General features: G+C 59.6%; 56 protein-coding genes (2 of these 56 cut by a window edge). 33 read left to right on the forward strand and 23 right to left on the reverse strand.

Annotation, left to right across the window (positions count from 1 at the left end; all coding sequences use genetic code 11):
- The 4 genes from BK670_RS17815 to BK670_RS17830 form a co-directional block, all read right to left on the reverse strand.
- Nucleotides 1–358: the 5' end (the start) of an OprD family porin gene (locus BK670_RS17815; RefSeq protein ID WP_123451626.1), read on the reverse strand. The gene continues 1,019 nt to the left of window position 1, outside the view; the window shows 358 of its 1,377 coding nt (coding positions 1–358); its start codon is at nt 356–358; its stop codon lies off the left edge, out of view.
- A gap of 175 nt (nt 359–533) precedes the next feature.
- Nucleotides 534–2,132, reverse strand: coding sequence for an ABC transporter substrate-binding protein (locus tag BK670_RS17820; RefSeq protein ID WP_123451628.1), 1,599 nt, complete (start codon nt 2,130–2,132; stop codon nt 534–536).
- Nucleotides 2,133–2,432: 300 nt separating this feature from the next.
- Nucleotides 2,433–4,058 (reverse strand): ABC transporter substrate-binding protein, encoded by a 1,626-nt coding sequence (locus BK670_RS17825; protein WP_123451630.1) that lies wholly within the window; start codon nt 4,056–4,058, stop codon nt 2,433–2,435.
- A gap of 260 nt (nt 4,059–4,318) precedes the next feature.
- The gene (locus BK670_RS17830; protein WP_123451633.1) at nt 4,319–5,920 is read right to left on the reverse strand and encodes an ABC transporter substrate-binding protein; all 1,602 of its coding nucleotides are present in this window, start codon (nt 5,918–5,920) and stop codon (nt 4,319–4,321) included.
- A 902-nt stretch (nt 5,921–6,822) separates the two neighbouring features.
- Between BK670_RS17830 and BK670_RS17835 the strand changes: the two genes are divergently transcribed.
- Complete coding sequence (locus BK670_RS17835) at nt 6,823–7,185, forward strand: DUF6124 family protein (protein ID WP_123451635.1); 363 nt, start codon at nt 6,823–6,825, stop codon at nt 7,183–7,185.
- Between the two features lie 170 nt (nt 7,186–7,355).
- Here the strand turns inward: BK670_RS17835 and BK670_RS17840 are convergent, their stop codons facing one another.
- A complete protein-coding gene (locus BK670_RS17840) occupies nt 7,356–8,072 on the reverse strand; it encodes an SIMPL domain-containing protein (RefSeq protein ID WP_123451637.1) in 717 nt (238 codons plus the stop codon).
- 313 nt (nt 8,073–8,385) lie between these two features.
- Between BK670_RS17840 and BK670_RS17845 the strand changes: the two genes are divergently transcribed.
- From BK670_RS17845 to BK670_RS17860, 4 genes are all read left to right on the forward strand, one after another.
- The gene (locus BK670_RS17845; RefSeq protein WP_123451639.1) at nt 8,386–9,648 is read left to right on the forward strand and encodes an ATP-binding protein; all 1,263 of its coding nucleotides are present in this window, start codon (nt 8,386–8,388) and stop codon (nt 9,646–9,648) included.
- Complete coding sequence (locus tag BK670_RS17850; protein WP_003221630.1) at nt 9,641–10,201, forward strand: response regulator transcription factor; 561 nt, start codon at nt 9,641–9,643, stop codon at nt 10,199–10,201. Before BK670_RS17845 ends, BK670_RS17850 begins: the two co-directional genes overlap by 8 nt.
- A 96-nt stretch (nt 10,202–10,297) precedes the next feature.
- Nucleotides 10,298–12,025: an ABC transporter ATP-binding protein/permease gene (locus tag BK670_RS17855; RefSeq protein WP_123451641.1), complete on the forward strand. Its 1,728-nt coding sequence runs from the start codon at nt 10,298–10,300 to the stop codon at nt 12,023–12,025.
- 186 nt (nt 12,026–12,211) lie between these two features.
- Nucleotides 12,212–12,961 carry a FadR/GntR family transcriptional regulator gene (locus BK670_RS17860; protein ID WP_123451643.1) on the forward strand — a complete coding sequence of 250 codons (750 nt, stop codon included), beginning with the start codon at nt 12,212–12,214 and terminating at the stop codon, nt 12,959–12,961.
- A 4-nt stretch (nt 12,962–12,965) separates the two neighbouring features.
- On the opposite strand, the gene BK670_RS17865 is transcribed toward BK670_RS17860, so the two are convergent.
- The gene (locus BK670_RS17865) at nt 12,966–13,346 is read right to left on the reverse strand and encodes a hypothetical protein (RefSeq protein WP_123451645.1); all 381 of its coding nucleotides are present in this window, start codon (nt 13,344–13,346) and stop codon (nt 12,966–12,968) included.
- A 296-nt stretch (nt 13,347–13,642) separates the two neighbouring features.
- Between BK670_RS17865 and kdgD the strand changes: the two genes are divergently transcribed.
- The 5 genes from kdgD to BK670_RS17895 all read left to right on the forward strand — a co-directional run bounded on the left by kdgD (nt 13,643) and on the right by BK670_RS17895 (nt 20,320).
- The gene (gene kdgD / locus BK670_RS17870; RefSeq protein ID WP_007915340.1) at nt 13,643–14,554 is read left to right on the forward strand and encodes a 5-dehydro-4-deoxyglucarate dehydratase; all 912 of its coding nucleotides are present in this window, start codon (nt 13,643–13,645) and stop codon (nt 14,552–14,554) included.
- 76 nt (nt 14,555–14,630) lie between these two features.
- Nucleotides 14,631–16,076 carry an aldehyde dehydrogenase family protein gene (locus BK670_RS17875; RefSeq protein WP_123451647.1) on the forward strand — a complete coding sequence of 482 codons (1,446 nt, stop codon included), beginning with the start codon at nt 14,631–14,633 and terminating at the stop codon, nt 16,074–16,076.
- A 185-nt stretch (nt 16,077–16,261) separates the two neighbouring features.
- Complete coding sequence (locus BK670_RS17880; RefSeq protein WP_123451649.1) at nt 16,262–17,623, forward strand: MFS transporter; 1,362 nt, start codon at nt 16,262–16,264, stop codon at nt 17,621–17,623.
- Nucleotides 17,624–17,634: 11 nt separating this feature from the next.
- Nucleotides 17,635–19,188 carry a galactarate dehydratase gene (gene garD / locus BK670_RS17885; protein WP_123451651.1) on the forward strand — a complete coding sequence of 518 codons (1,554 nt, stop codon included), beginning with the start codon at nt 17,635–17,637 and terminating at the stop codon, nt 19,186–19,188.
- A 190-nt stretch (nt 19,189–19,378) separates the two neighbouring features.
- Nucleotides 19,379–20,320 (forward strand): AEC family transporter, encoded by a 942-nt coding sequence (locus tag BK670_RS17895; RefSeq protein ID WP_123451655.1) that lies wholly within the window; start codon nt 19,379–19,381, stop codon nt 20,318–20,320.
- Between the two features lie 84 nt (nt 20,321–20,404).
- Here BK670_RS17895 and BK670_RS17900 read toward each other — a convergent pair whose 3' ends face one another.
- The 6 genes from BK670_RS17900 to gatC all read right to left on the reverse strand — a co-directional run bounded on the left by BK670_RS17900 (nt 20,405) and on the right by gatC (nt 25,663).
- Nucleotides 20,405–20,782, reverse strand: a complete 378-nt coding sequence (locus BK670_RS17900) for a carboxymuconolactone decarboxylase family protein (protein WP_123451658.1) — start codon at nt 20,780–20,782, stop codon at nt 20,405–20,407.
- A complete protein-coding gene (locus BK670_RS17905; RefSeq protein WP_123452828.1) occupies nt 20,779–21,840 on the reverse strand; it encodes a calcium/sodium antiporter in 1,062 nt (353 codons plus the stop codon). Before BK670_RS17905 ends, BK670_RS17900 begins: the two co-directional genes overlap by 4 nt.
- A 46-nt stretch (nt 21,841–21,886) precedes the next feature.
- Nucleotides 21,887–22,258, reverse strand: coding sequence for a septal ring lytic transglycosylase RlpA family protein (locus tag BK670_RS17910; RefSeq protein WP_123451660.1), 372 nt, complete (start codon nt 22,256–22,258; stop codon nt 21,887–21,889).
- A 193-nt stretch (nt 22,259–22,451) separates the two neighbouring features.
- Nucleotides 22,452–23,897 (reverse strand): Asp-tRNA(Asn)/Glu-tRNA(Gln) amidotransferase subunit GatB, encoded by a 1,446-nt coding sequence (gene gatB / locus BK670_RS17920; RefSeq protein ID WP_123451664.1) that lies wholly within the window; start codon nt 23,895–23,897, stop codon nt 22,452–22,454.
- Nucleotides 23,898–23,907: 10 nt separating this feature from the next.
- Complete coding sequence (gene gatA / locus BK670_RS17925; protein WP_064585968.1) at nt 23,908–25,359, reverse strand: Asp-tRNA(Asn)/Glu-tRNA(Gln) amidotransferase subunit GatA; 1,452 nt, start codon at nt 25,357–25,359, stop codon at nt 23,908–23,910.
- A 16-nt stretch (nt 25,360–25,375) separates the two neighbouring features.
- The gene (gatC, locus tag BK670_RS17930) at nt 25,376–25,663 is read right to left on the reverse strand and encodes an Asp-tRNA(Asn)/Glu-tRNA(Gln) amidotransferase subunit GatC (protein ID WP_007901429.1); all 288 of its coding nucleotides are present in this window, start codon (nt 25,661–25,663) and stop codon (nt 25,376–25,378) included.
- Between the two features lie 211 nt (nt 25,664–25,874).
- Here gatC and mreB point away from each other — a divergent pair, with 211 nt between their 5' ends.
- The 8 genes from mreB to tldD all read left to right on the forward strand — a co-directional run bounded on the left by mreB (nt 25,875) and on the right by tldD (nt 37,162).
- Entirely contained in the window at nt 25,875–26,912 is a 1,038-nt protein-coding gene (gene mreB, locus BK670_RS17935; protein ID WP_002555108.1) for a rod shape-determining protein MreB, read from the forward strand.
- 141 nt (nt 26,913–27,053) lie between these two features.
- The gene (gene mreC, locus BK670_RS17940) at nt 27,054–28,196 is read left to right on the forward strand and encodes a rod shape-determining protein MreC (protein WP_123451666.1); all 1,143 of its coding nucleotides are present in this window, start codon (nt 27,054–27,056) and stop codon (nt 28,194–28,196) included.
- The gene (gene mreD / locus BK670_RS17945) at nt 28,196–28,687 is read left to right on the forward strand and encodes a rod shape-determining protein MreD (RefSeq protein WP_034154468.1); all 492 of its coding nucleotides are present in this window, start codon (nt 28,196–28,198) and stop codon (nt 28,685–28,687) included. The genes mreC and mreD overlap by 1 nt, the downstream gene beginning before the upstream one ends.
- 37 nt (nt 28,688–28,724) lie before the next feature.
- The gene (locus BK670_RS17950; RefSeq protein ID WP_123451668.1) at nt 28,725–29,321 is read left to right on the forward strand and encodes a Maf family protein; all 597 of its coding nucleotides are present in this window, start codon (nt 28,725–28,727) and stop codon (nt 29,319–29,321) included.
- 58 nt (nt 29,322–29,379) lie between these two features.
- On the forward strand, nt 29,380–30,837 hold the full coding sequence (rng, locus tag BK670_RS17955) for a ribonuclease G (protein WP_007915369.1): 1,458 nt from the start codon (nt 29,380–29,382) through the stop codon (nt 30,835–30,837).
- A gap of 75 nt (nt 30,838–30,912) precedes the next feature.
- On the forward strand, nt 30,913–34,719 hold the full coding sequence (locus tag BK670_RS17960; protein ID WP_123451670.1) for a YhdP family protein: 3,807 nt from the start codon (nt 30,913–30,915) through the stop codon (nt 34,717–34,719).
- Between the two features lie 135 nt (nt 34,720–34,854).
- On the forward strand, nt 34,855–35,715 hold the full coding sequence (locus BK670_RS17970) for a carbon-nitrogen hydrolase family protein (RefSeq protein ID WP_123451672.1): 861 nt from the start codon (nt 34,855–34,857) through the stop codon (nt 35,713–35,715).
- A gap of 4 nt (nt 35,716–35,719) precedes the next feature.
- The gene (tldD, locus tag BK670_RS17975) at nt 35,720–37,162 is read left to right on the forward strand and encodes a metalloprotease TldD (RefSeq protein WP_034154473.1); all 1,443 of its coding nucleotides are present in this window, start codon (nt 35,720–35,722) and stop codon (nt 37,160–37,162) included.
- A gap of 107 nt (nt 37,163–37,269) precedes the next feature.
- Here tldD and yjgA read toward each other — a convergent pair whose 3' ends face one another.
- Nucleotides 37,270–37,794, reverse strand: a complete 525-nt coding sequence (gene yjgA / locus BK670_RS17980; RefSeq protein ID WP_007915377.1) for a ribosome biogenesis factor YjgA — start codon at nt 37,792–37,794, stop codon at nt 37,270–37,272.
- Nucleotides 37,795–37,902: 108 nt separating this feature from the next.
- Between yjgA and pmbA the strand changes: the two genes are divergently transcribed.
- From pmbA to BK670_RS18010, 6 genes are all read left to right on the forward strand, one after another.
- Entirely contained in the window at nt 37,903–39,249 is a 1,347-nt protein-coding gene (pmbA, locus tag BK670_RS17985; protein WP_123451674.1) for a metalloprotease PmbA, read from the forward strand.
- A gap of 249 nt (nt 39,250–39,498) precedes the next feature.
- Nucleotides 39,499–39,906 (forward strand): FagA protein, encoded by a 408-nt coding sequence (locus BK670_RS17990; RefSeq protein WP_095049750.1) that lies wholly within the window; start codon nt 39,499–39,501, stop codon nt 39,904–39,906.
- Entirely contained in the window at nt 39,887–41,263 is a 1,377-nt protein-coding gene (locus tag BK670_RS17995; protein WP_123451676.1) for a class II fumarate hydratase, read from the forward strand. Before BK670_RS17990 ends, BK670_RS17995 begins: the two co-directional genes overlap by 20 nt.
- 27 nt (nt 41,264–41,290) lie before the next feature.
- A complete protein-coding gene (locus BK670_RS18000) occupies nt 41,291–41,731 on the forward strand; it encodes a hypothetical protein (RefSeq protein WP_123451678.1) in 441 nt (146 codons plus the stop codon).
- A gap of 1 nt (nt 41,732) precedes the next feature.
- Complete coding sequence (locus tag BK670_RS18005; protein WP_123451680.1) at nt 41,733–42,344, forward strand: superoxide dismutase; 612 nt, start codon at nt 41,733–41,735, stop codon at nt 42,342–42,344.
- 30 nt (nt 42,345–42,374) lie between these two features.
- Nucleotides 42,375–43,268: a ZIP family metal transporter gene (locus tag BK670_RS18010; protein ID WP_123451683.1), complete on the forward strand. Its 894-nt coding sequence runs from the start codon at nt 42,375–42,377 to the stop codon at nt 43,266–43,268.
- Between the two features lie 73 nt (nt 43,269–43,341).
- On the opposite strand, the gene BK670_RS18015 is transcribed toward BK670_RS18010, so the two are convergent.
- The 10 genes from BK670_RS18015 to BK670_RS18060 form a co-directional block, all read right to left on the reverse strand.
- Nucleotides 43,342–43,617: an HPr family phosphocarrier protein gene (locus tag BK670_RS18015; RefSeq protein ID WP_008085079.1), complete on the reverse strand. Its 276-nt coding sequence runs from the start codon at nt 43,615–43,617 to the stop codon at nt 43,342–43,344.
- A gap of 15 nt (nt 43,618–43,632) precedes the next feature.
- Nucleotides 43,633–44,490, reverse strand: a complete 858-nt coding sequence (gene rapZ, locus BK670_RS18020; RefSeq protein WP_123451685.1) for an RNase adapter RapZ — start codon at nt 44,488–44,490, stop codon at nt 43,633–43,635.
- Nucleotides 44,491–44,492: 2 nt separating this feature from the next.
- The gene (ptsN, locus tag BK670_RS18025) at nt 44,493–44,957 is read right to left on the reverse strand and encodes a PTS IIA-like nitrogen regulatory protein PtsN (RefSeq protein ID WP_123451686.1); all 465 of its coding nucleotides are present in this window, start codon (nt 44,955–44,957) and stop codon (nt 44,493–44,495) included.
- 12 nt (nt 44,958–44,969) lie between these two features.
- Entirely contained in the window at nt 44,970–45,278 is a 309-nt protein-coding gene (gene hpf / locus BK670_RS18030) for a ribosome hibernation-promoting factor, HPF/YfiA family (RefSeq protein ID WP_123451688.1), read from the reverse strand.
- Between the two features lie 73 nt (nt 45,279–45,351).
- Nucleotides 45,352–46,845 carry an RNA polymerase factor sigma-54 gene (locus BK670_RS18035; protein ID WP_123451690.1) on the reverse strand — a complete coding sequence of 498 codons (1,494 nt, stop codon included), beginning with the start codon at nt 46,843–46,845 and terminating at the stop codon, nt 45,352–45,354.
- Between the two features lie 187 nt (nt 46,846–47,032).
- Nucleotides 47,033–47,758 carry an LPS export ABC transporter ATP-binding protein gene (lptB, locus tag BK670_RS18040; RefSeq protein WP_008085069.1) on the reverse strand — a complete coding sequence of 242 codons (726 nt, stop codon included), beginning with the start codon at nt 47,756–47,758 and terminating at the stop codon, nt 47,033–47,035.
- Nucleotides 47,758–48,303 carry a lipopolysaccharide transport periplasmic protein LptA gene (lptA, locus tag BK670_RS18045; RefSeq protein ID WP_095139496.1) on the reverse strand — a complete coding sequence of 182 codons (546 nt, stop codon included), beginning with the start codon at nt 48,301–48,303 and terminating at the stop codon, nt 47,758–47,760. Before lptA ends, lptB begins: the two co-directional genes overlap by 1 nt.
- Nucleotides 48,290–48,862, reverse strand: a complete 573-nt coding sequence (lptC, locus tag BK670_RS18050; protein WP_123451692.1) for an LPS export ABC transporter periplasmic protein LptC — start codon at nt 48,860–48,862, stop codon at nt 48,290–48,292. Before lptC ends, lptA begins: the two co-directional genes overlap by 14 nt.
- An 8-nt stretch (nt 48,863–48,870) precedes the next feature.
- Nucleotides 48,871–49,395 (reverse strand): KdsC family phosphatase, encoded by a 525-nt coding sequence (locus tag BK670_RS18055; RefSeq protein ID WP_007912407.1) that lies wholly within the window; start codon nt 49,393–49,395, stop codon nt 48,871–48,873.
- Complete coding sequence (locus BK670_RS18060) at nt 49,395–50,369, reverse strand: KpsF/GutQ family sugar-phosphate isomerase (RefSeq protein WP_007912405.1); 975 nt, start codon at nt 50,367–50,369, stop codon at nt 49,395–49,397. The genes BK670_RS18055 and BK670_RS18060 overlap by 1 nt, the downstream gene beginning before the upstream one ends.
- 274 nt (nt 50,370–50,643) lie before the next feature.
- Between BK670_RS18060 and BK670_RS18065 the strand changes: the two genes are divergently transcribed.
- The 9 genes from BK670_RS18065 to hisD all read left to right on the forward strand — a co-directional run.
- Nucleotides 50,644–51,453 carry an ATP-binding cassette domain-containing protein gene (locus tag BK670_RS18065; protein WP_123451694.1) on the forward strand — a complete coding sequence of 270 codons (810 nt, stop codon included), beginning with the start codon at nt 50,644–50,646 and terminating at the stop codon, nt 51,451–51,453.
- The gene (gene mlaE / locus BK670_RS18070; protein WP_003221704.1) at nt 51,453–52,250 is read left to right on the forward strand and encodes a lipid asymmetry maintenance ABC transporter permease subunit MlaE; all 798 of its coding nucleotides are present in this window, start codon (nt 51,453–51,455) and stop codon (nt 52,248–52,250) included. The genes BK670_RS18065 and mlaE overlap by 1 nt, the downstream gene beginning before the upstream one ends.
- Entirely contained in the window at nt 52,250–52,717 is a 468-nt protein-coding gene (gene mlaD / locus BK670_RS18075; RefSeq protein ID WP_123451696.1) for an outer membrane lipid asymmetry maintenance protein MlaD, read from the forward strand. The genes mlaE and mlaD overlap by 1 nt, the downstream gene beginning before the upstream one ends.
- An 11-nt stretch (nt 52,718–52,728) precedes the next feature.
- Complete coding sequence (locus tag BK670_RS18080) at nt 52,729–53,382, forward strand: MlaC/ttg2D family ABC transporter substrate-binding protein (RefSeq protein ID WP_123451698.1); 654 nt, start codon at nt 52,729–52,731, stop codon at nt 53,380–53,382.
- On the forward strand, nt 53,379–53,684 hold the full coding sequence (locus BK670_RS18085) for an STAS domain-containing protein (RefSeq protein WP_123451700.1): 306 nt from the start codon (nt 53,379–53,381) through the stop codon (nt 53,682–53,684). The genes BK670_RS18080 and BK670_RS18085 overlap by 4 nt, the downstream gene beginning before the upstream one ends.
- Before the next feature lie 115 nt (nt 53,685–53,799).
- A complete protein-coding gene (locus tag BK670_RS18090; protein WP_008070578.1) occupies nt 53,800–54,039 on the forward strand; it encodes a BolA family protein in 240 nt (79 codons plus the stop codon).
- A 22-nt stretch (nt 54,040–54,061) separates the two neighbouring features.
- Entirely contained in the window at nt 54,062–55,327 is a 1,266-nt protein-coding gene (murA, locus tag BK670_RS18095) for a UDP-N-acetylglucosamine 1-carboxyvinyltransferase (RefSeq protein WP_007912385.1), read from the forward strand.
- A gap of 127 nt (nt 55,328–55,454) precedes the next feature.
- A complete protein-coding gene (hisG, locus tag BK670_RS18100; protein WP_123451702.1) occupies nt 55,455–56,090 on the forward strand; it encodes an ATP phosphoribosyltransferase in 636 nt (211 codons plus the stop codon).
- A 125-nt stretch (nt 56,091–56,215) separates the two neighbouring features.
- Nucleotides 56,216–56,236, forward strand: partial view of a histidinol dehydrogenase gene (gene hisD / locus BK670_RS18105; protein WP_123451704.1) — the beginning only. 1,317 nt of this gene lie beyond the right edge of the window; the window shows 21 of its 1,338 coding nt (coding positions 1–21); it begins with the start codon at nt 56,216–56,218; its stop codon lies off the right edge, out of view.

Consider the following 56,236-nt stretch of genomic DNA (forward strand, 5'->3'; position numbering starts at 1 on the left):
CCAGTGCAATGGCGTTGTACGCCGCGACTTCAGTGCTGATCCCCACGGTGCCTTGGGTGAAGCCCGAGGTGTAGTTGAGGATGGTGCCCTGAACCCAGTTGATCCGGCGCGAGCCGGTCAGGGTTTCGCCGTGGCGTTCATAGCTGAAAGTGCCGCCGCGCTTTTTTTCTTCGTTGGCGTACCAGTTACGGGTCGAACCCGACAGGCTCTGGCCATCGATAAAACCTTTGGCTTCGGACTGGGCGCTGGTGCTGGCCAGTTGCGTCGGCATGAAGTCCTGGCTGACGCTTTCAGCATGGGCTCCGGCGGTGATGCTGCTGATGGCCAGGGCCAGTATCGCGGTGTTGCTCAGTTTCATGGGTGAAGCTCCTTTACTTTCTTTTTATGCCGGCTTTTTTGGGTTGGCCGGTTATTGGTTTAGAACCTATTCACACATCGCAAACGTTTGCAAAAAGCCGGATTGGCGAATTTCGGCAAAGCGCTTGCGTGAGGGGCTAGACAGCGCCCCCCAGCGTTGCGGCTAATCGGCTGGTTTAATCGATACCCACACCCGAGAACACGTTGCGACCGAACGGGCTGACTTTGAAGCCCTCGATCCTGGCGCTTAACGGTTGGTTGACCGTCGAGTGGGCGACAGGCGTGATCGGCACTTGCTGTTTAAGCAATTGCTGAGCCTGTTTGTAGAGCACGGTGCGCTGCTCGCGGTCAGTGACGACCTTGGCCTCTTTGATCAGCTTGTCGTAAGCCGGATCGCACCACATGGAGTAGTTGTTGCCACCAATAGCGTCGCAGCTGTACAGCGTGCCGAGCCAGTTGTCCGGATCCCCGTTGTCACCGGTCCAGCCGATCAGGCTGATGTCGTGCTCGCCATTTTTGGTGCGTTTGATGTACTCGCCCCATTCGTAGCTGACGATCTTCACTTTCAGACCGATCCTGGCCCAGTCGGCCTGGAGCATTTCGGCCATCAGCTTGGCGTTCGGGTTATACGGACGTTGTACCGGCATCGCCCACAGGGTGATCTCGGTGCCTTCTTTGACGCCGGCAGCCTTGAGCAGCTCTTTGGCTTTTTCCGGGTTGTAGGCAGCGTCCTTGATAGTGTCGTCGTAGGACCATTGCGTCGGTGGCATGGCGTTGACGGCCAGTTGGCCGGCGCCTTGATAGACAGCGTTGAGAATCCCTTGTTTATTCACCGCCATGTCCAGCGCCTGGCGCACTTCAAGCTGGTCGAACGGCTTGTGCCGCACGTTGTAGGCGATGTAACCGAGGTTGAAACCCGGTTTGGAGATCAATTGCAGTTTCGGGTCCGCCTTCAGCGCTTCAACATCGGCAGGGCGCGGGTGCAGGGTGATCTGGCATTCGCCAGCCTTGAGCTTCTGCACGCGCACCGAGGCGTCGGTGTTGATCGCGAAGATCAGGTTGTCGAGTTTGACCCGGCTCGGGTCCCAGTAATGTTTATTACCGGTGTAACGGATGTTCGAGTCTTTCTGATAACTCTTGAACACGAACGGCCCGGTGCCGATCGGCTTCTGGTTGATGTCGCTCGGCTTGCCTTCGGCCAGCAACTTGTCGGCGTATTCGGCGGACAGGATGGCGGCAAAGCTCATGGCTATGTTCTGGATGAACGCGGCGTCGACGCTGTTGAGGGTGAACACCACGGTCAGCGGCCCGGTCTTCTCGACCTTGGCGATGTTCTTGTTCAGGCTCATCCCGTTGAAATACGGGAATTCTGTGGGATAAGCCTTACGGAAAGGTTGCTGGGCATCCAGCATGCGATTAAAGGTGAACAGCACGTCATCGGCGTTCATGTCGCGGGTCGGTTTGAAGTACGGCGTTGTATGAAACTTCACCCCTTCGCGTAGGTGAAAGGTGTACTTGAGACCATCCTCGGAAATATCCCACGTGGTTGCCAGGCCCGGGACGACGTTGGTCGCGCCTTTTTCGAACTCAACCAGACGGTTGTAGATCGGTTCGGCGGCGTCGTTATCGGTCGCTGTCGTGTACTGCGCGGTATCAAAACCTGCCGGGCTGCCTTCAGAGCAGAACACCAGACTTTTGCTGGCGGCGAAACTGACGGACGATGCGGCCAACAGGCCGGCACCCAGCAATGCGGAATAAATCAAGGTATGGCGCATGACGCTCCCTCTTTTTTAGTGTTGTTCAATGTGCCGTCGTCTCATCCGGAGACGTTTTGGCAGCATTGAGCTCAATCCAGTGCGTACGGCAAACCGGTAGCCCACGCAGACACTGGTCAGTACCCGACGGTAGGGGCCGCGGTTCTGGCAGTAAATGCGTAAATGCCTTAAAGCTCGTAGGAAAAGGCGACGCGTCCTATACCGCTGCGGTAATCCACTGCGGAATTGGCTGTAGGCAATTTCCTAACTTCCCGGCAGGTAAAACAACGGCGACGTTAAAAACGTCGCCGTTGCAATGCCTTATTTGCTGACGCTGACGCCGTAGAAGGAGTTCAAGCCGAATGGGCTGATCTTGAAGTCCTGCACGTTGGCGCGCATGGGTTGGTACACCGTCGAGTGAGCGATAGGTGTCATAGGGACTGCATCTTTGAGAACGTGTTGCGCCTGTTTGTACAGTTCGGTGCGCTTGGCCTGGTCGGTCGTGCGTTTGGCTTCTTTGACGAGGCCGTCGAACTTCTTGTCGCACCACTTGGAGAAGTTGTTGCCGCTGAGCGAGTCGCAACCGAACAGCACGTTCAGCCAGTTGTCCGGATCACCATTGTCACCGCTCCAGCCAATGATCATGGCCTGGTTCTCGCCACCTTTGGAGCGCTTGATGTACTCGCCCCATTCGTAGCTGGTGATCTTCACTTTCAAGCCGATCTTGGCCCAGTCGGACTGGAGCATTTCAGCCATCAGTTTGGCGTTCGGGTTGTACGGACGCTGCACCGGCATCGCCCACAGAACGATTTCGGTCCCTTCCTTGACGCCGGCTTCCTTGAGCAGCTGTTTGGCTTTCTCAGGATCGTACTTGGCGTCCTTGATGGTGGTGTCGTAAGACCATTGGGTCGGCGGCATGGCGTTGACGGCCAGTTGGCCCGCGCCCTGGTAAACCGAGTCGATGATCTGCGGCTTGTTCACGGCCATGTCCAGCGCCTGACGTACGCGCAGGTCAGCCAGCGGGTTTTTCTCGTCGCTGCCTTTGACCTTGTCCATCACGTTGTAAGCGATGTAGCCCAGGTTGAAACCGGCCTGGTCAGGCATCTTCAGCGACTTGTCTTCTTTCAGCGCTTTCAGGTCGGCTGGACGTGGGAACAGGGTGACCTGGCACTCGTTCTTTTTCAGCTTCTGAATACGTACCGACGGGTCGGTGGTGATAGCGAAGATCAGGTTGTCGATCTTCACATCCTCAGGCTTCCAGTAATCCTTGTTGCCGGTGTAACGGATGTTGGAGTCTTTCTGGTAGCTCTTGAACACGAACGGACCAGTGCCGATCGGCTTCTGGTTGATGTCGGCAGGCTTGCCTTCTTTCAGCAGCTGCGCTGCGTATTCGGCGGACTGTACCGAGGCGAAGCTCATGGCCATGTTCTGGATGAACGCGGCATCTACTTCTTTCAGAGTGAACTTGACGGTGTGATCGTCGACTTTATCGATCTTGGTGATGTTGGTGTCCATCCCCATATCGGTGAAGTACGGGAATTCGGTCGGGTACGCCTTACGGAACGGGTCATCCTTGTTAATCATGCGATTGAAGGTGAACAGCACGTCGTCGGCGTTGAACTCACGAGTCGGCTTGAAATACGGAGTGGTGTGGAACTTGACGCCTTCACGCAGGTGGAAGGTGTACGTCAGGCCGTCATCGGAAATGTCCCACTTGGTCGCCAGACCAGGAATCACGGCGGTGCCGCCGCGCTCGAACTGGGTCAGGCGGTTGAACATGGTTTCGGCTGAGGCGTCGAAGTCGGTTCCGGTGGTGTACTGGCCTGGGTCGAAACCGGCCGGGCTGCCTTCGGAGCAGAACACCAGGTTAGTCGCAGCGGATGCGAAAGGTGCGGAGGCTAACAAGCCTGCGCCGACTAAAAACGGAATGACCGCGTGTTTAAGCATGTTGGCCTCATGATTTGTTGTCATTTTTTAGTTGTGAGGTACGACCTCGTGAGTCGTGCCTGCGGATACTTATGCAGGGGCCATACCCATTGCAAGATCCAGAACGACTGCCGGCCTCAAAGCGTGGCACGAACGTACCTTAATGTCGCATCTGTATAACTTCTGACGCATTTGACCGTTTGCGGGTGGTTTTTACGGTGCAAATGAAGCCCCAAAATGGTGCGTTGGTCACGTTGTGCGCGCCGCCTTGGGGCTTGGTGTTACTTATTTATACCCACGCCATAGAAGGGGGTAAGACCGAACGGGCTGATCCGGAAGTCAGTGACTTCTTTGCGCAGCGGCTGGAACACCGTGGAGTTGGCAATCGGGGTGATCGGCACCTGCTGTTTAAGGATCAGTTGCGCCTGTTGATACAGTTTTACCCGTTGCGCCTTGTCGGTCGAAACCTTGGCCTGTTGCACCAGTTTGTCGTAGGCCGGGTCGCACCATTTGGCGTAGTTGCTGCCTTTCACCGCCGCGCAGCTGTAGAGCACGCCGAGCCAGTTGTCCGGGTCGCCGTTGTCACCGGTCCAACCATAGATCATCGCGTCGTGTTCGCCATTTTTGGCGCGTTTGATGTACTCGCCCCACTCATAGCTGACGATGTTGGCCTTGATGCCGATTTTCTCCCAATCCTGCTGGATCATCTGCGCCGACATCCGCGCATTCGGGTTCGAGGCGCGTTGCACTGTCATCGCCCAGAGGTTGATGGTTGTACCCGGTGCAACCCCTGCTTCTTTCAGTAGCACCCGCGCTTTTACCGGGTCGTAAGGGGCATCCTTGATATTCGGGTCATATGACCATTGCGCCGGCGGCAAAGCGTTTTGGGCCAACTGGCCGGCGCTTTGGTAGACGGCTTTGATGATCGCCGGTTTGTCGATGGCCATGTCCAGCGCCTGACGCACCTTGAGCTGGTCGAGTGGCGCGTGAGTGGTGTTGTAGGCGAGGAAACCGAGGTTGAAACCGGCTTGTTTGAGCACGCGCAGGTTCGGGTCTTTTTCCATCACTTCGATGTCGGCCGGGCGTGGGTAGCCACTGACCTGGCACTCGCCGGTCTTGAGTTTTTGCAGGCGCACGGCGGCGTCCGGGGTGATCGAGAAGATCAGGTTGTCGATCTTCACATCCTCGGGTTTCCAGTAGGCCGTGTTAGCGGTGTAGCGGATCTGCGAGTCCTTCTGGTAACGCTTGAACACGAACGGGCCGGTGCCGATCGGCTTCTGGTTGAGGTCGGCGGCTTTGCCTTCTTTCAACAGTTGCGCGGCGTATTCGGCTGACTGCACCGAGGCGAAGCTCATGGCGAGGTTTTGCACGAAGGCGGCGTCGACGTTGTTGAGGTTGAAGCGCACGGTGGTGTCGTCGAGTTTTTCGACCGATTTGATCGTGGTGTTCAGGCCCATGTCGGTGAAGTACGGGGACTCGGCGGGGTAGGCCTTGCGGAAGGCGTTTTCTGGGTCGAGCAGGCGCTCGAAGGTGAAGAGCACGTCGTCGGCGTTGAAGTCGCGGGTCGGGGTGAAATATTCCGTTGTGTGGAATTTCACGCCTTGGCGTAGGTGGAAGGTGTATTGCAGGCCGTCGCTGGAGACGTCCCATTTGGTTGCCAGGCCGGGTTCGATGTCGGTGCCGCCGCGTTTGAATTGGGTGAGGCGGTTGAAGACGGTTTCGGCGGAGGCGTCGAAGTCGGTGCCGCTGGTGTATTGGCTGGGGTCGAAGCCGGCGGGGCTGGCTTCGGAGCAGTAGACCAGGGTGGTGGCGGCGTTGGCGATCGGGGCTATGGCTGTTAGGGCGAGGGAGATCAAGAGCGGTTTTAGGGTGGATCTTGGCATGGGGTCCCCGGGGAATCGGCGGTGGTGATCTTGGAAGAGTAGCTGGGGCGGGGGTGTTGGCGGAAATATCGTTTTTCTTGGGGAGGTGTCTATCTCGGTATATCCAGCGGTTGTGGGTATATCCGTTGCTGCGGTAACGGCGGCCTAGGGTTCCGCCCTTACGGCGGGTCACTTTTGACAAACGCCTCAAAAGTAACCAAAAACGCTTGCTCCTACGTGCGGCCCGCTCGCTGGGGCTCGGGGTTCCTTCGCTCCGGGATTGATCCGGGCGCAGCGCCTACGGTTTGCTTCGCTGCACCTCCTCTCGCTGTGTTTGGCTGCGCCAAACGGTCGCTGCGCTCCCACCCCCGGATCAATCCCTCCACTCAGCCTTCCGACGTCGCCCGTGGATCAAGATCAAAAGCGGTACTCGAGCTTGCGCTCATTGTGTTGAGTGGTGCGGACTTCGCCGCGTGCGGGTTGTACTTGCCCCCTCTGTAGGAGCTGCCGAAGGCTGCGATCTTTTGATCTGGCTTTTGCTTTCTGTGGGAGCTGGCTTGCCAGCGATGAGGCCCACCCAGTCACCCGATTACTTTTCTGTGTTTAGAGGCGTGTGAAATAACCAGAACCTTCCCACAAGGTTTTCAGGTTGTCCGTCGGACGCTCGCTCTCTAGGCTTGGGTTGTCGCTGAAGGTTCAGCGATCGGGTGTGAGAACCCGGCAATTCATAGTCATTCAGTGTTCATGCCCGCATAATTGCCGCCAGCCAATCCGCTGCATGCAAATGCGTTATGGCGGCTCTGTGCGGGCAGACTTATGTCTGGCCGGGTGCCTATGACCGGTTTTCTCACCCCGCACAAAGCTGCCACCTCTTCGCCGTGTGAGAAACGGCAGGAGATGGCTCAATTTCATAGGTGAAACGCATGACTAAGCCTGTACCCGATCCACCCGAAGAAAAACCAACCCCACTCGAAGAAGCCCTCCGCGCCGAAGACCTCGCCCGAAACCGCGAAGCTATCAAACGCGCCCTCGATTTCTACCTCATCCCCGAAACCAGAAAACCGCGCCAACCCAGCACGATGTTCATGGTCTGTCCCAACGTCGACACCGAAAGTCTGCTCGCCCATGCCTGTGAATCACTGGCCTCTGCCAGCGCCGCAGCCAGCAACTTTGCCAATGAGCTGAGCGGTTTGCAGCGAAATACGGTGTTGGGGATCCAGCAGATCATCATGCTGGCGGAGCTTGCGGTAAACCGGGCGCTGGATCGGGTTGATCCGCAAACCTGAGGACCGCGTCATCGTTTATCGCGAGCAGGCTCACTCCTACATTTGGAATGCGTTCCCCTGTAGGAGTGAGCCTGCTCGCGATGACGCCAGAACAAACAACACAAATCCCGGACACAAAAAAACCGGCGATCATTGTCTGATCGCCGGTTTTTCATTCAGCCCACATCACATCACTGCATCAACACTTCAATCGAGCCATCAGCGGTCATGCTGACCTGACTGGTGCCCGCTTCAACTTCCGGCGTCACTGGTGCCGAATCCATGGCCGCCGCTTTCATCATCATCGGCGCGCGCAGGTACGGTTGTGGATAACCGTTGCTGTTGAGGTTCAGGTTGACGATTTTGTAGCCCTTGCCGCCCAGTGCATCGGTGGCCAGTTGGGCGCGCGCCTTGAAGGCCGTCACGGCTTCTTTGAGCAACTGATCTTCGCTGGCCTTGCGAGTCGGGTCGGCGATGGCGAAGTCCATGCCGCCCATTTTCAGGTCACCGAGCAGTTCACCGGTGAGTTTGGACAGGGCGGCGAAGTCGGCGCTTTCCAGGCGCAGTTCGGCGCGTTCGCGCCAGCCAGTGATCTTCTGGCCTTTGGTGTCGTAGATCGGGTAGCTGTTGCGGCTGCCCTGGCGCAGGGTGATGTCTTTGACTTGCTTGGCCTGGGCCAGGGCCTTGTTCATGGTGGTGCTGACGTCGGCGGCGAGTTTGGCCGGGTCGGTGTTTTGCTCTTCGGTATAGAGCGTGACGATCATCAGGTCGCGGGCCACTTCCGTGCTGACTTCGGCGCGCAGGGCAATCTGGTTGTAGTGCAGCTCATCGGCGGCCAGGGCCGGAAGGCTGGCGATGCTGCCGACGGTCAGGGCGAGAAGGGCGGCGCTGCGGCGGAATGTGTGCATGAAGGCTCCTTGATGAGGGCGCAGGTGTTGGATCGGGCCTGCGTGAAACCATCAGACTCTAGCTTTTATGATCCGGTTCGCCCAGTTACAACTTCTATACAGATGGCCGGGGCTGCTGTGCAGCCCTTCGCGAGCGGGCTCGCTCCCACCTTTGAAATGCGTTCCCCTGTGGGAGCGAGCCTGCTCGCGAAGGCGTCCCTATAGCCGCCGAAAATGTTTTCGCCATGTGGTCGTTTGCCGCACTTTCGCCTCTGGAGGCCGCGGCTTGGTTATACTCCGTGCGATCCGCCTGGAGCGCTCATCAGGAGAGCTCATGCTCGCCCCCGTACAATTGACTTCCGCCACTCGCCAGAACCTCTGGCGGCTGACTTTTATCCGCACCCTGGTGCTCGCCGCGCAGGCCGGTTCCGTGGGTCTGGCCTACTGGCTGCAATTGTTGCCGTTGCCGTGGGTGCAACTGGCGATGACCCTTGGCTGCTCGACGCTGCTGTGCGTGTTCACCGCCGTGCGCTTGCGCACTTCGTGGCCGGTGACCGAACTCGAATATGCGCTGCAATTGGCCTGTGATCTGGTGATCCACAGTGCACTGCTGTATTTCTCCGGCGGCTCTACGAACCCCTTCGTTTCTTATTATCTGGTGCCGCTGACCATCGCCGCGGTGACGCTGCCGTGGCGCTATTCGGTGATTCTCTCCGGCATTGCGCTGGCGCTTTACACCTTGATGCTGACGCGTTTCTATCCGCTGGAAACCCTGCCGGTCGCCCGTGAAAACCTGCAGATCTACGGCATGTGGCTAAGCTTCGCGCTCGCTGCGGCAGTGATCACGTTTTTCGCCGCGCGCATGGCTGAGGAGCTGCGCCGCCAGGAAGAACTGCGCGCGATTCGCCGCGAAGAAGGCCTGCGTGATCAGCAATTGCTCGCCGTTGCCACCCAGGCCGCCGGCGCCGCCCATGAACTGGGCACGCCGCTGGCGACCATGAGCGTGTTGCTCAAGGAAATGCAGCAGGACCATCCTGACCCGATGCTGCAGGATGATCTGAAAGTGCTGCAGGATCAGGTCAAGTTGTGCAAGGAAACCTTGCAGCAACTGGTACGCGCCGCTGAGGCCAACCGGCGTCTGGCCGTCGAGATGCAGGACGTCACCGATTGGCTCGACGAGGCGCTGAACCGCTGGCACCTGATGCGTCCGGAGGCCAGTTACCGCTTCCACCGGCTCGGCCAGGGCACGGTGCCGCGCATGGCGCCGCCGCCGGATCTGACTCAGGCCTTGCTGAATTTGCTCAACAACGCCGCCGACGCCTGCCCGGAAAACCTCAAGGTAACCCTGGACTGGGACACGGAAACCGTGACCATCAGCATTCGCGACCACGGCGCTGGTGTGCCGCTGGCCATCGCCGAACAGATCGGCAAACCGTTTTTTACCACCAAGGGCAAAGGTTTCGGCCTGGGCCTGTTTTTGAGCAAGGCCAGCGTGACACGCGCCGGCGGCTCAGTGAAACTCTATAGTCATGAGGAAGGCGGCACGCTCACCGAGCTGCGCCTGCCCCACGGCGCCCGAGGAGACCAACATGAGTGACGAAATCCAAGTCGAAGGCGAAGAACTGCCGCATTTGCTGCTGGTCGACGACGACGCAACGTTTACCCGAGTGATGGCCCGCGCGATGGCTCGCCGTGGCTTTCGCGTCAGCACCGCCGGTTCCGCCGAGGAAGGCCTGACCATCGCCCAGGCCGATCTGCCGGACTACGCCGCGCTGGATCTGAAAATGGACGGCGATTCCGGCTTGGTGCTGCTGCCGAAGTTGTTGGAGCTGGACCCGGAAATGCGCGTGGTGATCCTCACCGGTTACTCGAGCATCGCCACCGCGGTCGAAGCGATCAAGCGCGGCGCCTGCAACTACCTGTGCAAACCGGCCGACGCCGACGACGTGCTGGCGGCTTTGCTCTCCGAGCACGCCGACCTCGACAGTCTGGTGCCGGAAAACCCGATGTCGGTCGACCGCCTGCAGTGGGAACACATCCAGCGCGTGCTCACCGAGCACGAAGGCAACATCTCCGCCACTGCCCGCGCCTTGGGCATGCACCGCCGCACCCTGCAGCGCAAACTGCAGAAGCGCCCGGTTCGTCGCTGAACCTGCGCTGAACGACCATCGCCAGCCCTCGCGATGAAACGCACCGATCAACTATGATCGGTGCGTGTCTGTTCTTTTCTATATCGAGCCTTATCCATGAATCAGAACGCTGAATATTCCGCGGTCAACGACGCTGTGCGCGGGCAGTTTTTTCGCAAAGTGTGGGCGATGATCACGCCTTATTGGCGCAGTGAGGAGAAGGTCAAGGCCTGGACGCTGCTGATTGCAGTGATCGCACTCTCGCTGCTCAGCGTGGGCATCTCGGTGTGGTTCAACACCTGGTACAAGGATTTTTACAACGCCCTGCAGAAGAAGGATGAAGCGGCGTTCTGGCGCTTGATTCTGTATTTCTGCGGGATTGCGGCGGTGGCCATTGTTGGGGCGGTGTATCGGCTCTATCTGACGCAGATGCTGACGATTCGCTGGCGGGCCTGGCTCACTGAAAAGTATTTTTCCCGCTGGCTCGCCGACAAGAATTACTACCAGCTGGAGCAGGGCGGTTATACCGATAACCCGGACCAGCGGATTTCCGAAGACCTGAACAACTTCACCTCCAATACCCTTGAGCTGGGTATCGGACTGCTGCGCAATATCGTCAGTCTGGTGTCGTTCTCGATCATTCTGTGGGGCGTGTCGGGCAGCATCGAAGTCTATGGCATCACCATTCCCGGCTACATGTTCTGGTGCGTGCTGGTTTACGCCGTGGTGGGCAGTTGGCTGACGCATTTGATCGGTCGTCGTTTGATCGGCCTGAACAACCAACAACAACGCTTCGAAGCCGACCTGCGTTTTTCCATGGTGCGGATTCGCGAGAATGCCGAGAGTATCGCCTTGTACAACGGCGAACCGAATGAGAACCGCCGGCTGAGCAACCGTTTCGGGATGGTCTGGCATAACTTCTGGGACATCATGAAAGTGTCCAAGCGCTTGACGTTCTTTACCGCCGGTTACAGTCAGGCGGCCATCATCTTTCCGTTTATTGTGGCTTCGCCGCGTTACCTGTCCGGCAAGATCGAACTCGGTGAGCTGATGCAGATCAGCTCGGCATTCGGCAACGTTCAGGAAAGCTTCAGCTGGTTCATCAATGCATACCAGAGCCTCGCTTCCTGGCGCGCTACCTGTGATCGTCTGCTGAGCTTCCGTCAGGCCATGACCGATAACGAAGAGCGTGCCCCGGCCATCGATGTGCAGAATCAGGGCAGCGAGTTGAAAGTGCATAACCTCGGACTGGATCTGGCCGACGGTCGTCATCTGCTGACCAATGCCGACATGACCGTTGAACCGGGCGAGCGGGTGATGCTCAGCGGGCGTTCCGGCAGTGGCAAGTCGACGCTGTTGCGGGCGATGGGACATCTGTGGCCGGCGGGGCACGGCAACATTCGCTTGCCGGCGGCGCGGTATCTGTTCCTGCCGCAGAAACCGTATCTGCCAATCGGCACCCTGCGCGAAGCCTTGAGTTATCCACAACCGGGCGACACCTACGCGCCGGAACGTTATGCACAAGTGCTGGAAACCTGCCGCTTGCCGCATCTGGTCGCGCGGCTGGAGGAGGCCAATCACTGGCAGCGCATGCTCTCGCCGGGCGAGCAGCAACGACTGGCCTTCGCTCGGGCAATGCTTTACGCACCGCAGTGGCTATACATGGATGAGGCAACTTCGGCGATGGATGAGGAAGACGAAGCGACGCTGTATCAGGCGTTGATCGATCAATTGCCGGGGCTGAGCATTGTCAGCGTTGGCCATCGCAGCAGTCTGAAACGCTTCCATCCACGGCATGTGCGGATCGACAGCGGGCGTCTGGTCGAACAGGCCGTAGCCGTCTGAAGACCCACCTGTGGGAGCGAACCTGCTCGTGAAGGCGTCATACCGGTCGACAAGTTTGTCGCCTGAAACGACGTTTTCGCGAGCAGGCTCGCTCCCACAGTAGGGCAATGTGATCTGGGCGGTGATCGTACAACCCGCTTGAGCTATGATGGCCGCAAGCCGAACTTTCGAGACAAGATACAAATCATGGAAAAGCTGATCGACACCCCGCGCCTCCCCCGCAAGCGCCGCAGCCTCGCCCAGGAATTGGTGACGGTGTTGAGCGAGCAGATTCGTGATGGCCTGCTCAAGCGCGGTGATAAACTGCCTACCGAGTCGGCGATCATGGAAGCTCATGGCGTCAGCCGTACCGTGGTCCGCGAGGCGATTTCCCGTTTGCAGGCCGCCGGCCAGGTGGAAACCCGCCACGGTATCGGTACTTTCGTGCTCGACACGCCAAGCCCGAGTGGTTTCCGTATCGACCCGGCCACCGTCGTTACCCTGCGCGACGTATTGGCGATTCTCGAATTGCGCATCAGCCTCGAAGTGGAATCCGCCGGCCTCGCGGCACAACGCCGCAGCCCCGAGCAACTGGCAACCATGCGCGCTGCGCTCGACGCCTTGAACGAAAGCGCCGCTCATGCCAGCGATGCGGTGTCATCGGACTTTGCTTTCCACCTGGAAATCGCCCTGTCCACCGGCAACCGCTACTTCACCGACATCATGACTCACCTGGGCACCAGCATCATTCCGCGTACGCGGCTGAACTCGGCGCGCCTGGCTCACGATGATCAGCAGCACTACATGAGCCGCCTGAGCCGTGAACACGAAGAAATCTACGACGCAATTGCCCGTCAGGATTCCGATGCGGCCCGTGCAGCGATGCGTCTGCATCTGACCAACAGCCGTGAAAGACTGCGCCAGGCCCATGAAGAGGCGCAGGCGCAGAGGGGTTAAGTCGTCAAGCCTCGATCCGCAACGTCAACGCCTGCGAAAACGGCTCCATACTCGACTCGTCGGAAAACTTGTAGCGCAATTCAACCTCTGTGTTCAGGTACGGACGCAGCACCTCTTTGGGGATCTGCAACTCGATCCCCGTCAGTTTCTCCAACTCGTCTTCAGCATCGTCCCAAGTGCCAGTGTTGACTTCCTCACCTTCCCATTCCGGCTCTTCCGGGTCGTCGCCGAGAATCGGGTAAACGCTCCAGTTCGCCGGGAAATCGCTGGAATCCGGGACCTGTGCAATCAGGACAGCGGGCAGCGTCGATAGCTGAAGAGTGAGAGTGTCGGAGGCCGAAGCGGCAATTTGCGAAAGGGTCGGGGCAGCGTAATTCATGGACATTCGGTTTCCTTCGAGTGGTCCGCCACGATCCTTCGTGGCAGTCCTCGCACCTTACCCGGCGTGGTAGCAGCGCTCAGTAAACGAATCTTGACCAGACATTTCTGCAATGTAATCCAGTAAAAACGGGCCTTTGCGCTGGTTCGTGCTGTGGTTTAAACACGGTTGTCCGACAAAAAAACACCGACAACGATGAAATGCAGTTGACGGTTATCTTTTAAGTTGTACGATGACCTACAACTTCGGCGAAGGCTGAACGGTCCACTCACAAAAAACGTTGCTACCAGGGTGTTCGAATAATGAATCCACAAGAACTGAAGTCCATCCTCTCTGCCGGCCTGCTGTCCTTCCCGGTGACCGATTTCAACGCGCAGGGCGATTTCAACCGCGCCGGCTACATCAAACGTCTGGAATGGCTGGCTCCGTATGGCGCTTCAGCCTTGTTCGCCGCCGGCGGTACCGGTGAGTTTTTCTCCCTGGCCGCCAGCGAATACTCGGAAATCATCAAGACTGCCGTCGACACTTGCGCCACCAGCGTGCCGATTCTGGCCGGTGTCGGTGGTTCGACCCGTCAGGCCATCGAGTACGCTCAGGAAGCCGAGCGTCTGGGCGCCAAAGGCCTGTTGCTGCTGCCGCACTACCTGACCGAAGCCAGCCAGGACGGCGTTGCCGCTCACGTTGAAGCTGTGTGTAAATCGGTCAACATCGGCGTGGTCGTCTACAACCGCAACGTTTGCCGCCTCAACGCGCCGCTGCTGGAACGTCTGGCCGAGCGCTGCCCGAACCTGATCGGCTACAAGGATGGTCTAGGCGATATCGAGTTGATGGTGTCGATCCGTCGCCGCCTCGGTGATCGCTTCAGCTACCTGGGTGGTTTGCCGACCGCCGAAGTCTACGCCGCTGCCTACAAGGCTTTGGGCGTGCCGGTTTACTCCTCGGCGGTGTTCAACTTCATCCCGAAAACCGCGATGGACTTCTACCACGCGATCGCCCGTGAAGATCACGCCACCGTTGGCAAGATCATCGACGACTTCTTCCTGCCGTACCTCGACATCCGCAACCGCAAGGCCGGTTACGCCGTGAGCATCGTCAAGGCAGGCGCGAAAATCGCCGGCTATGACGCAGGCCCGGTGCGGGCACCGCTGACCGACCTGACCGGCGAAGAGTACGAAATGCTCGCTGCGCTGATCGACAAGCAAGGTGCGCAGTAACACCCGATAAAAAGCGAGGCCGCTGAGCAATCAGCGGCTTTTTGCGTGAAGGCTTTGAGATGTGAGGGCTGCCCCTGTGACAACTGCAAAACGCTACGACAACTACATCAACGGTGAGTGGGTTGCCGGTGCCGACTACTCGGCCAACATCAACCCGTCGGAACTGAGCGACACCATCGGCGATTACGCCAAGGCTGATCTGACTCAGGTTCACGCCGCCATCGACGCCGCCCGCGCCGCGTTCCCGGCATGGTCGACCTCAGGTATTCAGGCCCGTCACGATTCGCTGGATAAAGTCGGCAGCGAAATTCTCGCCCGTCGCGAAGAACTCGGCACCTTGCTGGCCCGGGAAGAGGGCAAGACCCTGCCCGAGGCCATCGGCGAAGTGACCCGCGCCGGCAACATCTTCAAATTCTTCGCCGGTGAATGCCTGCGTCTGTCCGGCGACTATGTGCCGTCGGTGCGTCCGGGCGTCAACGTTGAAGTGACTCGCGAAGCGTTGGGAGTGGTCGGTCTGATCACCCCGTGGAACTTCCCGATCGCCATTCCTGCCTGGAAAATCGCTCCGGCGCTGGCCTACGGCAACTGCGTGGTGTTGAAACCGGCTGATCTGGTACCGGGTTGCGCCTGGGCACTGGCGGAAATCATCTCTCGCGCAGGCTTCCCGGCTGGCGTGTTCAACCTGGTGATGGGCAGCGGTCGCGTGGTTGGCGATGCGTTGGTGCAGAGTCCGAAAGTCGATGGCATCAGCTTCACCGGTTCGGTGGGCGTGGGTCGGCAGATCGCGGTCAACTGTGTGTCGCGGCAGGCCAAAGTACAACTGGAAATGGGCGGCAAGAACCCGCAGATCATTCTCGACGACGCCGACCTCAAACAAGCGGTTGAGCTGTCGGTGCAGAGCGCGTTCTACTCCACCGGCCAGCGTTGCACAGCGTCGAGCCGCTTGATCGTGACTGCCGGGATCCACGACAAATTCGTCGAAGCCATGGCCGAGCGCATGAAGTCGATCAAGGTCGGCCACGCGCTGAAATCCGGCACCGACATCGGCCCGGTGGTTTCTCAGGCGCAGCTGGAACAGGACATGAAGTACATCGACATCGGCCAGTCCGAAGGTGCGCGTCTGGTCAGCGGCGGTGGTTTGGTGACCTGCGACACCGAGGGCTACTTCCTCGCGCCAACCCTGTTTGCCGACAGCGAAGCGTCGATGCGCATCAGCCGTGAAGAGATTTTCGGCCCAGTGGCCAACATTGTTCGCGTGGCGGATTACGACGCGGCACTGGCGATGGCCAATGACACCGAGTTCGGTTTGTCGGCGGGTATTGCGACCACGTCGCTGAAGTACGCCAACCACTTCAAGCGTCACTCGCAAGCCGGGATGGTGATGGTCAACCTGCCGACCGCTGGCGTCGATTACCACGTTCCGTTCGGTGGCCGTAAGGGCTCATCCTATGGCTCACGTGAACAAGGCCGCTATGCGCAAGAGTTCTACACCGTGGTGAAAACCGCCTACGTAGGCTCCTGATACACGCAATACCCCTGTAGGAGCCGCCGCAGGCTGCGATCTTTTGATCTTGATTCTCTGGCGTCTCGGATGACGCCGAAGATCAAAAGATCGCAGCCTGCGGCAGCTCCTGCAGGGAACCCGGAACACCGGGAAAAACAACAGATTCACCCGCGCATAAAAATAATCAGTGGGAGTACATCTACATGCAATCGTCCAAGCCGACTCACGTCCGCTATTTGATCCTGCTCATGCTGTTTCTGGTGACCACGATCAACTACGCCGACCGGGCCACGATCGCCATCGCCGGCTCCAGCCTGCAAAAAGATCTGGGCATCGACGCGGTCACCCTCGGCTATATCTTCTCCGCATTCGGTTGGGCCTACGTGGCCGGGCAAATTCCCGGTGGCTGGCTGCTCGATCGCTTCGGCTCGAAAAAAGTCTATGCACTGAGCATCTTCACCTGGTCGCTGTTCACCGTGCTGCAAGGCTTTGTCGGTGAGTTCGGCATGTCCACAGCGATTGTTGCGCTGTTCATGCTGCGCTTCCTTGTGGGTCTGGCCGAAGCGCCTTCGTTCCCCGGCAACGCGCGCATTGTCGCGGCGTGGTTCCCGACCGCTGAACGCGGCACCGCTTCGGCGATCTTCAACTCGGCGCAGTACTTTGCCACCGTGTTGTTTGCACCGCTGATGGGCTGGATCGTTTACAGCTTTGGCTGGGAGCACGTGTTCATTGTCATGGGCATCCTCGGCATCATCTTCTCGCTGGTCTGGCTGAAAGTGATCTACAGCCCGCGTGAACATCCGCGCATCAACGAGGCTGAGTTCAACCACATCGCTGAAAACGGCGGCATGGTCGACATGGATCAGAAGGGTAAAAAGTCCGACGGTCCGAAGTGGGATTACATCCGTCAGTTGCTGACCAACCGCATGATGCTCGGCGTGTATCTGGGCCAGTACTGCATCAACGGCATCACTTATTTCTTCCTGACCTGGTTCCCGGTGTATCTGGTGCAAGAGCGTGGCATGACCATTCTCAAGGCCGGTTTCATTGCCTCGTTGCCGGCGATCTGCGGCTTCATCGGCGGTGTGCTCGGCGGGGTGATTTCCGATTACCTGCTGCGCAAGGGGCATTCGCTGACCTTCGCCCGCAAGGCTCCGATCATTGCTGGCCTGCTGGTGTCGAGCAGCATCGTCGCCTGCAACTATGTTGATGTGGAATGGATGGTCGTTGGCTTCATGGCCCTGGCCTTCTTTGGCAAAGGCGTTGGCGCATTGGGCTGGGCGGTGGTCTCCGACACTTCGCCAAAACAGATCGCCGGTCTGAGCGGTGGCCTGTTCAACACCTTCGGCAACATCGCTTCGATCACCACGCCGATCGTGATTGGCTACATCATCAGCTCCACCGGCTCGTTCAAATGGGCACTGGTGTTCGTCGGTGCCAACGCACTGGTCGCGGTGTTCAGCTATCTGGTGATCGTTGGCCCGATCAAACGTGTGGTACTCAAAGAGCCGCCAACCCATGGCGATGCTGAAGCCACCGGCAAATTGTCTCAAGCGCATTCCTGAGGAGCGGCGTCATGCAGTTGATTGAACATTCCGACTCGCCGCGCTACATCCGCCTGCACGAGCGGGACAATGTGGTGGTAGTGGTCAACGACCAGGGCGCACCGGCCGGCACTGAGTTTGCCGATGGCCTGGTGACGCTGGAATTCGTGCCGCAGAGCCACAAGGTCACCCTCGAAGACATACCCGAGGGCGGCCAAGTGATTCGCTACGGTCAGGTGATCGGCTACGCCTTGCAGCCGATCCGCCGCGGCAGTTGGGTCAAGGAAGATCAACTGCGCATGCCGACTGCGCCGCCGCTGGACAGCCTGCCGCTGTCCACCGACGTGCCGGACGCGCAGGCACCGCTGGAAGGCTTCACCTTCGAGGGTTACCGCAACGCTGACGGCACCGTCGGCACGCGCAACATTCTCGGGATTACCACCACGGTGCAATGCGTCACCGGCGTGCTCGATCACGCGGTGAAACGCATCAAGGAAGAGCTGCTGCCGAAGTATCCCCACGTCGATGACGTGGTGGCACTGACCCACAGTTACGGTTGCGGTGTAGCGATCACGGCGACCGACGCCTACATCCCGATTCGTACCGTGCGCAACCTGGCACGCAATCCGAATCTCGGTGGTGAAGCGCTGGTGATCAGTCTGGGCTGCGAGAAATTGCAGGCCGGGCAGGTGATGCACGAGGACGATGCGTCGGTGGATCTCAGCGATCCATGGCTGTATCGCCTGCAGGACGCCAGTCACGGTTTCACCGAGATGATCGAGCAGATCATGGCGCTGGCGGAAGTCCGTTTGAAGAAGCTTGATCAACGCCGCCGCGAAACCGTGCCGGCGTCCGAGCTGATCCTCGGCATGCAGTGCGGCGGCAGCGATGCGTTTTCCGGGATCACCGCCAACCCGGCGTTGGGTTATGCGTCGGATTTGCTGTTGCGTGCGGGGGCGACGGTGATGTTTTCTGAAGTCACCGAAGTGCGCGATGCGATTTACTTGCTGACTTCACGCGCCGAAAGCAAAACCGTCGCCGAGGAACTGGTGCGCGAGATGGACTGGTACGACCGTTACCTGGCCAAGGGTGAAGCAGATCGCAGCGCCAACACCACGCCGGGCAACAAGAAGGGCGGGCTGTCGAACATTGTCGAGAAGTCGCTGGGCTCGATCGTCAAATCCGGCAGCAGCGCGATCAATGGCGTGCTCGGCCCGGGTGAGCGTTTCAAGCAGAAGGGTTTGATTTTCTGTGCGACCCCGGCGAGTGATTTTGTCTGCGGTACGTTGCAGTTGGCGGCAGGGATGAACCTGCACGTGTTCACTACCGGGCGTGGCACGCCGTATGGTCTGGCGATGGCACCGGTGGTGAAGGTGTCGACGCGCACGGAATTGGCACAGCGCTGGCCGGACCTGATCGACATCGATGCCGGGCGGATTGCTACGGGGCGGGCGACCATCGAGGCGTTGGGTTGGGAGCTGTTCCACTATTACCTGGATGTGGCGAGCGGCAAGCAGCAGACATGGGCGGAGAAGCACAAACTGCATAACGACATTACCTTGTTCAACCCGGCGCCGATTACTTGACCCTGTGGCGAGGGAGCTTGCTCCCGCTGGACTGCGTAGCAGTCCCATCTTTTGGGGCCGCTTCGCGACCCAGCGGGAGCAAGCTCCCTCGCCACAAGTGTTGATCGTTCCCTCGCAGAGCATGGGAACGATCGGGGTGAAAGTGGCTTATCATTAGCCCCCTAACGACGCTCACCCAAGGCTCCCCGGCATGCTGGCAATTTTCCTCGAAACCCTGAATATCACCGCGCCGGTGTTTGCCATGCTGTTTCTCGGTGTGCTGCTCAAGCGCATCGACTGGATCAACGACAACTTTATCCACACGGCCTCGTCGCTGGTGTTCAACGTCACCATGCCGGCGCTGCTGTTCCTCGGCATTCTGCATGCCGATCTGCACGCCGCACTGCAACCGGCGCTGCTGATCTACTTCTCCCTCGCCACGCTGGTGAGCTTTGCCCTGGCCTGGGGCTGGGCGATTTTCAAATGCCCGCGTGAAGATCGCGGCATTTATACCCAAGGCGCGTTTCGCGGCAACAACGGGGTGATCGGTCTGGCACTGGCGGCGAGCATGTACGGCGATTACGGGATTTCCCTCGGGGCGATTCTCGCGGCGCTGGTGATCCTGTTTTACAACACGCTATCGACCATTGTGCTGGCGGTGTACAGCCCGGTGATCAAGTCCGATCCGTGGAGCATCTGCAAAAGCGTGTTCAGCAATCCACTGATCATCAGCGTGATTGCGGCGGCGCCGTTTGCCTATTTCAAAATTGGCTTGCCGGGTTGGCTGGAGACCTCCGGTCAGTATCTGGCGCAGACCACCTTGCCACTGGCGCTGATCTGCATTGGCGGCACGTTGTCGCTGGCGGCGTTGCGCAAGAGCGGCAGCATGGCGCTCAGTTCCAGCCTGGTGAAGATGATCGGTTTACCGGTGCTGGCAACGCTGGGGGCCTGGTTGTGGGGCTTTCGCGGGGCGGAGTTGGGGATTCTGTTTCTGTACTTTGGCAGCCCGACCGCGGCGGCGAGTTTTGTCATGGCCCGGGCGGCGCAGGGCAATCATGAGCTGGCGGCGGCGATTATCGTGATGACCACGTTGATGGCGGCGATTACTACCAATATCGGGATTTTTGTTTTGCAGTGGGGTGGGTGGATATAAAGGCAAGATCAAAAGATCGCTGCCTGCGGCAGCTCCAACATGGGAATGCGCTCTCCTGTAGGAACTGCCGAAGGCTGCGATCTTTTAGCTTTTCTCGTAACTGTCGATCACTTCCTGCGCCGCGCGAAACGCATCGATCGCCGCCGGCACACCGGCGTATACCGCGCAATGCAGCAACGCTTCACGGATCTCGTCTACCGTGCAGCCATTGTTCAGCGCGCCGCGCACATGGCCTTTCAACTCTTGCGGGCACTTCAGCGCCGTCAGCGCGGCGAGGGTGATCAGGCTGCGGGTTTTCAGCGGTAGACCTTCGCGATTCCACACGCCACCCCAGGCGTGTTCATTGACGAAATCCTGCAGCGGCTGGGTGAACTCGGTGGCGTTGCCCAGCGCCCGATCAACAAACGCATCGCCCATTACCTGGCGGCGGACTTCTACCCCGGATTGCTTCGATTCGGTCATGGCGTATCACTCTTGTGGTGTTGGCGGCGCCAGGCGCGGATCGACGTGAACAGCAAAAACGTCAACAGCGTCGGCAAGACATAAAACAGCATCAGCCGCTCAAGCTTGCCGGCCAGTGGCATGCCGGTGGTGAACGACACCACGTGCAACCCGTACGCCAGGTACAAACCGAGCAACAGCAAACCTTCGGCGCGCGTCACGCGGTAGCCGGAATAGAACACCGGCAGGCACAGCGCGGCGACGCCGAGCATCACCGGCAGGTCGAAATCCAGCGCGTTCGGAGATACCGACAGCGGCGTCGGCGCGATCAGTGCGGTCAGGCCGAGCACGCCGAGCAGGTTGAACAGGTTGGCACCGATTACGTTGCCGACGGCAATATCCCGTTGCCCGCGCAAAGCTGCGATCAATGAGGTCGCAAGCTCTGGCAGTGAAGTGCCGACGGCCACCACGGTCAGGCCGATCACCCGCTCGGAGAATCCAAGATCGGTGGCCACCACGACGGCGGCGCCCAGCAGCAGATGCCCGGCAAACACCAGCATCGCCAGACCGATAACGATCATCAGCAGGCTACTGAACCAGGAGGCCTGTGCTGCTTCAGGTTGTTCTGAATGCGGTCGCGTCGAATGCCGTGACTGGCGAAACAGCAAACCGAGATACAACGCCAAAGCCGCCAACAACAGGATGCCGTCGACGCGTCCGATTTCTTCATTCCATGCCAGCACGAATACCAGCAGGCTGGCACCGATCATCAGCGGAATATCCAGGCGCACCAGTTGCCGCGAGACGCGTAGAGGAATGACCAGCGCGGAAAGCCCGAGAGTGACGAGGATATTGAAGATGCTGCTGCCGACCACGCTGCCAACGGCGATGTCCGGGTTATGCGCCAACGCCGCTTGCAGGCTGACGGCCATTTGCGGCGCGCTGCTGCCGAGGGCGACGATGGTCAGGCCGATGATCAGCGGCCGTACGTGCAAACGGGCCGCCAGACGTACCGCCGCGCGTACCATCAGCTCGGCGCCGAAGATCAGCAGGCACAGACCTGCGAGCAATTCGATCACGCTGATCAGGGGTAAATCGGTCAGTCCGAAAATGGTCAGCGCTCCATCAGTCAAGGGCCTGCACACGAACTCGCGCGGTGCCGCTGCGCAGCATGCCGAGCTGTTCGGCGGCTTCGCGGGACACGTCGATCAGGCGCCCACGGGTATGCGGGCCGCGGTCGTTGATGCGGACCACGACGGATTCGTCGTTTTTCAGGTTGGTGACCTTCACCCGCGTGCCGAAGGGTAGCTGGCGGTGGGCGGCGGTCAGAGAATTCTGGTTGAACGGCTCGCCACTGGCGGTGCGTTTACCGTGGTGTTTGGCACCGTAATAAGAGGCGACGCCGGTCTGGTCGTAACCGTGCGGGTCGATGGTGTCGGTGCTGGCGCAACCGGCCAGGAGAGAGAGCAGGGCGCAGCTGATGAACAAACGCTTCATTCAAAGGTTCCCAAAACTGATTGTGGCGAGGGAGCTTGCTCCCGCTCGGCCGCGAAGCGGTCGCAACCCGGCAAACGCATACTTACCGAAAGAATGCATTGTCCGATTTGGGCCTGCTGCGCAGACCAGCGGGAGCAAGCTCCCTCGCCACAGGGATCGGAGCCAGTAATAACTACTGCTGGCTCCATTGTGGTCAGCCTTCGAGCTTGCTTTTCAGCAGTTCGTTCACTTGCTGCGGGTTGGCTTTGCCTTTGGACGCTTTCATCGCCTGACCGACAAAGAAGCCGAACATCTTGCCGCGTTTGGCTTCATCCGCCGCACGGTATTGTTCAACCTGTTCGGCGTTGGCTGCGAGCATTTCGTCCAGCACTGCCGAGATCGCGCCGCTGTCGGTAACCTGCTTCAGGCCGCGTTTCTCGATGATCTCGTCCGCGCTGCCTTCACCGTTGGCCATCGCTTCGAACACCACTTTGGCGATCTTGCCGGAGATGGTGTTGTCCTTGATGCGCTGCAGCATGCCGCCCAACAGTTCAGCGGAAACCGGCGACTCGTCGATGTCCAGGCCTTGCTTGTTGAGCAGGCTGCCCAACTCGACCATCACCCAGTTCGCCGCCAGTTTGGCGTCGCCGCCGATGGCTGCAACTTTCTCGAAGTAATCCGCTTGCTCACGGCTGGTGGCCAGCACGTTGGCGTCGTAGGCCGACAGACCGAACTGGCTCTGGAAGCGCTCGCGTTTCTGCGGTGGCAGTTCCGGCAGGGTGGCGCGCACTTCGCCGAGGAACGACTCTTCGATGACCACCGGCAGCAGGTCCGGATCGGGGAAGTAACGGTAGTCGTTGGCTTCCTCTTTCGAACGCATCGGACGGGTTTCGTCCTTGTTTGGATCGTACAGACGGGTCTGCTGGATCACTTTGCCGCCGTCTTCGATCAGCTCGATCTGACGCTGGATCTCGGTGTTGATCGCCTTCTCGATGAAGCGGAACGAGTTGACGTTCTTGATCTCGCAGCGGGTGCCGAACTCAACCTGACCTTTCGGACGGACCGACACGTTGCAGTCGCAACGCAGCGAGCCTTCGGCCATGTTGCCGTCGCAGATGCCCAGGTAACGCACCAGTGCGTGGATCGCCTTGACGTAAGCCACGGCTTCCTTGGCGCTGCGCATGTCCGGCTCGGACACGATTTCCAGCAGCGGCGTGCCGGCACGGTTCAGGTCGATGCCGGTGGCGCCGTTGAATTCTTCGTGCAGGCTTTTGCCGGCGTCTTCTTCCAGGTGCGCGCGGGTGATGCCGACACGTTTAACGGTGCCGTCTTCCAGAGCGATGTCCAGGTGGCCCTTGCCGACGATCGGCAATTCCATCTGGCTGATCTGGTAGCCCTTGGGCAGGTCCGGGTAGAAGTAGTTTTTACGGGCGAACACGTTGTGCTGACCGATCTCGGCGTCAATCGCCAGACCGAACATCACCGCCATACGCACCGCTTCCTGGTTCAGCACCGGCAACACGCCGGGCATGCCCAGGTCGATCAGGCTGGCCTGAGTGTTCGGCTCGGAACCGAACGTGGTGGAACTACCGGAAAAGATTTTCGACCGGGTAGTGAGCTGAGTGTGAATCTCCAGCCCGATCACGACTTCCCATTGCATGTGTGTCTCCTCAGAAGCCGGTTGGGGTGCGGGTGTGCCAGTCAGTGTTGAGCTGATACTGGTGCGCAACATTGAGCAAACGGCCTTCCTGGAAATACGGCGCGAGCAATTGCACGCCCACCGGCAGACCGTCGACAAAACCGGCCGGCATCGACAGGCCCGGCAGGCCCGCGAGGTTGGCGGTGATGGTGTAGACGTCTTCCAGATAGGCAGCGACCGGGTCGCTGTTCTTGGCGCCGAGTTTCCAGGCCGGGTTCGGCGTGGTCGGGCCGAGGATGATGTCGACCTCATTAAAGGCAGCCATGAAGTCGTTCTTCACCAGGCGACGGATCTTCTGCGCTTTCAGGTAGTAGGCGTCGTAGTAACCGGCGGACAGCGCGTAGGCGCCGACCATGATCCGGCGCTGCACTTCAGGGCCGAAGCCTTCGCCACGGGAGCGCTTGTACAGGTCGATGAGGTTTTCCGGGTTCTCGCAGCGGTGGCCGAAACGCACACCGTCGAAACGCGACAAGTTCGAAGAGGCCTCTGCCGGCGCAATCACGTAGTACGCCGGAATCGCGTGCTGCATGTTCGGCAGGCTGATTTCCTTGATGACGGCACCGAGCTTCTGCAGCTCTTTGATGCTGTTCTGGATCAGCTCGGCGATGCGCGGGTCGAGACCGGCGCTGAAGTACTCCTTCGGCACACCGATGCGCAGGCCTTGCAGCGAGTCGCCGAGACTGGCGGAGTAATCCGGCACTGGCTCATCGATGCTGGTGGAATCGTTCTGATCGAAGCCAGCCATACCTTGCAACAAAATCGCGCAGTCTTCGGCAGTGCGCGCCAACGGGCCGCCCTGATCGAGGCTGGAGGCATAAGCGATCATGCCCCAGCGCGAAACGCGACCGTAGGTCGGTTTCAGGCCGGTGAGGTTGGTGAACGCGGCGGGCTGACGGATCGAACCGCCGGTGTCGGTGGCCGTCGCTGCAGGCAATAGACGAGCGGCAACCGCCGCCGCCGAACCGCCGGACGAACCGCCCGGCACGTGTTCCAGGTTCCATGGGTTTTTCACCGCGCCGTACCAGCTCGACTCGTTGGCCGAACCCATGGCGAATTCGTCCATGTTGGTCTTGCCCAAGGTCACGGCGCCGGCAGCCGCCAGTTTCGCGACCACGGTGGCGTCGTACGGGGCTTTGAAGTTGTCGAGCATCTTCGAGCCGCAGCTGGTGCGAATGCCCTGGGTGCAGAACAGGTCTTTGTGAGCGATCGGCGCACCGAGCAGGGCGCCGCTCTCACCGTTGGCCCGGCGGGCATCGGCGGCTTTCGCCTGCTCGAGCGCCAGCTCTTCGGTGAGGCTGATGAAACTGTTGAGCTGCGGATCGAGCTGGGTGATGCGCGCCAGCAGGACTTTGGTCAGCTCTTCGGAGGAAAACTTTTTATCGGCGAGACCGCGGGCGATCTCGGCCAGAGTCATTTGATGCATTGCAGGCTCTTTCCCTTTAGTCGATGACTTTCGGAACCAGATACAGGCCGTTTTCGACCGCTGGTGCGATGGACTGGTAGGCCTCGCGGTGATTGGTCTCGGTCACAACGTCGGCGCGCAGGCGCTGACTGGCTTCCAGCGGGTGGGCCAGAGGCTCGATTCCGTCGGTATTAACAGCCTGCATTTCGTCGACCAGACCGAGAATGCTGTTGAGGGCGGAAGTAATGTGTGGAAGATCGGCATCATTAAGGCCAAGGCAGGCCAAATGAGCGATTTTTTCCACGTCGGAGCGTTCTAGCGCCATCGGGATTCTCCTGTGGAAAACAGAACGGACGGCGTCCGTGTGTTAGATTGTCGGAACACTACCGCACTTCTACGGTCATAAGGCCGCGATTGTGGGGCTTGGTGCACAGAAAAGCGGCCAATTTAACATATTGGCGCCTTGCCCAAAATCCCTGTCGTTGTTAGAGTTTGCCGCACTTTTTTACCCACGCGTTGCCTAGGGTCCCTTTCCCATGTTCAAGAAACTGCGTGGCATGTTTTCCAGCGATCTTTCCATTGACCTGGGCACTGCCAACACCCTTATTTACGTGCGCGAGCGCGGTATCGTCCTGAATGAGCCATCGGTTGTGGCCATTCGGACACACGGTAACCAGAAAAGTGTCGTTGCTGTCGGCACCGAGGCCAAGCGCATGCTCGGCCGTACGCCGGGCAACATTGCTGCCATTCGTCCGATGAAAGACGGCGTGATCGCCGACTTCAGCGTTTGCGAAAAGATGCTGCAGTACTTCATTAACAAGGTTCACGAAAACAGCTTTCTGCAGCCTAGCCCTCGTGTGCTGATCTGCGTTCCATGCAAATCCACCCAGGTTGAGCGTCGCGCCATCCGTGAATCGGCCCTTGGTGCCGGTGCCCGTGAAGTGTTTCTGATCGAAGAGCCAATGGCCGCTGCGATCGGTGCCGGCCTGCCGGTCGAAGAAGCGCGCGGTTCGATGGTCGTGGATATCGGTGGTGGTACCACTGAAATCGCACTGATCTCCCTGAACGGTGTGGTCTATGCCGAATCCGTCCGCGTGGGCGGCGACCGCTTCGACGAAGCGATCATCACTTACGTGCGTCGTAACTACGGCAGCCTGATCGGTGAATCGACCGCTGAGCGCATCAAACAGGAAATCGGTACGGCCTACCCGGGCGGCGAAGTTCGCGAAGTCGACGTTCGTGGTCGCAACCTGGCCGAAGGCGTTCCACGCGCATTCACCCTGAACTCCAACGAAGTGCTGGAAGCTCTGCAAGAGTCCCTGGCTACCATCGTTCAGGCTGTGAAAAGTGCCCTGGAGCAATCGCCGCCGGAACTGGCTTCCGACATCGCCGAGCGTGGCCTGGTGCTGACCGGTGGTGGCGCGCTGCTGCGTGACCTCGACAAGTTGCTGGCCCAGGAAACCGGTCTGCCAGTGATCGTTGCCGAAGATCCGCTGACCTGTGTGGCTCGCGGCGGTGGCCGTGCATTGGAAATGATGGATAAGCACACCATGGACCTGCTCTCGAGCGAATAAGTCGCCGGGTGCAATACGTGGGTGAGCGCGCAGGCAGCACTTTGCAGTGCTGCCTGTTGGCGTTTATCTTCTGTCAGTCTTCATCCAGGCCGGTTTGATGCCGTATGAATAAACAGAACATTTGCCTGGGAGGAGCGGCTTATTAAACCGCTTTTCGCCAAGGGCCCTTCGTTGGGCGTGCGCCTGTTGGTGCTGGCCGTGCTATCGATCGCGCTGATGGTGGTCGATGCCCGCTTTGATCTGCTCAAGCCTGCGCGCAAACAAGCGTCGCTGGTGCTGATGGATGCCTACTGGATCACAGACCTGCCCGGTCGCTTGTGGGAAGGTGTCGCCAGCCAGTTCGGCAGCCGCACCGAGCTTGTCGCCGAAAACGAAAAACTCAAGACCGAAAACCTGCTGCTGCAGGGTCGCATGCAAAAGCTTGCCGCCCTCACCGAGCAGAACGTTCGGCTGCGCGAGTTGCTCAATTCTTCTGCACTGGTCAACGAAAAGGTCGAAGTGGCCGAGTTGATCGGCATGGACCCCAACCCGTTCACCCATCGCATCATCATCAATAAAGGTGAGCGTGATGGCGTGGTGCTCGGTCAGCCAGTGCTCGATGCACGCGGCTTGATGGGTCAGGTGGTCGAGTTGATGCCTTACACCTCGCGTGTCTTGCTGCTTACTGACAGCACACACAGCATTCCCGTACAGGTCAATCGCAACGGGCTGCGGGCCATTGCCAGCGGCACCGGCAACCCGGAGCGCCTGGAATTGCGTCATGTCGCCGACACGGCGGACATCAAGGAAGGCGATCTGCTGGTCAGCTCCGGCCTTGGTCAGCGCTTCCCGGCTGGCTATCCGGTCGCGACGGTGAAGGAAGTGATCCACGATTCCGGTCAGCCGTTTGCCATCGTCCGCGCCGTGCCGACCGCCGCACTCAATCGCAGCCGCTACATGTTGCTGGTGTTCAGCGACAGCCGTACCGCCGAAGAGCGAGCCAACGATGCGGCGCAAGCCCAGGAAAGTCTTGATGCCTTTGGCGGCGGCCCGATTATTCCGGCGACCGTGCCGAAAACCGTGACCCCGCCTGCTGCGGCGGCTGCGACGCCCGCGACGCCTGCCGCACCGGCCGCTGCCGTTGGCTCCGCACCGGCCAAACCTGCTGCAAGCAAACCGCCCGCGGCTGCCAAGCCACCGGCAGCGACGCCAGCGGCGGCCAAACCTCCAGCTGCCCAGCCTGCTGCGCGACCTGCGGCCAAACCGCCAGTCAATGCACCAGCGACAACCGGGAGACAAGAATAATGGTCGGGGCCACTGCGTCGCGTAATGGCTGGATTGTCTGGCTGACCTTTGTTGTCGGCATACTCCTGAGCGTGTCGCCATTACCGATTTTCATGGAGATCCTGCGTCCGTTATGGCTGGCCTTGCTCCTGACATTCTGGGCTTTGTATATGCCGCATACAGTCGGCATGGTCACAGCGTTTTGCCTGGGCCTGGCCGAAGACGTGCTGCAGGGTGATCTGCTCGGTCAGAACGCGCTGATCCTGACCCTGATTACCTTCCTCGTGCTGTCATTGCAGCAACGCCTGCGAATGTTCCCGATGTGGCAGCAATGCCTGGTGATCCTGGTGATTTTCGGCCTCGCGCAACTGGTGCAGTTGTGGCTCAGTGCCTTGACCGGTAACCGTCAACCAACCCTGGCGCTGGTACTGCCGGCGCTCGTCAGTGCCTTGCTCTGGCCTTGGGTCAGCTTTGCCCTACGCGGATTGCGCCGACGCTACAAAATCAATTGAGCCGGTGAAGCTGGGCACTGAACAGGGAGATGTTTTGATGAAGCCGCTTTACCTCGCCTCCGGATCGCCGCGTCGACGTGAACTGCTCACGCAGATCGGCGTTCCGTTCTCCGCCATCAGTGCGGACATCGACGAAACCCCAATACCCGAAGAATCGCCCTCGGCCTATGTCGAGCGTCTGGCGCGCGGCAAAGCCGAGGCCGGACGCCGCACGGTCGTGTCCGCTCAGCCGTGCTGCGTGCTGGGTGCCGACACCGCCGTGGTGCTGGACGGCAAAATTCTTGGCAAACCGGTGGACGAAGCCGATGCATGCGCCATGCTGATGATGTTGTCCGGCAAGGAGCATGAAGTGCTGACCGCCATTGCCGTGCTCGAAGGCGAGCGCTGCGAGTCGCGGGTGGTGCGCAGTCTGGTGCGGTTCCGCGCGATCAGTATTGAAGAAGCTGCCGCTTACTGGGCCAGTGGCGAGCCACGGGACAAGGCCGGCGGTTATGGCATTCAGGGGCTTGGCGCGGTATTTGTCGCGGGCCTCAATGGCAGTTACTCGGCGGTGGTCGGGTTGCCTGTTTGCGAAACCGCAGAACTGTTAGGCCATTTCGGCATACCCTGTTGGCAAAACCTGAACGCGCCATAAGCGTCGTACCCATCCAGATGCGGCCATTATCGTGAACACGCCTGAACGAGATCCTGCCATGAGTGAAGAGATTCTGATCAACATCACGCCGATGGAGTCGCGCGTGGCGGTGGTCGAAAACGGTGTGCTGCAAGAAGTGCACGTTGAGCGCACGCAAAAACGCGGGATCGTCGGCAACATCTATAAAGGCAAGATCGTCCGCGTGCTGCCGGGTATGCAAGCCGCTTTCGTCGACATCGGACTGGATCGCGCCGCGTTCATTCATGCCGCAGAAATCTCCCTGCGCGAAGGCCCGGCGGTGGAAAGCATCAGCGCGCTGGTGCACGAAGGCCAAAGTCTGGTGGTGCAGGTCACCAAGGACCCGATCGGCTCCAAAGGCGCGCGGTTGACCACGCAGTTATCGATCCCATCGCGTTACCTGGTGTACATGCCGCGCACCGCCCACGTCGGCATTTCCCTGAAAATCGAAGATGAAGCCGAGCGCGAGCGCCTCAAGCAGGTGGTCAGCGATTGCGTGGCCAAGGAAGGGATCAAGGAGGCCGGCGGTTTCATCCTGCGCACTGCCGCCGAAGGCGCTGGTGCCGATGAAATCCTCATGGACATCCGTTACCTGCGGCGCCTGTGGGATCAGATCAACGAACAGATCAAAACCATCGCCGCGCCGAGCGTGATTTACGAAGACCTCGGTCTGGCGTTGCGTACCTTGCGTGATCTGGTTAACCCGAAAATCGAGAAAATTCGCATCGATTCCCGGGAAACCTTCCAGAAAACCACGCAATTCGTCGCCGAACTGATGCCGGAAATCGCCGATCGTCTGGAACATTACCCGGGCGAGCGACCAATTTTCGACCTGTATGGCGTCGAAGACGAAATCCAGAAAGCCCTCGAACGCAAGGTGCCGCTCAAATCCGGTGGTTATCTGGTGGTGGATCCGGCGGAAGCCATGACCACCATCGATGTGAACACCGGGGCTTTCGTCGGTCACCGCAACCTCGAAGAAACCATCTTCAAGACCAATCTCGAAGCGGCCACCGCGATTGCCCGGCAAATGCGCCTGCGCAATCTGGGCGGGATCATCATCATCGACTTCATCGACATGGAAGATGAAGAACACCAGCGCCAGGTATTGCGCACTCTGGAAAAGCAACTGGAGCGTGATCACGCCAAGACCAACATCATCGGTATTACCGAGTTGGGTCTGGTGCAGATGACCCGCAAGCGTACCCGGGAAAGTCTCGAGCAAGTGCTGTGTGAACCGTGCAGCAGTTGTCAGGGGCGCGGCAAGCTCAAGACTGCGGAAACCATCTGTTACGAGATCTTCCGCGAGATCCTGCGTGAAGCCCGCGCCTATCAGGCCGAGGGGTATCGAGTGCTGGCGAACCAGAAAGTCGTCGACCGTTTGCTCGACGAAGAATCCGGTAATGTCGCCGAGCTTGAAGGGTTTATCGGTCGCACCATCCGCTTCCAGGTGGAAACCATGTATTCCCAGGAACAATATGACGTGGTGCTGCTCTGATCCCCTGCGTCACTTTTATTCCACCGCGGCTGGCCTCAGCTTTTCGCAGTATTTTTGCCATGGGAGCCAACTGACATGGAGCGTCTGACACGCATTCTGGCCACACTCACCCGCTGGGGGCTGGGCCTGTGCGCGTTGGTTCTGGTGTTGATGGCGTTGTACGTCAGTCTCGGTCGTGAGCTGACCCCGCTGGTGGCCGAATATCGCGCCGACATTGAAGACAAGGCCAGTGCCGCCCTTGGTATGCCGTTGCAGATCGGCGAACTGGAAGGTAACTGGAGCGGCTTTGCGCCGATCCTGCTGGCTCATGACGTGATGGTCGGCGACGGTGCCAATGCGCTGCGTCTGGATCGGGTGCGGGCGGTACCGGATCTGTGGGCCAGCCTGTTGGCGCGCGAAGTGCGCATTGCCCACCTTGAACTCAATGGCCTGAAAATCAGCCTCAAGGAAGCCGAAGACGGCAGTTGGGCGCTGGAAGGCTTGCCGGTGCAGAACGATCAGCCGCTCGATCCGCAGCAGTTGTTCAATCGCTCGCAAATGATTCAGCAACTGTCGGTGCTCGACAGTCAGGTGACCTTGCAGCCGCTGGATCACGCGCCACTGACCCTCACCTATGTCGGCCTCAATCTGAAAACCGGCGCCAGTCGTCAACGGCTCGATGCGCGTTTGACCTTGCCGGATGGTCAGCCCGTTGCACTGAGTCTGCGCACGCGGATTCGCCCCGAGCAATGGCAGGACAGTGTGGTGGACGGTTACGCCAGCCTGCCGCAAAGCGACTGGTCGAAGTGGCTGCCGGAACGCCTTACCCAGCAGTGGAATTTTTCCGAGATCAAGGCCGGCGGCGAACTCTGGGTCAATTGGGCCAAAGGTACGCTGCAAAGCGCAGCGCTGCGTTTGAACGCGCCGCAACTGACCGGCGCCTATGCCGACCGCAAGCCAATTCAGATCAATAATCTGGCGCTCAACGCGTATTACGAGATCGGCGCCGAGGGCGCGATCCTCACCCTCGACTCGTTGGCGATGAATTTCGGCGAAAACCGCTGGGAGTCGCATGTACAAGTGAGACAGACGCGGGCGACCGACAAGGTCGATGAGCTCTGGCATCTGCAGGCAGATCGTCTCGACCTGACCCCGATCACTCCGCTGCTGAATGCCTTGGGGCCACTGCCACAAGGGTTCGCCACGGCCGTCGAGCATCTGAAAGTCACCGGTGGTCTGCGCAACGTGCTACTGGATTTCCGCCCCAACGCCACCGATGGCAGCAAATTCAGTTTCGCCACCAATCTGGATAACGTCGGTTTCGACGCCTATCACGGCGCTCCGGCAGCTCGAAACGTCAGCGGTAGCCTCAGCGGCAACCTCGACGGTGGCGAGTTGCGCATGGACAGCAAGGATTTTGTCCTGCACCTCGACCCGATTTTCGCCAAGCCATGGCAGTACATTCAGGCCAATGCGCGGCTGACCTGGAAGCTCGACAAAGACGGTTTCACCCTGATCGCTCCGTACCTGAAAGTGCTCGGCGAGGAGGGCAAGATTGCCGGCGACTTCCTGATTCGCCTGCATTTCGACCATAGCCAGGAAGACTACATGGACCTGCGGGTCGGCCTGGTCGATGGCGACGGTCGCTACACGGCCAAGTATTTGCCCGAAGTCCTTAGCCCGGCGCTCGACGAGTGGCTGCGTACGGCGATCCTCAAAGGTGCAGTGGATCAGGGGTTCTTCCAGTATCAGGGCTCACTGAGCAAAAATGCCGGGGAGGCTGATCGCAGCATCAGTCTGTTCTTCAAGGTCCACGATGCCGAATTGGCCTTCCAGCCGGGCTGGCCGCACGTGAGTAAAGTCAGTGGCGACGTGTTCATCGAAGACAGTGGCGTGCGGATCGTGGCCGACAAGGGCCAGTTGCTCGACACTCAGGTCAGCGATGTCTTCGTTAATATTCCCCATGTGCCGGCCGGGCAGCACACGCACATGTACCTTGATGGCGGCTTTGCCGGCGGTCTCGGTGATGGGCTGAAAATTCTTCAGGACGCACCGATCGGCACCGGTGAGACCTTTGCCGGATGGGAAGGCGCGGGGGATCTGCAAGGCAAGCTCAAGCTCGATATCCCGCTGGACAAGGGCGGCGACCAGCCGAAAATCCTCGTCGACTTCAAAACCGCCAATGCGCGACTGAAACTGGCTGAGCCGAAGCTGGAGCTGACGCAACTCAAAGGCGATTTCCGTTTTGACAGCGCCAAAGGACTCAGCGGGCAGAACATCGCCGCGCGGGCGTTCGACAAACCCGTGACCGCACAGATATTCGCCGATGGCAGTCCCGGCAAGCTCAAGACCCGGGTCGCCGCATCCGGACAGGTCGAAGTGAAGAAACTCACCGACTGGCTGGGCGTGACGCAACCCTTGCCGGTTTCCGGGACCATTCCCTATCAATTGCAATTGAATCTGGACGGCGCCGACAGCCAGTTGCTGGTCAGCTCCAGCATGAAAGGCGTGGCGGTAGATCTGCCGGCACCCTTCGGCATGGCGGCGGATGTCGGGCGCGATACCGTGTTCCGTATGACGCTGCAGGGGCAGGAACGGCGGTATTGGGTCAATTACGACCAGTTGGCCAACTTCACCTTCGCCGCACCGCCAAGCAATTTTGCCGAGGGCCGTGGCGAATTGTTCCTCGGTGCCGGCGAAGCGGTGCTGCCGGGCGCCAAAGGCTTGCGGATTCGCGGGGTGCTCTCGGAACTGGACGTCGCGCCGTGGCAGGATCTGGTCAACAAATACGCTGGGCAGGATCCGGGCGGCAGCGCCAAGCAACTGCTCAACAGCGCTGATTTCAAAGTCGGCAAGCTCACCGCATTCGGAACAACGCTGGATCAGGCGTCGGTTCAGGTCAACCGCAAGCCGGGCGCGTGGAATCTGGCCCTCGACAGTCAGCAGGCCAAAGGCTCGGCGAGCCTGCCGGACGCCAAGGGCGTGCCGCTTGCGGTCAATCTGCAATACGTGAAACTGCCGGCGCCGGACCCGACGGTGCAGGCTGACGAGAATTCGCCAGACCCATTGGTGTCGGTTGATCCGACGAAGATTCCGGCGCTGGATATCACCATCAATCAACTGTTTCTCGGGCCGGACCTGGTTGGCGGCTGGTCGCTCAAGGTACGCCCGACCGCCAAAGGCATTGCGCTGAATAACCTCGACATGGGCCTCAAGGGCATCCTGTTGCAGGGCAACGGCGGTTGGGAAGGCGCGCCGGGGGCGACCAATAGCTGGTTCAAAGGCCGGATTGGCGGCAAGAACCTCGCCGATGTGCTCAAGGGCTGGGGCTTTGCGCCGAGCGTGACCAGCGAAGAATTTCATATGGACGTCGACGGCCGTTGGCCGGGCTCGCCGGCCTGGCTGGCGACCAAGCGCTTCTCCGGCACGCTCGATGCGTCGTTGAACAAAGGTCAGTTTGTTGAAGTGGAGGGCGGCGCGCAGGCGTTGCGAGTATTTGGCCTGCTTAACTTCAACTCCATCGGCCGGCGTCTGCGTCTGGACTTCTCCGATCTGTTCGGCAAAGGCTTGAGCTACGACCGGGTCAAAGGTCTGCTGGTGGCGAATAATGGTGTGTATGTCACCCGTGAACCCATTCGCCTGACCGGCCCATCGAGCAACCTTGAGCTGGACGGTACGCTGGACCTGGTCGGTGACAAGGTCGATGCCAAGTTGCTGGTGACCTTGCCGGTGACCAACAACCTGCCGATTGCGGCGCTGATCGTCGGTGCGCCGGCGGTCGGCGGCGCGTTGTTCCTGATCGACAAGCTGATCGGTGACCGCGTGGCGCGCTTCGCCAGTGTGAAATACACCGTCAAAGGCCCATGGAAAGAGCCGAAAATCACCTTCGACAAGCCTTTTTGAGTAGCATGACTCTATTCCCGATGCAGGAGCTGCCGCAGGCTGCGATCTTTTGATTTTGTTTTTTAAAATCTAGATCAAAAGATCGCAGCCGGCGGCAGCTCCTACACGGTTATGTGCAGATCCCGAGGAGTGGCCATGTCTTTAGCGGTGATTCAAATGGTCAGCCAGAGCGACGTGCTGGCCAATCTGGCCCAGGCCCGGCGCCTGCTCGAACAAGCTGCTGCCGGCGGTGCGAAGCTGGCGGTGCTACCGGAAAACTTCGCCGCTATGGGCCGTCGCGATATCGCTGACATCGGCCGTGCCGAAGCAATGGGCGAAGGACCGATCCTGCCATGGTTGAAACAGACCGCCCGCGACCTCAAGTTATGGATAGTGGCTGGCACCTTGCCGTTGCCGCCGGTGGATCAGCCGACGGCCAAGGCCAATGCCTGCTCGCTGCTGTTCGATGATCAGGGCGAAATCGTTGCACGCTATGACAAGCTGCATCTGTTCGATGTCGATGTGGCGGACAATCGCGGCCGTTATCGCGAATCCGATGACTATGCTTATGGCAGTGGCGTCGTCGTTGCCGACACGCCGGTGGGGCGAGTCGGTTTGACCGTGTGTTACGACTTGCGCTTTCCCGAGCTGTACAGCGAATTGCGTGCTGCCGGTGCCGAGTTGATCACTGCACCGTCAGCCTTCACCGCAGTAACCGGCGCAGCGCATTGGGATGTGCTGATTCGCGCGCGCGCCATCGAGACGCAGTGTTATGTGCTCGCCGCAGCGCAGGGCGGAACCCATCCGGGACCGCGGGAAACCTTCGGCCATGCGGCAATCATCGACCCCTGGGGTCGTGTGCTGGCGAGTCAGGATCAAGGCGAAGCGGTGTTGTTGGCCGAGCGCGATAGCCATGAACAAGCGTCCATCAGGGCGCGAATGCCGGTGGTGAGCCATCGGCGGTTTTTCTCGCAGGGCGCACAGCGGCCTGCTTCAGAACACGAATTTAAGGCGTAAACCTATGAGCGAGTTGTTGTCCTCAGTCAGTGATCACCTGTTGGCGCCCGGCGGCGTGACGATCGAGAGCCTGCAAGGCGTGCTCGGCGACCTTGCCGGCCCCGGCATCGACGCCGCCGACCTGTATTTCCAGGGCCAGATATCCGAGTCCTGGGCGCTGGAAGACGGCATCGTCAAAGAAGGCAGCTTCAACCTCGACCAAGGTGTCGGCGTCCGCGCGCAGTCCGGTGAAAAGACCGGTTTTGCCTACAGCAACGCGATCACCCTCGAGGCCCTCGGCGCAGCGGCCCGTGCCGCGCGTTCGATCTCCCGCGCCGGGCAGAACGGCACGGTGCAGGCGTTCACCACTCAAGACGTCGCGCAACTGTACGCGCCGGATAACCCGCTGGAAGTATTGAGCCGTGCCGAGAAAGTCGAACTGCTCAAGCGCATCGATGTAGCCACACGCGCACTCGACCCGCGTATCCAGCAGGTCAGCGTCAGCATGGCGGGTGTGTGGGAGCGGATTCTGGTCGCGTCCACCGATGGCGGGCTGGCGGCGGATGTACGGCCACTGGTGCGCTTCAACGTCAGCGTGATTGTTGAGCAGAATGGCCGTCGCGAGCGCGGCGGGCATGGCGGAGGAGGGCGTACCGACTATCGTTATTTCCTCGCCGAAGACCGCGCCATGGGTTATGCCCGTGAAGCTCTGCGCCAGGCGCTGGTGAATCTGGAAGCGATTCCGGCGCCGGCCGGCACCTTGCCGGTGGTATTGGGTTCTGGCTGGTCCGGCGTGCTGTTGCACGAAGCGGTTGGTCATGGTCTGGAAGGCGATTTCAACCGCAAGGGCAGTTCCGCCTATAGCGGGCGCATGGGTGAAATGGTTGCGTCGAAACTCTGCACCATCGTCGATGACGGCACATTGTCTGGCCGCCGCGGTTCGCTCAGCGTCGACGACGAAGGCACACCGACCGAGTGCACCACGCTGATCGAAAACGGCGTACTCAAAGGCTACATGCAGGACAAGCTCAACGCGCGCCTGATGGGTGTGGCCCGCACCGGCAACGGCCGTCGTGAGTCTTACGCTCACCTGCCGATGCCACGCATGACCAACACTTACATGCTCGGCGGCGAAAGCGATCCGGCGGAAATCATCGCCTCGGTGAAGAAGGGCATCTACTGCGCCAACCTCGGCGGTGGTCAGGTCGACATCACCAGCGGCAAGTTCGTCTTCTCCACCAGCGAGGCGTACCTGATCGAAGACGGCAAGATCACCGCACCGGTCAAAGGCGCGACATTGATCGGCAACGGCCCTGAGGCGATGAGCCGGGTGTCGATGGTCGGTAACGATCTGGCGCTGGACAGCGGTGTGGGTACGTGCGGCAAGGATGGACAATCGGTGCCGGTAGGCGTCGGTCAGCCGACGTTGAAGATCGATGCGATCACCGTGGGTGGCACGGGCGCATAAGTAAACCAGCTATAGGTGCTGCCGAAGGCTTCGATCTTTTGATCTTGCTTGTAACAACCAAAGCCAAAAGATCGCAGCCTGCGGCAGCTCCTACACGTGGCGAGATATCAACGCAGACCGCGTTGAGTCTCGTCCAGCTCACGGATGTACTTGAAGATCTTGCGGCTGGAAGCAGGAGGTTTGTTTTGCGCAACCTCGTGCTGAGCCTGACGGATCAGGGAACGCAGTTGCTGGCGATCGGCGTCCGGGTACTCGACGACGAATTTCTCCAGCACGGCATCGTCGCCTGCGATCAGGCGATCACGCCAGCGTTCGAGATTGTGGAAACGCTCGTTGTACTGACGAGTCGAGGCATCGAGTTGATCGAGCAGCGTGAGAATCGCGTCAGTGTCCTGATCGCGCATCAGTTTGCCGATGAACTGCAAGTGCCGTTTACGCGCGATGTTCGCGGTGTGCTTGGGCGCATCGGCCAAAGCCCGGCGCATGGCGTCGGTCAGCGGCAGTTTTGCGATCAAGTCTGGCTTGAGTGTGGTCAGGCGCTCGCCGAGGTCAACCAGAGCATGCAGCTCGCGTTTGACCTGAGATTTGCTTTTTTCTCCCGTATCGAGGGAGTCGTCGTAAGAATCAACCATGGTGGCAGTCCGCAAAGAAACGCCGCCATGATAACCAGTCGGGGGCCGCTTGTCCGGCCCGGTCGCTCGATGACCCCAGCCGAAAGCAGAATTTGAGTGGAGATGAGCATGAGTGCAGTTCAAAGCGTCGGCCCGCAGGCATTGCCGGCACTGCAGGAGCAAGTCGAGCAGATCATCGCCGAAGCCAAGCGTCAGGGTGCCAGTGCCTGCGAAGTCGCGGTGTCGCTGGAGCAGGGCCTGTCGACATCGGTGCGCCAGCGCGAAGTCGAAACGGTCGAGTTCAACCGCGATCAGGGCTTTGGCATCACATTGTATGTGGGCCAGCGCAAAGGCTCGGCCAGCACCTCGGCGACCGGCCCGGAGGCGATTCGCGAGACCGTTGCTGCAGCTCTGGCCATTGCTAAACACACCTCCGAAGACGAGGCCTCGGGTCTGGCCGACGCGGCGTTGATGGCCAAGGAACAGCATGATTTCGATCTGTTCCACGAGTGGGACATCACCCCGGAGCAGGCCATCGAGAAGGCCTTGCTCTGTGAGGCAGCGGCTTTCGACGCCGATGCGCGGATCAAGAACGCCGACGGCACCACGCTCAGCACTCATCAGGGCTGCCGCGTGTACGGCAACAGCCACGGTTTCATTGGTGGCTACGCATCGACCCGGCACAGCCTGAGTTGCGTGATGATTGCCGAGGCTGATGGCCAGATGCAGCGCGATTACTGGTATGACGTGAACCGTCAGGGCACTTTGCTGGCTGATCCGGTGAGCATCGGCCAACGTGCTGCGCAGCGGGCGGCAAGCCGTCTGGGTGCGCGTCCGGTGCCGACCTGCGAAGTGCCGGTGCTGTTTTCTGCCGAACTGGCTGGTGGTCTGTTCGGCAGTTTCCTCTCGGCGGTGTCCGGCGGCAGCCTGTATCGCAAGTCGTCATTCCTTGAAGGCACCCTGGGGCAGAAGCTGTTCCCGGAATGGCTGACCATCGATGAGCGTCCGCACCTGATGCGCGCGATGGGCAGTGCTTCGTACGACGGTGATGGTCTGGCTACGTATGCCAAACCGTTCGTCGAAAAAGGCGAGTTGGTGTCGTACATCCTCGGCACGTACTCCGGACGCAAGCTCGGTATGCCGAGCACGGCCAACGCTGGCGGCGTACACAACTTGTTCGTCACCCATGGCGATGAAGATCAGGCTGCACTGTTGAAGCGTATGGGCCGTGGCTTGCTGGTCACCGAATTGATGGGCCATGGCTTGAACATGGTCACCGGCGACTATTCGCGCGGGGCGGCGGGTTTCTGGGTCGAGAATGGCGAAATCCAGTTCGCGGTGCAGGAAGTCACTATCGCCGGCAACATGCGTGACATGTTCAAGCAGATCGTCGCGGTCGGTAATGATCTGGAACTGCGCAGCAACATTCGCACGGGTTCGGTGTTGATCGAGCGGATGACCGTCGCGGGCAGCTAAGCCTCAGCCGTCACAAGATAAGGCGCGCCACCTCAACGGGTGGCGCGCCTTTTTTATTGGTTCCACACAAAACCATGTGGGAGCGAGCCTGCTCGCGAAAGCGATTTAACTGCCGATCGCAGTGCTGACTGACACGACGCCTTCGCGAGCAGGCTCGCTCCCACAATGAGATATGCAGAGTTCGGCGCTCTTGTTTTGGTTCTCATTATCATCTAATAATAAATCTCATTATCGGATGAGCCCCGGATCATGAGTTCTGCCTTGCACGAGCAGCCGTACCTCGAAAGCTGGCGCTGGATGAGTCGCCAGATCCGTTGCGCGATGGATCCCGACGAACCGCGCCTGATCGAACACTATCTGGCCGAAGGCCGGTATCTGGCCTGTTGTACGGCGACTTCTCCCTGGACCATCGCTGAAACCTCCTTCCGTCTGCTGCTCGACACGGCCACCGACATCGCGTTGCCGTGGCACTGGCGCAGCTTCTGTCTCGATCAAGCCTGGCGCCCGCTGCGTGAAATGGAGCGCCTGTCCCTGTGCAAATGCCGGCTCCAGCGCTGGCAACGCTACACCTGGCAGCTCGCTACCTGCGAACTGCTGCCCTCGATTCCTCTTATTGAACTGGTGCAAGGATTTTCAGATGACCAAGACACGTATTGAGCGCGACAGCATGGGCGAACTGCAGGTGCCGGTGGACGCTCTCTACGGCGCGCAAACCCAGCGCGCGGTGGATAACTTCCCGATCAGCGGCAAACCGATGCCGACGCAATTCATTCGCGCGCTGATCCTCGCCAAAGCCGCCGCCGCCCGCGCCAACGTTGAACTCAACCAGATCAGCGCCGCCCAGGGCAAAGCCATCAGCGACGCCGCGCAAGGCCTGCTCGAAGGCGACTTCATGCCGCATTTCCCGGTGGATATCTTCCAGACCGGTTCCGGCACCAGCTCGAACATGAACGCCAACGAAGTGATCGCCACCCTGGCCAGCCGTCTGCTGGGTGAGCCGGTGAACGCCAACGATCACGTCAACTGCGGCCAGAGCAGCAACGACATCATCCCGACCACCATTCACGTCAGCGCTGCGCTGGCCTTGCACGAGCAACTGCTGCCGGCGCTGCTGCACCTGGTGCAAGTGATCGAGCAAAAAGCCACGCACGTACATCACCACGTCAAAACCGGCCGCACGCATTTGATGGATGCGATGCCGGTGCGCATGAGCCAGGTGCTGAACGGTTGGGCGCAGCAGCTCAAAGCCAATATCAGTCATCTGCAGGATTTGCTGCCGAGTCTGCAATCCCTGGCGCAGGGTGGCACGGCGGTCGGCACCGGGATCAACGCGCATCCTGAGTTCGCCGCTCGATTCAGCCGTCATTTGAGCCAGTTGGCCGACGTGCAATTCACTCCGGGCACGGACCTGTTTGCGCTGATCGGCTCGCAGGACACCGCCGTCGCCGTCTCCGGCCAGCTCAAGGCCACCGCGGTGTCGCTGATGAAAATCGCCAACGACCTGCGCTGGATGAACTCAGGCCCGCTCGCCGGCCTCGGCGAAATCGAACTCGAAGCCCTGCAACCGGGCTCGTCGATCATGCCGGGCAAAGTCAATCCGGTGATCCCGGAAGCCACTGCCATGGTTGCCGCACAAGTGATCGGCAACGATTCGGTGATCACCATCGCCGGCCAGTCGGGCAACTTCGAACTGAACGTGATGCTGCCGATCATCGCGCAGAACCTGCTGAGCAGTATCGAGCTGCTGGCCAATTCCAGCCGCTTGCTCGGCGACAAAGCCATCGCCAGCTTCAAGGTCAATGAATCGCGCTTGAAAGAAGCGCTGTCACGCAACCCGATTCTGGTCACCGCACTGAACCCGATCATCGGTTACCAGAAGGCTGCCGAAATCGCCAAGCAGGCTTACAAGGAAGGCCGCGCGGTGATCGACGTCGCCCTGGAACACACCGACCTGTCACGCAGCCAACTGGAAGAGTTGCTCAACCCCGAGAAACTCACCGCCGGCGGCGTGTAAACCCCGCAACCGCTTTGGAGGCTCACCATGGAGCACTGGAAACGCACGATCGAACGGGCCAATCGCTGCTTCATGCTCGGCGAACTGATCGACGCCCGTGAGGCTTACCTGCAAGCCCTGGCCCTCGCGCAAGTGTTGTTCGAACGTTGGGCGGATGCCGACGAAGCGGTGGCGGCTTGCGTCATCTCCCACCACAACCTGGCGGATCTGCACTTGCGTCTGAATCAGCCGGAGGAGAGCGCCGAATACCTCTGCGCCATCCATCAGCGCTTGTTGCAGACCATGCAGGACGAACGTCAGCGCTTGACCTTGCGTGAAGCGGCATTACGCCAGAGCAGCAAGACCTACGTCGAACTGCTGAATTTCATCAGCGAACACGGCGAATACCCGCGCACTCAACGTCTGCTGCATCCCGATACCGGCAATGCGCGCCGCGCGCCTGCCCCCCATCACCATGGAGTCCATTGAAATGGCTTTTACCTTGCCTGCTTTGCCTTACGCCTACGACGCCCTCGAGCCGCATATCGATGCGCAGACCATGGAGATCCACTACACCAAGCATCACCAGACTTACATCAACAACCTCAACGCCGCGGTAGAGGGCACTGAATACGCTGAGTGGCCGGTGGAAAAGCTGGTCGCCAGTGTTCAGCAACTGCCGGAAAAGCTTCGAGCGGCGGTGATCAATCAGGGCGGCGGTCACGCTAATCACTCATTGTTCTGGGAAGTGATGGTGCCCAACGGTGGCGGTAAGCCTGATGGTGCGCTGGCCAAGGCCATCGATGAGCAACTGGGCGGCCTCGACAGCTTCAAGGAAGCTTTCACCAAAGCCGCGCTGACCCGTTTCGGCAGCGGCTGGGCGTGGCTGAGCGTGACTGCGGAAAAGAAATTGATAGTGGAAAGCAGCGGCAATCAGGACAGCCCGTTGATGAACGGCAACACGCCAATTCTCGGTCTCGACGTCTGGGAGCACGCCTACTATCTGCGCTACCAGAACCGTCGGCCGGAATACATCAACGCCTTTTACAACGTGATCAATTGGCCTGAAGTGGCTGCGCGCTATCAGGCCGCACTGGTTTAAGTCTTCTATAAAAACAATCCAAGGCTGACTATGGGCACTGAAACACTGGCGATCGGAAGTGGGCGTATGTTTCGTTACGCGGTGGGTTCGCTGTTGCTGTTGGCGGGCATGACCTTGCTGGTCGCTCACGGACTGGAATGGCTGAATCTGGAGCCAAGGCTGTTGCGGGCGTTGCAGGGTGGCGCGATCTGCGCCCTCGGTACGGCGCTTGGCGCAGTGCCGGTGCTGGTGATTCGGCGCATGCCGCAGGCACTCAGCGATACCTTGCTGGGCTTTGGTGCCGGGGTGATGCTGGCGGCGACGGCGTTTTCACTGATCGTGCCGGGCATTTCCGCCGCTGAAAGTCTTGGGCTGACCCCGTGGGGTGCCAGCGGCCTGATCTGTTTCGGCATCATGCTGGGTGCGTTCGCGCTATATCTGGTCGATCGCAAGGTGTCCGGCGCGTCCCCGGAAATGCTCGTCGGCACTGTAGAGCATCCGGTGATTCCGCCACGGATCTGGCTGTTCGTGTTTGCCATCATTGCCCATAACATCCCGGAAGGCATGGCGGTCGGCGTTTCCGCTGGCGGCGGCATGCCGGATGCGGACAGCCTGGCCATGGGCATCGCTTTGCAGGATGTACCGGAAGGTCTGGTGATTGCGCTGGTGTTGGCCGGGGCGGGCATGTCGCGGGGCAAGGCGTTTCTGATCGGCGCGGCGTCAGGTCTGGTTGAGCCTGTGTTTGCGCTGTTGTGTGCGTGGCTGGTCAGTCTGGCGCAGGTATTGTTGCCGTTAGGTCTGGCACTGGCGGCGGGGGCAATGCTGCTGGTGGTGACTCACGAAGTGATACCCGAGTCGCGACGCAATGGTCATGACAAGCTGGCGAGTCTGGGTTTGCTGATCGGGTTTTGTTTGATGATGGTGATGGATACCGCGTTGGGTTGAAGATCAAAAGATCGCAGCCTGCGGCAGCTCTTACAGGGAGCTGCCGCAGGCTGCGATCTTTTGACTTTGGCTGTCAGCCGCCTTCATCGAAGTAGTTGTTGATCAACGCCACCAGCGCATCCAGCGCTTCCTGCTCCTGATGCCCTTCAGTACTCAGATAGATTTTGGTGCCTTTGCCAGCCGCCAGCATCATCATTGCCATAATGCTTTTGCCATCAACCGTGGTCTCTGGTGTACGACCCACTCTGATCGTGCAATCCGGATACTGCCCGGCCACCCCGACAAACTTGGCCGATGCGCGGGCATGCAGGCCCAGCTTGTTGATGATTTCGATTTCCAGAGCAGGCATCGCGGTGTGAATCCTTTAAGTGAGGTCGCGGTGGCGAACCTGGACGTTCTTCAGGGTTTTCTGCAGGGCCTGACCCAGGCGTTCGGTCAGGTAGACGGAGCGGTGATGCCCGCCGGTGCAGCCAATGGCAATGGTGACGTAGGCGCGGTTGCTCGCGGCGAAGCGTGGCAGCCACTTGTGCAGGTAGGTGAAGATGTCCTGATACATTTCTTCGACATCCGGCTGTGCCGCCAGGTATTCGGCCACCGGCGCATCGAGACCCGATTGCGCGCGCAGTTCCGGCTTCCAGTACGGATTGGGCAGGCAGCGCACATCGAATACCAGATCCGCATCCACCGGCATGCCGCGCTTGAAGCCGAATGACTCGACCAGGAACGCCGTGCCCGGCTCCGGCTGGTTCAGCAGACGCAGCTTGATGGAGTCGCGCAACTGGTACAGGTTCAGATTGGTGGTGTTGATCTTCAGGTCCGCGAGATCGGCAATCGGGCCGAGCAGGGCGGTTTCATCCTGGATCGCCTCGGCCAGCGAGCGGTTGGCGTTGCTCAGCGGGTGACGACGGCGGGTTTCGGAGAAACGCTTGAGCAGGGTCTCCTCGTCGGCGTCCAGATACAGCACATCGCACTGGATGTGCTTGCTGCGGACATCTTCCAGCAGTTCGGGGAAGCGTGTCAGGTGGCTCGGCAGGTTGCGCGCGTCGATTGACACGGCCACCAGCGGCTGCGCCAGTTCCGTGTGAATCAGCGCGCGTTCGGCCAGTTCCGGCAGCAAGCCTGCGGGCAGGTTGTCGATGCAGTAATAGCCGTTGTCCTCAAGAACATCCAGAGCCGTACTTTTACCCGAGCCGGAGCGGCCACTGACGATGATCAAACGCATGATTAATGCCCGTTCTGCTCGCTCAGGACGACCTGATACAAGGCTTCGCTACTCGGTGCGCTGCGCAGTTTTTCGCGCACTTCCTTACGATCAAGCATGCTGGCGATCTGACGCAGCAACTCCAGATGCGCATCGGTGGCAGCCTCCGGGACCAGCAGAACGAACAGCAGGTCAACCGGTGCGCCGTCAATGGCGTCGAAATCAATTGGAGCATCAAGGTGCATCAGCGCACTGATCGGTGCTGTGCAACCCTTGAGACGGCAATGGGGGATGGCGATGCCGTTACCAAAACCGGTAGAGCCGAGTTTTTCACGGGCAATCAATGCCTCGAAGACATCTTGCATCTCCAGATCCGGCACTTCGCGGGCGATCAGGTTGGCAATTTGTTCGAGGGCTTTCTTTTTACTGCCGCCCGGCACGTTCACCAGGGAACGGCCGGGGGTCAGGATACTTTCAAGTCGGATCATGGTTTAGGGATGTTAACGACCGGTCGCGCCCTGGAGGAGGCTCTGGGTCTTTTCCTTATGCTTTTTGAGTTGGCGATCCAGCTTGTCGGTGAGTGAGTCGATCGCAGCATACATATCAGTATCTTCTGCGTTGGCGACCACTTCGCTGCCGGGTATATGCAAGGTGGCTTCGATTTTCTGCTTCAGCTTTTCGACGCACATCGTGACCTGCACGTTGGTGATCTTGTCGAAATGGCGCTCCAGTCGTTGGAGTTTTTCCTCGATATAGGCGCGCAGAGGTTGGGTCACTTCCAGTTGGTGTCCACTGATGTTGACTTGCATACAGCTTCTCCTTCGTTGCCAGTGCATAAAGCGGCAGGCTGGATAGCCTGCCACTGGAACGCTGTAACGTGGCTTACATCAACCGCTTGCGTTCGCTCGAAGGCGCGATCCCGAGGGATTCGCGGTACTTGGCGACGGTGCGGCGAGCCACCTGAATGCCTTGTGCCTCCAGTAAACCAGCGATCTTGCTGTCACTCAACGGCTTTTTCTGATTTTCCGCGGCAACCAGTTTTTTGATGATCGCGCGGATCGCCGTGGACGAGCATTCGCCGCCTTCGGAGGTGCTGACGTGGCTGGAGAAAAAGTATTTCAGTTCATAAATACCGCGGGGGGTATGCATGAATTTTTGCGTGGTCACCCGGGAAATCGTCGATTCGTGCATGCCGACCGCTTCAGCGATGTCGTGCAGAACCAACGGTTTCATCGCTTCGTCGCCGTACTCCAGAAAACCGCGCTGATGCTCGACGATCTGGGTGGCTACTTTCATCAGGGTTTCGTTGCGGCTCTGCAGGCTCTTGATGAACCAGCGGGCTTCCTGCAACTGATTGCGCATGAAGGTGTTGTCGGCGCTGGTGTCGGCGCGGCGGACGAAACCGGCGTATTGGGCGTTGACGCGCAGGCGCGGTACCGATTCCTGATTAAGTTCGACCAGCCAGCGCTCGTTGTCCTTGCGCACGATGACGTCAGGGACGACATATTCGGCTTCAGTCGACTCGATCTGCGAGCCCGGACGCGGATTGAGGCTTTGTACCAGTTCGATGACCTGACGCAGCTCGTCTTCCTTGAGCTTCATCCGGCGCATCAACTGGCTGTAATCGCGGCTGCCGAGCAGGTCGATGTAATCGCTGACCAAGCGCTTTGCTTCAGCCAGCCAAGGCGTCTTGGCCGGCAGCTGACGCAATTGCAGCAGCAGGCATTCGCCAAGGTTGCGCGCGCCGATACCGGCTGGTTCAAATTGCTGGATGCGGTGCAGGACGGCTTCGATTTCGTCGAGTTCGATGTCCAGTTCCGGATCGAATGCCTCGAGGATTTCTTCGAGGGTTTCGTCCAGGTAGCCCTGATTGTTGATGCAATCGATCAGGGTTACAGCGATCAGGCGATCGGTGTCGGACATCGGTGCGAGGTTCAGTTGCCATAGCAGGTGGCTTTGCAGGCTCTCGCCGGCGGACGTGCGGGTGGTGAAATCCCACTCGTCATCATCGCTGCTGGGCAGGCTGCTGGCGCTGGTCTGGTAAACGTCTTCCCAGGCCGTGTCGACCGGAAGCTCGTTGGGGATGCGTTCGTTCCATTCGCCGTCCTCGAGGTTGTCTACCGTCGGGGCGGTTTCCTGATAGGAAGGTTCCTGGATCTCGGTGTTGGGTTTCTGTTCGGCGTTGTCGGCCAAGGGATCGGAATTGTCGAAGTCGTCGCCTTCTTCCTGGCGTTCGAGCATCGGATTGGATTCCAGCGCCTCCTGGATTTCCTGTTGCAGATCCAGGGTCGACAATTGGAGCAGGCGGATGGCCTGTTGCAGCTGCGGTGTCATCGTCAGCTGCTGGCCCATTCTCAAGACTAGCGATGGTTTCATGGCAGGGGCTTAACACCTTATTCGCCGGCGCTATGCGCCATCCACTACAGGGCGCCGAAGCGCCAAACTTAAGCAAATTATATGCCTGAAACTGAAGTGTTTGCCTAGAGCGCTGTAACAATTAAAGCGTATTAAATCCTGCTTGAATCGATACAGCGCCCGGGCGGCGCACCGGGCACTGTTGCGCTTACAGGCGGAACTCGTGGCCCAGATACACTTCCTTGACCAGATCGTTGGCCAGGATGGTTTCTGCGTCGCCTTCAGCGATCAGTTGACCATCGTTGACGATGTAAGCGGTTTCGCAGATATCCAGCGTCTCACGGACGTTGTGGTCGGTGATCAATACACCGATGCCCTTGGCCTTGAGGTGGTGGATTATCTGCTTGATGTCGCCGACCGAGATCGGGTCGACACCGGCGAACGGTTCGTCGAGCAGGATGAATTTCGGGGCCGTTGCCAGCGCGCGCGCAATTTCCACGCGGCGGCGTTCACCACCGGACAGGCTCATGCCGAGGTTGTCGCGGATGTGGCTAATGTGGAATTCCTGCAGCAGGCTTTCCAGTTCCTTGCGACGGCCGGCCTTGTCGAGCTCCTGACGGGTCTCGAGGATGGCCATGATGTTGTCGGCTACCGACAGTTTGCGGAAGATCGACGCTTCTTGCGGCAGGTAGCCGATACCAGCCTTGGCGCGACCGTGCATCGGCTGGTGGCTGACGTCCAGATCGTCGATCAGGACGCGGCCCTGATCGGCCTGTACCAGGCCGACGATCATGTAGAAGCAGGTCGTCTTGCCGGCGCCGTTCGGGCCAAGCAGGCCGACGATCTGGCCGCTGTCGATCGACAGGCTGACGTCACGCACGACCTGGCGGCTTTTATAGGCCTTGGCCAGGTGCTGAGCTTTCAGAGTTGCCATTACTGGGTTTTCTCGTCGGTTTTCTTCTTCGGCTGGATCACCATGTCGATGCGCGGACGCGCCTCGGTGACCTTGCTGCCGGTAGCGCGACCGGCGCTGGCGAGTTTCTTCACGGTGTCATAGACGATTTTCTCGCCTTGCGTCGTGTTGTTGTCCTTGTCGACAACCTTGGCCTTGTCGATCAGCACAACGCGGTTTTGCGCGGCGTGGTACTGAATCGTCACGCCCCAGCCCTGCACAGGCTTGGTGTCACCTTGAGTTTGCAGTTGTTCGAAGTAGGCGAGGTTGCCCACCGACGTCACGACGTCGATATCACCGGTCGGGGTGCGAGTGATGGTCACGGTATTACCGGTCACCTTCATCGAGCCCTGAGTGATGATCACATCACCTTTATAGGTAGCGATGCCGTTCTTGTCGTCCAGTTGGGCGTCGTCGGCCTGAATGCGGATAGGTTGCTGCTGATCGTTCGGCAGAGCCCAGGCGCTCACGCTTCCCAGTGCTGCGCCCAGACTGAGCAAAATAGGGAGGGTTTTAACGAGCCTCATACTGTCCTCTTACGTTCGATTGCAGGTGTATCCTGCTTTCCTTCAGGTACGCTTTCATTCCGACGCCAGTCGATACACCGCCAGCACCCTCGATTCTAACGGGTTGCTCGGTCTGCGCATATTCTTGCTGCGGGAACACGGTCATGCGGGTACTGGTGATCAGGGTGCCGCGGTTTTTCTCATCGGTGCGCTGCACGCGTACCGAGTCGATCAGTTCGACTTCGGTGCCGCCCGAGTTCACTTCGCCACGCTCGCTGGTCACGTGCCATGGGAAGTCAGTGCCGCGATACATGTTCAGATCCGGCTTGGTGACCAGGGTGACATCGGTGGCCTTGACGTGCTCGGCCTTGTCGGAAGTCATCTCGTACTGCACCTTGCCGTCGGGCAAGTACTGAATGGTGTGTGTGTTGGTCGCGTACCAGTCGATCGGATTCTCGGCAGTCGAGACGGGTGGCTTGTCGAGGAAGCGTTCCGGGCTGATGTTCCAGTAGCCCACCGCGGCAAATATCGCGGCGATGCAGCCGAACAGCAGGAAGTTGCGAAATTTTTTGCTAAACATGGTTTGGCTCACAGGTACGCGGCATTGGCCGCATCGAGGCGGCCCTGGGCGCGCAGGATCAATTCGCAGAATTCGCGGGCGGCACCTTCGCCACCACGGGCGCGGGTAACGCCATGGGCGTGTTCGCGGACGAAATCGGCAGCGTTGGCCACGGCCATACCCAGGCCCACGCGGCGGATTACCGGCAGGTCGGGCAGGTCGTCACCGAGATAGGCGACCTCTTCATAGCTTAGGCCCAGTTGCTCCAACAGGCCGTCGAGAACGACCAGTTTGTCTTCGCGCCCCTGAAACAGGTGGGGAATCCCCAGGTTTTTCGCTCGACGCTCGACCACCGGGGTCTTGCGACCGCTGATGATAGCGGTCTGCACGCCGGCGTTCATCAGCATTTTGATGCCTTGACCGTCGAGGGTGTTGAAGGTCTTGAATTCGCTGCCGTCTTCAAGGAAATACAGGCGCCCGTCAGTGAGGACGCCGTCGACATCGAAAACCGCCAGTTTGATCGCTTTGCCGCGTTGCAGCAGATCGTTGCTCATTACATGACTCCTGCGCGCAGCAGGTCGGAGAGGTTGAAGGCGCCGACCGGGCGATCTTCCTCGTCTACGACGACCAGTGCATTGATTCGGTGATCTTCCATGATTTTCAGGGCTTCGGCGGCCAGCATCTCAGGTCGTGCAGTCTTGCCGTGGGCCGTCATCACCTGGTCGATGGTGGCGCTGCGAATGTCGATGCTGCGGTCCAGCGTGCGGCGCAAGTCGCCGTCGGTAAAGATCCCGGCCAGTTTACCGTCGGTTTCAAGGATGACGGTCATGCCCAGACCTTTACGGGTCATTTCCATCAGTGCGTCCTTGAGCAGCGTGCCGCGTTGTACTTGCGGCAGCTCCTGTCCGGCGTGCATGACGTTTTCCACTTTCAGCAGCAGGCGACGGCCGAGGGCGCCACCCGGGTGCGAAAAGGCGAAATCTTCGGCGGTGAAGCCGCGTGCTTCCAGCAGGGCTACGGCCAGCGCATCACCCATGACCAGCGCCGCGGTGGTTGAAGAAGTCGGCGCCAGGTTCAGCGGGCAGGCTTCATGCTCGACATGAACGTTGAGATTGACCTCAGCAGCCTTGGCCAGCGGCGACTGCGGGTTGCCGGTGACGCTGATCAGCTGGATGCCCAGACGTTTGATCAGCGGCAAAAGGGTCACGATTTCGTTGGTCGAGCCGGAGTTCGACAGGGCCAGAATCACATCGTCGCGAGTGATCATGCCCATGTCGCCATGACTGGCTTCGGCCGGGTGGACAAAGAAAGCAGGGGTGCCGGTGCTGGCCAGGGTGGCGGCAATCTTGTTGCCGATGTGCCCGGATTTGCCCATTCCGACCACGACTACACGGCCCTTGCTGGCCAGAATCATCTCGCAAGCGCGTACGAAATCGGCGTCGATATGGGGCAACAAGCCTTGTACGGCCTCCACTTCGAGTTGGATGGTGCGTTGTGCCGATTGAATCAGGTCGCTGGATTGGCTCATGTCAGAAATCGTATAGCCCGATGAAAAGGCGGCGATTATAGCGGTTATGTGGCAAAGCCTCACGCATGTTCGTCGTGCTTTGTCATTACTCGTTACCAAAACCCGGTAAAAGAGCCTGCGCCCCTGTCAAATCGCCGAACTCAGGCTGGTCAAGCCTTGGGCGCTTTGCCTTTGCAGTGATATAGTTCGCCGCCAGTTCGGCCTGCCCGGGATGTACGTGCTTTTTAAGTAAAGACAGGCGTCCGAGTGAGAGGCTGCATCGCAAGGAGTTTAGATGAGTGCCGATAACGCCTACGCGGTCGAGCTGAAGGGAGTCTCCTTCAAGCGCGGTGCGCGCAGCATTTTCAATAACGTCGATATTCGCATACCGCGCGGCAAGGTCACCGGCATCATGGGGCCTTCCGGGTGTGGCAAGACCACGCTGCTGCGATTGATGGGCGCACAATTGCGCCCTGCCAGCGGCGAAGTCTGGGTCAACGGCCAGAACCTGCCTGCGCTTTCGCGCAGCGATCTGTTCGATGCGCGAAAGCACATGGGTGTGCTGTTTCAAAGCGGCGCGCTGTTCACCGATCTCGATGTGTTCGAGAACGTGGCTTTCCCCCTGCGTGTTCATACCAATTTGCCGGAAGAAATGATCCGCGACATCGTCCTGCTCAAATTGCAGGCGGTCGGTCTGCGCGGCGCCATCGACTTGATGCCGGATGAACTGTCCGGCGGCATGAAGCGCCGCGTCGCACTGGCGCGGGCGATTGCGCTCGATCCGCAGATCCTCATGTACGACGAACCGTTCGTCGGGCAGGACCCGATCGCGATGGGCGTGCTGGTCCGTCTGATCCGCCTGCTCAACGATGCACTGGGGATCACCAGTATCGTGGTGTCTCACGATCTGGCCGAAACCGCGAGCATCGCCGACTACATCTATGTCGTCGGTGACGGTCAGGTGCTGGGGCAGGGTACGCCGGACGAGTTGATGAACTCGGACGAGCCTCGTATCCGTCAGTTCATGACCGGCGATCCCGATGGCCCGGTGCCGTACCATTTTCCAGCGACGGATTACCGCGCAGATCTTCTGGGGAAGCGCTGATGCGCAGAATTTCATTAATAGAACGCGTGCGCCGGTTCGGCGAGGCGGCGATCGATGCCGTCGCGGTGTTCGGTCGTGCGACGCTGTTCCTGTTTCATGCCCTGCTGGGGCGTGGCGGGATCAGTGGCGGTTTCGGTCTGCTGGTCAAACAGTTGCATTCGGTCGGCGTGATGTCGCTGGTGATCATCGTCGTTTCCGGGATCTTCATCGGCATGGTGCTGGCGCTGCAGGGCTTCAGCATTCTGTCGAGTTACGGTTCCGAACAGGCGGTGGGGCAGATGGTTGCGCTGACCCTGTTGCGTGAGCTTGGCCCGGTGGTGACGGCACTGTTGTTTGCCGGTCGTGCCGGTTCGGCACTGACCGCCGAGATCGGCAACATGAAGTCCACCGAGCAGCTTTCCAGCCTGGAAATGATCGGTGTCGATCCGCTCAAGTACATCATTGCCCCACGCCTGTGGGCCGGCTTCATTTCCTTGCCGGTGCTGGCGATGATTTTCAGCGTGGTGGGCATCTGGGGCGGTTCGTGGGTGGCTGTCGACTGGCTGGGTGTGTATGAAGGCTCTTATTGGGCGAACATGCAGAACAGCGTGAATTTCACCAGTGACGTACTCAATGGCGTGATCAAAAGTATTGTTTTCGCCTTTGTAGTGACCTGGATTGCCGTATTTCAAGGCTATGACTGTGAACCCACTTCCGAGGGGATCAGCCGTGCCACCACCAAGACCGTGGTGTTTGCCTCGCTGGCAGTACTCGGTCTGGACTTTATTCTGACCGCTTTGATGTTTGGAGATTTCTGATGCAAAACCGCACCCTGGAAATCGGTGTCGGCCTGTTCCTGCTGGCAGGGATCCTGGCTTTGTTACTGCTTGCTTTGCGGGTCAGTGGCCTGTCTCCGACGTCGACCACCGACACCTATAAACTGTATGCCTACTTTGACAATATCGCCGGTTTGACGGTCAGAGCCAAAGTGACCATGGCCGGTGTGACCATCGGCAAGGTCACGGCGATCGATCTGGATCGCGACAGCTTCACCGGTCGGGTCACCCTGCAAGTGGATAAAAAGGTCGACAACCTGCCGACCGACTCCACAGCGTCTATCCTGACCGCTGGTCTGCTGGGCGAGAAGTACATCGGTATCAGTGTCGGCGGGGAAGAGACCCCTCTGAAGGATGGCGGAACCATTCACGACACGCAGTCGTCACTGGTACTGGAAGACCTGATCGGTAAATTCCTGCTCAATACCGTTAGCAAAGACGCCAAATGAGGAGCTTTTGAATGATCTCTACCTTGCGACGTGGCCTGTTGGTGTTGCTCGCAGCCTTGCCTCTGATGGCTAACGCTGCGCCCGGGCAATCCGCGCATGATCTGGTTCAGGACACTACCAACCGGATGCTTGCCGATCTGTCGGCCAACAAAGAGAAGTACAAGCAGGATCCGCAGGATTTCTACACGGCGTTGAATACCATCGTCGGTCCGGTGGTGGATGCCGAAGGCATTTCCAAAAGCATCATGACGGTCAAGTATTCGCGCAAGGCCACGCCTGAGCAGATGCAGCGCTTTCAGGAAAACTTCAAACGTGGCCTGTTCCAGTTCTACGGCAACGCTCTGCTCGAGTACAACAACCAGGGCATTACCGTTGATCCTGCAAAAGACGAGTCGGGCGACCGCACCAGCGTCAACATGACTGTCAAGGGCAGCAGCGGCGCGATCTATCCTGTGCAGTACACGCTGGAGAAGATCAGCGGCGAATGGAAACTGCGCAACGTGATCATCAACGGCATCAACATCGGCAAGTTGTTCCGCGATCAGTTCGCTGACGCGATGCAGCGCAATGGCAACGACCTGGACAAAACCATCAATGGTTGGGCCGGTGAAGTGGCCAAGGCCAAGCAGGAAACCGACAAAGCTGCCGTGAAGCCAGCGCAATGAGTGAGGCCGCAGTTCGTATGAGTGATGTCGACGAGCTTTTGCTCAGCGGAGTGCTGGATTACCGCACCGGCGCCGACCTGCGCAAGGAAGGCCAGGCGCTGATCAAATCGAGCAAGGCGTCCTCGCTGGTGATCGACTGTTCGGCGGTGAAGAAGTCCAGCAGCGTCGGCTTGTCGTTGCTGCTGTGCTTCATGCGCGATGCGAATGCGGCCGGCAAGGCTGTCAGCATCCGCGCGATGCCCGAAGACATGCGCGAAATCGCTCAGGTCAGTGAACTGACCGAACTGTTGGCGCAACCCTGAACCCGCATCTATAAAGAAGCCCCCCGTCAGAGTCCTGCGTTGCGGGGTTCGCAGGCGCGGGGCTTTTTTGTATGATGTCCGACCCGTGCGCACAGGGCGCCGATTGAGGTTGAGCATGCAGGCCGTAGAAGTGAAGAGCTTCCTTGAAGGGAAGCTGCCAGGAATTCAGGTAGAAGTTGAGGGCGAAGGCTGCAACTTTCAGCTGAACGTGATTAGCGATGAACTGGCGGCGTTGAGCCCGGTCAAGCGTCAGCAGAGCATCTATGCCCATTTGAACCCATGGATTGCTGATGGCAGCATCCACGCGGTCACTATGAAATTTTTCAGCAGCGCGGCCTGGGCCGAGCGCACCTGAGCCCTAGGGCGTCGAGATTCTTATGGATAAATTGATTATTACCGGTGGCGCTCGTCTTGATGGCGAGATCCGCATTTCCGGGGCAAAGAACTCTGCCCTGCCGATCCTGGCTGCCACGCTGCTGTGCGATGGCCCGGTGACCGTTGGCAACCTGCCGCACCTGCACGACATCACCACCATGATCGAGCTGTTCGGTCGCATGGGCATCGAGCCGGTGATCGACGAAAAACTCAGTGTCGAAATCGACCCGCGCACCATCAAGACCCTGATCGCGCCGTACGAACTGGTGAAAACCATGCGTGCGTCGATTCTGGTACTGGGCCCGATGGTTGCCCGTTTCGGTGAGGCCGAAGTCGCACTGCCTGGCGGTTGCGCCATCGGTTCGCGTCCGGTCGACCTGCACATCCGTGGCCTCGAAGCCATGGGCGCGGTCATCGACGTCGAAGGCGGCTACATCAAGGCCAAGGCGCCGGAAGGCGGCCTGCGCGGTGCGCACTTCTTCTTCGATACCGTCAGCGTGACCGGTACCGAGAACATCATGATGGCCGCTGCTCTGGCCAAGGGCCGCAGCGTGTTGCAGAACGCCGCCCGTGAGCCTGAAGTGGTTGACCTGGCGAACTTCCTCAACGCCATGGGCGCCAAGGTTTCCGGCGCCGGTACCGACACCATCACCATCGATGGCGTCGAGCGTCTGGGTTCGGCTTTCTACAAGGTCATGCCTGACCGTATCGAAACCGGCACCTACCTGGTCGCTGCTGCCGTGACCGGCGGCCGTGTCAAGGTCAAGGATACCGATCCGACCATCCTTGAAGCCGTTCTGGAAAAACTCCGTGAAGCCGGCGCAGAGATCACCTGCGGTGAAGACTGGATCGAGCTGAACATGCACGGCAAGCGTCCGAAAGCAGTCAACGTGCGCACTGCGCCGTACCCGGCTTTCCCGACTGACATGCAGGCGCAGTTCATCTCGCTCAACGCCATTGCCGAAGGCACCGGTGCCGTGATCGAGACGATCTTCGAAAACCGTTTCATGCACGTGTACGAACTGCACCGCATGGGCGCCAAGATCCAGGTCGAAGGCAACACCGCCATCGTCACCGGTACTGAAGTCCTCAAGGGCGCGCCTGTGATGGCGACCGACCTGCGTGCTTCGGCCAGTCTGGTGATCTCGGCACTGGTTGCCGAAGGCGATACGCTGATCGACCGCATCTACCACATCGACCGTGGTTACGAGTGCATCGAAGAAAAACTGCAGATGCTGGGCGCCAAGATCCGTCGCGTTCCGGGCTGATCGCTGCATTGGGACACAGGGACGTGTCCGTTGAATTCGTTTTGAGTCGAGCCGGTTTCCGGCTCGATGTGTGTCCGGCGCCGATTGCGACCGGACATGAGTACCTTGATAAGGACTGACGTTTCCCATGTTGACCATCGCACTGTCCAAGGGCCGCATCCTTGACGACACCCTGCCGCTTCTTGCCGAAGCAGGCATCGTGCCGACCGAGAATCCGGACAAGAGCCGCAAGCTGATCATTCCCACGACTCAGGACGACGTTCGTCTGCTGATCGTGCGCGCCACCGATGTGCCGACTTATGTCGAGCATGGCGCGGCCGACCTCGGCGTTGCCGGCAAAGACGTGTTGATGGAATACAGCGGCCAGGGTCTCTACGAGCCACTGGACCTGCAAATCGCCCAGTGCAAATTGATGACCGCCGGCAAGATTGGCGCGCCTGAGCCGAAAGGCCGTCTGCGCGTGGCGACCAAGTTCGTCAACGTTGCCAAGCGTTATTACGCCGAGCAGGGCCGTCAGGTCGACATCATCAAACTTTACGGTTCGATGGAGCTGGCACCGCTGATTGGCCTGGCCGACAAGATCATTGACGTGGTCGACACCGGCAACACCCTGCGCGCCAATGGTCTGGAACCTCAGGAACTGATCGCCACGATCAGCTCGCGCCTGGTGGTCAATAAAGCTTCGATGAAAATGCAACACGCCCGAATCCAGGCGTTGATCGATACCCTGCGCAACGCAGTGGAATCGCGACACCGCGGCTGATTCACCTGCGCGACGCTGAGTCGCGCCCGTCTATCCGCCTCATAGCCAGAATCTCAGGTGCCCAAGCGGAAACGACTGCTAAGTTAGGGCGCCTGAGTTTTTGCCATTCCTATGAGGCTCTCGCTATGACCGCACCGACTGCAATT

Origin of the sequence: Pseudomonas fluorescens (assembly GCF_003732425.1) — a bacterium.
In the GTDB taxonomy this organism is placed as follows: domain Bacteria; phylum Pseudomonadota; class Gammaproteobacteria; order Pseudomonadales; family Pseudomonadaceae; genus Aquipseudomonas; species Aquipseudomonas fluorescens_BE.

Bases quoted from the DNA above. Each gene is read 5' to 3' on its own strand.
- BK670_RS17820 (WP_123451628.1), bottom strand. From the start codon at position 2,132: ATGCGCCATACCTTGATTTATTCCGCATTGCTGGGTGCCGGCCTGTTG.
- BK670_RS17825 (WP_123451630.1), bottom strand. From the start codon at position 4,058: ATGCTTAAACACGCGGTCATTCCGTTTTTAGTCGGCGCAGGCTTGTTA.
- BK670_RS17830 (WP_123451633.1), bottom strand. From the start codon at position 5,920: ATGCCAAGATCCACCCTAAAACCGCTCTTGATCTCCCTCGCCCTAACA.
- BK670_RS17835 (WP_123451635.1), top strand. From the start codon at position 6,823: ATGACTAAGCCTGTACCCGATCCACCCGAAGAAAAACCAACCCCACTC.
- BK670_RS17840 (WP_123451637.1), bottom strand. From the start codon at position 8,072: ATGCACACATTCCGCCGCAGCGCCGCCCTTCTCGCCCTGACCGTCGGC.
- BK670_RS17845 (WP_123451639.1), top strand. From the start codon at position 8,386: ATGCTCGCCCCCGTACAATTGACTTCCGCCACTCGCCAGAACCTCTGG.
- BK670_RS17850 (WP_003221630.1), top strand. From the start codon at position 9,641: ATGAGTGACGAAATCCAAGTCGAAGGCGAAGAACTGCCGCATTTGCTG.
- BK670_RS17855 (WP_123451641.1), top strand. From the start codon at position 10,298: ATGAATCAGAACGCTGAATATTCCGCGGTCAACGACGCTGTGCGCGGG.
- BK670_RS17860 (WP_123451643.1), top strand. From the start codon at position 12,212: ATGGAAAAGCTGATCGACACCCCGCGCCTCCCCCGCAAGCGCCGCAGC.
- BK670_RS17865 (WP_123451645.1), bottom strand. From the start codon at position 13,346: ATGTCCATGAATTACGCTGCCCCGACCCTTTCGCAAATTGCCGCTTCG.
- kdgD (WP_007915340.1), top strand. From the start codon at position 13,643: ATGAATCCACAAGAACTGAAGTCCATCCTCTCTGCCGGCCTGCTGTCC.
- BK670_RS17880 (WP_123451649.1), top strand. From the start codon at position 16,262: ATGCAATCGTCCAAGCCGACTCACGTCCGCTATTTGATCCTGCTCATG.
- garD (WP_123451651.1), top strand. From the start codon at position 17,635: ATGCAGTTGATTGAACATTCCGACTCGCCGCGCTACATCCGCCTGCAC.
- BK670_RS17895 (WP_123451655.1), top strand. From the start codon at position 19,379: ATGCTGGCAATTTTCCTCGAAACCCTGAATATCACCGCGCCGGTGTTT.
- BK670_RS17900 (WP_123451658.1), bottom strand. From the start codon at position 20,782: ATGACCGAATCGAAGCAATCCGGGGTAGAAGTCCGCCGCCAGGTAATG.
- BK670_RS17910 (WP_123451660.1), bottom strand. From the start codon at position 22,258: ATGAAGCGTTTGTTCATCAGCTGCGCCCTGCTCTCTCTCCTGGCCGGT.
- gatB (WP_123451664.1), bottom strand. From the start codon at position 23,897: ATGCAATGGGAAGTCGTGATCGGGCTGGAGATTCACACTCAGCTCACT.
- gatA (WP_064585968.1), bottom strand. From the start codon at position 25,359: ATGCATCAAATGACTCTGGCCGAGATCGCCCGCGGTCTCGCCGATAAA.
- gatC (WP_007901429.1), bottom strand. From the start codon at position 25,663: ATGGCGCTAGAACGCTCCGACGTGGAAAAAATCGCTCATTTGGCCTGC.
- mreB (WP_002555108.1), top strand. From the start codon at position 25,875: ATGTTCAAGAAACTGCGTGGCATGTTTTCCAGCGATCTTTCCATTGAC.
- mreD (WP_034154468.1), top strand. From the start codon at position 28,196: ATGGTCGGGGCCACTGCGTCGCGTAATGGCTGGATTGTCTGGCTGACC.
- BK670_RS17950 (WP_123451668.1), top strand. From the start codon at position 28,725: ATGAAGCCGCTTTACCTCGCCTCCGGATCGCCGCGTCGACGTGAACTG.
- rng (WP_007915369.1), top strand. From the start codon at position 29,380: ATGAGTGAAGAGATTCTGATCAACATCACGCCGATGGAGTCGCGCGTG.
- BK670_RS17960 (WP_123451670.1), top strand. From the start codon at position 30,913: ATGGAGCGTCTGACACGCATTCTGGCCACACTCACCCGCTGGGGGCTG.
- BK670_RS17970 (WP_123451672.1), top strand. From the start codon at position 34,855: ATGTCTTTAGCGGTGATTCAAATGGTCAGCCAGAGCGACGTGCTGGCC.
- tldD (WP_034154473.1), top strand. From the start codon at position 35,720: ATGAGCGAGTTGTTGTCCTCAGTCAGTGATCACCTGTTGGCGCCCGGC.
- yjgA (WP_007915377.1), bottom strand. From the start codon at position 37,794: ATGGTTGATTCTTACGACGACTCCCTCGATACGGGAGAAAAAAGCAAA.
- pmbA (WP_123451674.1), top strand. From the start codon at position 37,903: ATGAGTGCAGTTCAAAGCGTCGGCCCGCAGGCATTGCCGGCACTGCAG.
- BK670_RS17990 (WP_095049750.1), top strand. From the start codon at position 39,499: ATGAGTTCTGCCTTGCACGAGCAGCCGTACCTCGAAAGCTGGCGCTGG.
- BK670_RS17995 (WP_123451676.1), top strand. From the start codon at position 39,887: ATGACCAAGACACGTATTGAGCGCGACAGCATGGGCGAACTGCAGGTG.
- BK670_RS18000 (WP_123451678.1), top strand. From the start codon at position 41,291: ATGGAGCACTGGAAACGCACGATCGAACGGGCCAATCGCTGCTTCATG.
- BK670_RS18005 (WP_123451680.1), top strand. From the start codon at position 41,733: ATGGCTTTTACCTTGCCTGCTTTGCCTTACGCCTACGACGCCCTCGAG.
- BK670_RS18010 (WP_123451683.1), top strand. From the start codon at position 42,375: ATGGGCACTGAAACACTGGCGATCGGAAGTGGGCGTATGTTTCGTTAC.
- BK670_RS18015 (WP_008085079.1), bottom strand. From the start codon at position 43,617: ATGCCTGCTCTGGAAATCGAAATCATCAACAAGCTGGGCCTGCATGCC.
- rapZ (WP_123451685.1), bottom strand. From the start codon at position 44,490: ATGCGTTTGATCATCGTCAGTGGCCGCTCCGGCTCGGGTAAAAGTACG.
- ptsN (WP_123451686.1), bottom strand. From the start codon at position 44,957: ATGATCCGACTTGAAAGTATCCTGACCCCCGGCCGTTCCCTGGTGAAC.
- hpf (WP_123451688.1), bottom strand. From the start codon at position 45,278: ATGCAAGTCAACATCAGTGGACACCAACTGGAAGTGACCCAACCTCTG.
- BK670_RS18035 (WP_123451690.1), bottom strand. From the start codon at position 46,845: ATGAAACCATCGCTAGTCTTGAGAATGGGCCAGCAGCTGACGATGACA.
- lptB (WP_008085069.1), bottom strand. From the start codon at position 47,758: ATGGCAACTCTGAAAGCTCAGCACCTGGCCAAGGCCTATAAAAGCCGC.
- lptA (WP_095139496.1), bottom strand. From the start codon at position 48,303: ATGAGGCTCGTTAAAACCCTCCCTATTTTGCTCAGTCTGGGCGCAGCA.
- lptC (WP_123451692.1), bottom strand. From the start codon at position 48,862: ATGTTTAGCAAAAAATTTCGCAACTTCCTGCTGTTCGGCTGCATCGCC.
- BK670_RS18055 (WP_007912407.1), bottom strand. From the start codon at position 49,395: ATGAGCAACGATCTGCTGCAACGCGGCAAAGCGATCAAACTGGCGGTT.
- BK670_RS18060 (WP_007912405.1), bottom strand. From the start codon at position 50,369: ATGAGCCAATCCAGCGACCTGATTCAATCGGCACAACGCACCATCCAA.
- BK670_RS18065 (WP_123451694.1), top strand. From the start codon at position 50,644: ATGAGTGCCGATAACGCCTACGCGGTCGAGCTGAAGGGAGTCTCCTTC.
- mlaE (WP_003221704.1), top strand. From the start codon at position 51,453: ATGCGCAGAATTTCATTAATAGAACGCGTGCGCCGGTTCGGCGAGGCG.
- mlaD (WP_123451696.1), top strand. From the start codon at position 52,250: ATGCAAAACCGCACCCTGGAAATCGGTGTCGGCCTGTTCCTGCTGGCA.
- BK670_RS18080 (WP_123451698.1), top strand. From the start codon at position 52,729: ATGATCTCTACCTTGCGACGTGGCCTGTTGGTGTTGCTCGCAGCCTTG.
- BK670_RS18085 (WP_123451700.1), top strand. From the start codon at position 53,379: ATGAGTGAGGCCGCAGTTCGTATGAGTGATGTCGACGAGCTTTTGCTC.
- BK670_RS18090 (WP_008070578.1), top strand. From the start codon at position 53,800: ATGCAGGCCGTAGAAGTGAAGAGCTTCCTTGAAGGGAAGCTGCCAGGA.
- murA (WP_007912385.1), top strand. From the start codon at position 54,062: ATGGATAAATTGATTATTACCGGTGGCGCTCGTCTTGATGGCGAGATC.
- hisG (WP_123451702.1), top strand. From the start codon at position 55,455: ATGTTGACCATCGCACTGTCCAAGGGCCGCATCCTTGACGACACCCTG.